General features: G+C 66.3%; 53 protein-coding genes (2 of these 53 running past the window's edge). 33 read left to right on the forward strand and 20 right to left on the reverse strand.

The window, feature by feature from the left end; genetic code table 11:
* Positions 1-1,261, forward strand: partial view of an ATP-binding protein gene (locus tag ACOGW9_RS12950; RefSeq protein ID WP_419913077.1) — the 3' portion only. Its footprint begins 17 nt before the window's first position; the window shows 1,261 of its 1,278 coding nt (coding positions 18-1,278); its start codon lies off the left edge, out of view; the stop codon is at positions 1,259-1,261.
* Between the two features lie 116 nt (positions 1,262-1,377).
* Here ACOGW9_RS12950 and ACOGW9_RS12955 read toward each other — a convergent pair whose 3' ends face one another.
* Positions 1,378-1,866, reverse strand: a complete 489-nt coding sequence (locus ACOGW9_RS12955) for a hypothetical protein (protein ID WP_419911888.1) — start codon at positions 1,864-1,866, stop codon at positions 1,378-1,380.
* 57 nt (positions 1,867-1,923) lie between these two features.
* On the opposite strand from ACOGW9_RS12955, the gene ACOGW9_RS12960 reads away from it, so the two are divergent.
* The 3 genes from ACOGW9_RS12960 (at position 1,924) to ACOGW9_RS12970 (ending at position 7,833) form a co-directional block, all read left to right on the forward strand.
* The gene (locus tag ACOGW9_RS12960) at positions 1,924-5,592 is read left to right on the forward strand and encodes a hypothetical protein (RefSeq protein WP_419911890.1); all 3,669 of its coding nucleotides are present in this window, start codon (positions 1,924-1,926) and stop codon (positions 5,590-5,592) included.
* 273 nt (positions 5,593-5,865) lie between these two features.
* Positions 5,866-6,993, forward strand: a complete 1,128-nt coding sequence (locus tag ACOGW9_RS12965) for a DNA cytosine methyltransferase (protein ID WP_419913079.1) — start codon at positions 5,866-5,868, stop codon at positions 6,991-6,993.
* Between the two features lie 60 nt (positions 6,994-7,053).
* Positions 7,054-7,833 carry a type II restriction endonuclease gene (locus tag ACOGW9_RS12970; protein ID WP_419911892.1) on the forward strand — a complete coding sequence of 260 codons (780 nt, stop codon included), beginning with the start codon at positions 7,054-7,056 and terminating at the stop codon, positions 7,831-7,833.
* Positions 7,834-7,880: 47 nt separating this feature from the next.
* On the opposite strand, the gene ACOGW9_RS12975 is transcribed toward ACOGW9_RS12970, so the two are convergent.
* Entirely contained in the window at positions 7,881-8,675 is a 795-nt protein-coding gene (locus tag ACOGW9_RS12975) for a VOC family protein (protein WP_419911894.1), read from the reverse strand.
* Positions 8,676-8,730: 55 nt separating this feature from the next.
* The gene (locus ACOGW9_RS12980) at positions 8,731-9,708 is read right to left on the reverse strand and encodes an alpha/beta hydrolase (RefSeq protein ID WP_419911896.1); all 978 of its coding nucleotides are present in this window, start codon (positions 9,706-9,708) and stop codon (positions 8,731-8,733) included.
* A gap of 140 nt (positions 9,709-9,848) precedes the next feature.
* On the opposite strand from ACOGW9_RS12980, the gene ACOGW9_RS12985 reads away from it, so the two are divergent.
* A complete protein-coding gene (locus tag ACOGW9_RS12985; protein WP_419911898.1) occupies positions 9,849-11,567 on the forward strand; it encodes an N-acyl-D-amino-acid deacylase family protein in 1,719 nt (572 codons plus the stop codon).
* Positions 11,568-11,598: 31 nt separating this feature from the next.
* On the opposite strand, the gene ACOGW9_RS12990 is transcribed toward ACOGW9_RS12985, so the two are convergent.
* From ACOGW9_RS12990 to ACOGW9_RS13000, 3 genes are read right to left on the reverse strand one after another with little or no spacing between them, the layout of a single operon-like run.
* Positions 11,599-12,183 (reverse strand): hypothetical protein, encoded by a 585-nt coding sequence (locus tag ACOGW9_RS12990; protein WP_419911900.1) that lies wholly within the window; start codon positions 12,181-12,183, stop codon positions 11,599-11,601.
* 41 nt (positions 12,184-12,224) lie between these two features.
* The gene (locus tag ACOGW9_RS12995; protein WP_419913081.1) at positions 12,225-13,208 is read right to left on the reverse strand and encodes an IS481 family transposase; all 984 of its coding nucleotides are present in this window, start codon (positions 13,206-13,208) and stop codon (positions 12,225-12,227) included.
* 57 nt (positions 13,209-13,265) lie between these two features.
* Positions 13,266-13,856, reverse strand: a complete 591-nt coding sequence (locus ACOGW9_RS13000) for a hypothetical protein (protein WP_419911902.1) — start codon at positions 13,854-13,856, stop codon at positions 13,266-13,268.
* 439 nt (positions 13,857-14,295) lie between these two features.
* Here ACOGW9_RS13000 and ACOGW9_RS13005 point away from each other — a divergent pair, with 439 nt between their 5' ends.
* The 6 genes from ACOGW9_RS13005 to ACOGW9_RS13030 all read left to right on the forward strand — a co-directional run bounded on the left by ACOGW9_RS13005 (position 14,296) and on the right by ACOGW9_RS13030 (position 18,401).
* Positions 14,296-15,390 (forward strand): hypothetical protein, encoded by a 1,095-nt coding sequence (locus ACOGW9_RS13005; protein ID WP_419911904.1) that lies wholly within the window; start codon positions 14,296-14,298, stop codon positions 15,388-15,390.
* Positions 15,387-15,518, forward strand: coding sequence for a hypothetical protein (locus tag ACOGW9_RS13010; protein ID WP_419911906.1), 132 nt, complete (start codon positions 15,387-15,389; stop codon positions 15,516-15,518). Before ACOGW9_RS13005 ends, ACOGW9_RS13010 begins: the two co-directional genes overlap by 4 nt.
* Before the next feature lie 50 nt (positions 15,519-15,568).
* A complete protein-coding gene (locus ACOGW9_RS13015) occupies positions 15,569-15,811 on the forward strand; it encodes a hypothetical protein (RefSeq protein WP_419855495.1) in 243 nt (80 codons plus the stop codon).
* Positions 15,812-15,931: 120 nt separating this feature from the next.
* Positions 15,932-16,546, forward strand: coding sequence for an enoyl-CoA hydratase/isomerase family protein (locus ACOGW9_RS13020; RefSeq protein WP_419911908.1), 615 nt, complete (start codon positions 15,932-15,934; stop codon positions 16,544-16,546).
* Between the two features lie 72 nt (positions 16,547-16,618).
* Positions 16,619-17,671: a CoA transferase gene (locus ACOGW9_RS13025; protein ID WP_419911910.1), complete on the forward strand. Its 1,053-nt coding sequence runs from the start codon at positions 16,619-16,621 to the stop codon at positions 17,669-17,671.
* On the forward strand, positions 17,664-18,401 hold the full coding sequence (locus ACOGW9_RS13030) for an enoyl-CoA hydratase/isomerase family protein (protein ID WP_419911912.1): 738 nt from the start codon (positions 17,664-17,666) through the stop codon (positions 18,399-18,401). Before ACOGW9_RS13025 ends, ACOGW9_RS13030 begins: the two co-directional genes overlap by 8 nt.
* 27 nt (positions 18,402-18,428) lie before the next feature.
* On the opposite strand, the gene ACOGW9_RS13035 is transcribed toward ACOGW9_RS13030, so the two are convergent.
* From ACOGW9_RS13035 to ACOGW9_RS13050, 4 genes are read right to left on the reverse strand one after another with little or no spacing between them, the layout of a single operon-like run.
* Positions 18,429-18,854: a VOC family protein gene (locus ACOGW9_RS13035; protein ID WP_419911914.1), complete on the reverse strand. Its 426-nt coding sequence runs from the start codon at positions 18,852-18,854 to the stop codon at positions 18,429-18,431.
* Positions 18,855-18,865: 11 nt separating this feature from the next.
* Positions 18,866-19,621: a hypothetical protein gene (locus tag ACOGW9_RS13040; protein WP_419911916.1), complete on the reverse strand. Its 756-nt coding sequence runs from the start codon at positions 19,619-19,621 to the stop codon at positions 18,866-18,868.
* The gene (locus ACOGW9_RS13045; RefSeq protein ID WP_419911918.1) at positions 19,618-20,808 is read right to left on the reverse strand and encodes an LLM class flavin-dependent oxidoreductase; all 1,191 of its coding nucleotides are present in this window, start codon (positions 20,806-20,808) and stop codon (positions 19,618-19,620) included. Before ACOGW9_RS13045 ends, ACOGW9_RS13040 begins: the two co-directional genes overlap by 4 nt.
* Before the next feature lie 9 nt (positions 20,809-20,817).
* Positions 20,818-20,964 carry a hypothetical protein gene (locus ACOGW9_RS13050; protein WP_419911920.1) on the reverse strand — a complete coding sequence of 49 codons (147 nt, stop codon included), beginning with the start codon at positions 20,962-20,964 and terminating at the stop codon, positions 20,818-20,820.
* Positions 20,965-21,072: 108 nt separating this feature from the next.
* Between ACOGW9_RS13050 and ACOGW9_RS13055 the strand changes: the two genes are divergently transcribed.
* From ACOGW9_RS13055 to ACOGW9_RS13065, 3 genes are all read left to right on the forward strand, one after another.
* Positions 21,073-21,654, forward strand: coding sequence for a hypothetical protein (locus ACOGW9_RS13055; protein ID WP_419911922.1), 582 nt, complete (start codon positions 21,073-21,075; stop codon positions 21,652-21,654).
* Positions 21,655-22,116: 462 nt separating this feature from the next.
* Entirely contained in the window at positions 22,117-22,407 is a 291-nt protein-coding gene (locus ACOGW9_RS13060; RefSeq protein ID WP_419911924.1) for a hypothetical protein, read from the forward strand.
* A 38-nt stretch (positions 22,408-22,445) separates the two neighbouring features.
* Positions 22,446-22,649 (forward strand): hypothetical protein, encoded by a 204-nt coding sequence (locus ACOGW9_RS13065; protein ID WP_419911926.1) that lies wholly within the window; start codon positions 22,446-22,448, stop codon positions 22,647-22,649.
* Between the two features lie 112 nt (positions 22,650-22,761).
* Here ACOGW9_RS13065 and ACOGW9_RS13070 read toward each other — a convergent pair whose 3' ends face one another.
* Positions 22,762-23,400, reverse strand: coding sequence for an RloB family protein (locus tag ACOGW9_RS13070; RefSeq protein WP_419911928.1), 639 nt, complete (start codon positions 23,398-23,400; stop codon positions 22,762-22,764).
* Entirely contained in the window at positions 23,397-24,749 is a 1,353-nt protein-coding gene (locus tag ACOGW9_RS13075; protein WP_419911930.1) for an AAA family ATPase, read from the reverse strand. The genes ACOGW9_RS13070 and ACOGW9_RS13075 overlap by 4 nt, the downstream gene beginning before the upstream one ends.
* 178 nt (positions 24,750-24,927) lie before the next feature.
* On the opposite strand from ACOGW9_RS13075, the gene ACOGW9_RS13080 reads away from it, so the two are divergent.
* From ACOGW9_RS13080 to ACOGW9_RS13095, 4 genes are all read left to right on the forward strand, one after another.
* On the forward strand, positions 24,928-25,179 hold the full coding sequence (locus ACOGW9_RS13080; protein ID WP_419911932.1) for a type II toxin-antitoxin system ParD family antitoxin: 252 nt from the start codon (positions 24,928-24,930) through the stop codon (positions 25,177-25,179).
* Positions 25,176-25,502 carry a type II toxin-antitoxin system RelE/ParE family toxin gene (locus ACOGW9_RS13085; protein ID WP_419911933.1) on the forward strand — a complete coding sequence of 109 codons (327 nt, stop codon included), beginning with the start codon at positions 25,176-25,178 and terminating at the stop codon, positions 25,500-25,502. Before ACOGW9_RS13080 ends, ACOGW9_RS13085 begins: the two co-directional genes overlap by 4 nt.
* Before the next feature lie 355 nt (positions 25,503-25,857).
* Complete coding sequence (locus ACOGW9_RS13090) at positions 25,858-27,774, forward strand: DUF4328 domain-containing protein (RefSeq protein WP_419911935.1); 1,917 nt, start codon at positions 25,858-25,860, stop codon at positions 27,772-27,774.
* Positions 27,775-27,891: 117 nt separating this feature from the next.
* Positions 27,892-28,302: a hypothetical protein gene (locus tag ACOGW9_RS13095; RefSeq protein ID WP_419911937.1), complete on the forward strand. Its 411-nt coding sequence runs from the start codon at positions 27,892-27,894 to the stop codon at positions 28,300-28,302.
* Positions 28,303-28,513: 211 nt separating this feature from the next.
* On the opposite strand, the gene ACOGW9_RS13100 is transcribed toward ACOGW9_RS13095, so the two are convergent.
* The 6 genes from ACOGW9_RS13100 to ACOGW9_RS13125 form a co-directional block, all read right to left on the reverse strand.
* Complete coding sequence (locus tag ACOGW9_RS13100) at positions 28,514-28,954, reverse strand: amidohydrolase family protein (protein ID WP_419911939.1); 441 nt, start codon at positions 28,952-28,954, stop codon at positions 28,514-28,516.
* Between the two features lie 29 nt (positions 28,955-28,983).
* Positions 28,984-30,276, reverse strand: a complete 1,293-nt coding sequence (locus ACOGW9_RS13105) for an ATP-binding protein (protein ID WP_419911941.1) — start codon at positions 30,274-30,276, stop codon at positions 28,984-28,986.
* A 450-nt stretch (positions 30,277-30,726) separates the two neighbouring features.
* Positions 30,727-31,899, reverse strand: coding sequence for an amidohydrolase family protein (locus ACOGW9_RS13110; protein WP_419911943.1), 1,173 nt, complete (start codon positions 31,897-31,899; stop codon positions 30,727-30,729).
* Positions 31,900-31,924: 25 nt separating this feature from the next.
* Positions 31,925-32,515 (reverse strand): disulfide bond formation protein DsbA, encoded by a 591-nt coding sequence (locus ACOGW9_RS13115; protein WP_419911945.1) that lies wholly within the window; start codon positions 32,513-32,515, stop codon positions 31,925-31,927.
* Positions 32,516-32,642: 127 nt separating this feature from the next.
* Positions 32,643-35,294, reverse strand: coding sequence for a CaiB/BaiF CoA transferase family protein (locus tag ACOGW9_RS13120; protein ID WP_419911947.1), 2,652 nt, complete (start codon positions 35,292-35,294; stop codon positions 32,643-32,645).
* 81 nt (positions 35,295-35,375) lie between these two features.
* On the reverse strand, positions 35,376-36,764 hold the full coding sequence (locus ACOGW9_RS13125) for a serine hydrolase domain-containing protein (protein ID WP_419911949.1): 1,389 nt from the start codon (positions 36,762-36,764) through the stop codon (positions 35,376-35,378).
* A 194-nt stretch (positions 36,765-36,958) separates the two neighbouring features.
* Between ACOGW9_RS13125 and ACOGW9_RS13130 the strand changes: the two genes are divergently transcribed.
* From ACOGW9_RS13130 to ACOGW9_RS13190, 13 genes are all read left to right on the forward strand, one after another.
* Positions 36,959-38,533, forward strand: coding sequence for a class I adenylate-forming enzyme family protein (locus ACOGW9_RS13130; protein WP_419911951.1), 1,575 nt, complete (start codon positions 36,959-36,961; stop codon positions 38,531-38,533).
* Between the two features lie 31 nt (positions 38,534-38,564).
* Positions 38,565-39,719 (forward strand): amidohydrolase family protein, encoded by a 1,155-nt coding sequence (locus tag ACOGW9_RS13135; RefSeq protein WP_419911953.1) that lies wholly within the window; start codon positions 38,565-38,567, stop codon positions 39,717-39,719.
* A 67-nt stretch (positions 39,720-39,786) separates the two neighbouring features.
* Positions 39,787-40,983 (forward strand): CaiB/BaiF CoA transferase family protein, encoded by a 1,197-nt coding sequence (locus ACOGW9_RS13140; protein ID WP_419911955.1) that lies wholly within the window; start codon positions 39,787-39,789, stop codon positions 40,981-40,983.
* 133 nt (positions 40,984-41,116) lie between these two features.
* A complete protein-coding gene (locus ACOGW9_RS13145) occupies positions 41,117-42,292 on the forward strand; it encodes a DUF1015 family protein (protein WP_419911957.1) in 1,176 nt (391 codons plus the stop codon).
* Positions 42,293-42,316: 24 nt separating this feature from the next.
* The gene (gene cobU / locus ACOGW9_RS13150; protein WP_419911959.1) at positions 42,317-42,850 is read left to right on the forward strand and encodes a bifunctional adenosylcobinamide kinase/adenosylcobinamide-phosphate guanylyltransferase; all 534 of its coding nucleotides are present in this window, start codon (positions 42,317-42,319) and stop codon (positions 42,848-42,850) included.
* A complete protein-coding gene (locus ACOGW9_RS13155; protein WP_419911961.1) occupies positions 42,840-43,904 on the forward strand; it encodes a nicotinate-nucleotide--dimethylbenzimidazole phosphoribosyltransferase in 1,065 nt (354 codons plus the stop codon). Before cobU ends, ACOGW9_RS13155 begins: the two co-directional genes overlap by 11 nt.
* A gap of 25 nt (positions 43,905-43,929) precedes the next feature.
* Positions 43,930-44,676 carry an adenosylcobinamide-GDP ribazoletransferase gene (gene cobS / locus ACOGW9_RS13160; RefSeq protein ID WP_419911963.1) on the forward strand — a complete coding sequence of 249 codons (747 nt, stop codon included), beginning with the start codon at positions 43,930-43,932 and terminating at the stop codon, positions 44,674-44,676.
* Between the two features lie 48 nt (positions 44,677-44,724).
* Positions 44,725-44,847, forward strand: coding sequence for a hypothetical protein (locus ACOGW9_RS13165; protein WP_419855521.1), 123 nt, complete (start codon positions 44,725-44,727; stop codon positions 44,845-44,847).
* Between the two features lie 173 nt (positions 44,848-45,020).
* Positions 45,021-46,352 (forward strand): ABC transporter substrate-binding protein, encoded by a 1,332-nt coding sequence (locus ACOGW9_RS13170; RefSeq protein ID WP_419911965.1) that lies wholly within the window; start codon positions 45,021-45,023, stop codon positions 46,350-46,352.
* Between the two features lie 107 nt (positions 46,353-46,459).
* On the forward strand, positions 46,460-49,201 hold the full coding sequence (locus tag ACOGW9_RS13175; RefSeq protein ID WP_419911967.1) for an ABC transporter permease subunit: 2,742 nt from the start codon (positions 46,460-46,462) through the stop codon (positions 49,199-49,201).
* A complete protein-coding gene (locus ACOGW9_RS13180; protein ID WP_419855524.1) occupies positions 49,198-50,088 on the forward strand; it encodes an ABC transporter ATP-binding protein in 891 nt (296 codons plus the stop codon). Before ACOGW9_RS13175 ends, ACOGW9_RS13180 begins: the two co-directional genes overlap by 4 nt.
* 5 nt (positions 50,089-50,093) lie before the next feature.
* The gene (locus tag ACOGW9_RS13185; RefSeq protein WP_419911969.1) at positions 50,094-51,968 is read left to right on the forward strand and encodes a DUF3556 domain-containing protein; all 1,875 of its coding nucleotides are present in this window, start codon (positions 50,094-50,096) and stop codon (positions 51,966-51,968) included.
* Between the two features lie 4 nt (positions 51,969-51,972).
* The gene (locus ACOGW9_RS13190) at positions 51,973-53,400 is read left to right on the forward strand and encodes a phytoene desaturase family protein (RefSeq protein ID WP_419911971.1); all 1,428 of its coding nucleotides are present in this window, start codon (positions 51,973-51,975) and stop codon (positions 53,398-53,400) included.
* Positions 53,401-53,464: 64 nt separating this feature from the next.
* On the opposite strand, the gene ACOGW9_RS13195 is transcribed toward ACOGW9_RS13190, so the two are convergent.
* Entirely contained in the window at positions 53,465-54,679 is a 1,215-nt protein-coding gene (locus tag ACOGW9_RS13195) for an amidohydrolase family protein (RefSeq protein ID WP_419911973.1), read from the reverse strand.
* Positions 54,680-54,799: 120 nt separating this feature from the next.
* Between ACOGW9_RS13195 and ACOGW9_RS13200 the strand changes: the two genes are divergently transcribed.
* Positions 54,800-55,687 carry an SDR family NAD(P)-dependent oxidoreductase gene (locus ACOGW9_RS13200; protein ID WP_419911975.1) on the forward strand — a complete coding sequence of 296 codons (888 nt, stop codon included), beginning with the start codon at positions 54,800-54,802 and terminating at the stop codon, positions 55,685-55,687.
* A gap of 54 nt (positions 55,688-55,741) precedes the next feature.
* On the opposite strand, the gene ACOGW9_RS13205 is transcribed toward ACOGW9_RS13200, so the two are convergent.
* Entirely contained in the window at positions 55,742-57,046 is a 1,305-nt protein-coding gene (locus tag ACOGW9_RS13205; protein ID WP_419911977.1) for an acetyl-CoA hydrolase/transferase family protein, read from the reverse strand.
* A 137-nt stretch (positions 57,047-57,183) separates the two neighbouring features.
* Here ACOGW9_RS13205 and ACOGW9_RS13210 point away from each other — a divergent pair, with 137 nt between their 5' ends.
* Positions 57,184-57,671, forward strand: the beginning of a protein-coding gene (locus ACOGW9_RS13210; RefSeq protein WP_419911979.1) for an acyl-CoA dehydrogenase family protein. It continues 721 nt past the right edge of the window; 488 of the gene's 1,209 nt are visible here — the first part of the coding sequence; it begins with the start codon at positions 57,184-57,186; its stop codon lies beyond the right edge, outside the window.

The raw sequence follows: 57,671 nt of genomic DNA on the forward strand, positions 1-57,671 counted from the left end.
CGTAGCGACAATCGCAGCACGGCTCAACGAGAGGCCGGAACGTCTGGTCGCCGTGTTCGGGCCTCGGCAATCGGGCAAGACGACCGCTGTCCGGCAGGCTCTGAGCGAGATTCGGCAGGACTGGCGCATGGTCGCATGCGAACCTGGCGGAACCGACGAGTCGTCCGACGAACTGGGGCCGTTCGACGCGAGCGTGATCCCCGGACGCCACGCGCGCTTGCCATCAGCGCCTCATGACGCTGCATGGCTCGTCGAAATGTGGGAGCAGTGCCGCCTACGAGCGAACGAGTCGGCGGCCGGCTATGTCCTGGTGCTGGACGAGGTCCAGGAGCTGTCGAACTGGTCTGCCGTTGTGAAGGGCCTCTGGGATGCCGACCGCGCATCGGATTGTCCGCTTCATGTGGTCATCCTCGGCTCAGCCCCGCTACAGATTCAGACGGGCCTCAATGAGAGCCTCATGGGTCGCTTCGAGCCGATGGTTTCCCCTCATTGGTCCTTCACCGAGATGGCTTCGGCGTTCGGCGTCAGCTTGGACGAGTACGTGTTCTACGGCGGCTACCCCGGATCGGTGGGGAAGATGGTTGCCCACGACGCATGGCACCGGTATGTCCGAAGCGGACTGGTCGAGCCGAATATCGAGCGCGACGTGCTGGCGATGACCAGGGTTGACAAACCAGCGCTCATGCGACGCCTCTTCGATGTGGGTGCTCGCTATTCGGGGCAAGTGTTGTCGTACAACAAGATGCTCGGACAACTCCAAGATGCGGGGAACACCACCACGCTGACGCGCTATCTGCAGTTGTTGTCGCACGCAGGATTGCTGAAGGGCCTGTCCAAGCACACTGAGCGCGTCGCTTCAGCCAAGGCTTCGACACCCAAACTGAACGTGCTGAACACCGCGCTGATGTCGATGGTCTCGGGTTATCGGTTCGAAGAGGCGCGGGCGGACCGCACATTCTGGGGCCACCTCGTCGAGAGCGCCGTTGGAGCGCATCTGGTCAACACCATGTCATCGAGCGGCGAGGTCAAGTACTGGCGGGACCGCCACGGTCGGTCCGTAGTCGATGTCGATTTCGTCCTGCAGCGAGGGCCGCATCTGCTCGGAATCGAGGTCAAGTCCGGCGTGGTTCGCGGATCGCTGCCCGGGCTCAACGAGTTCGGACGCCGCTTCGGTGCCCGAACGCTCGTCGTGGGCGATGGCGGCGTGCCATTGGACGAGTTCCTGTCAGCGCCAGCGAGCGAGTGGGTTGAGGAACCGTGAGCGAAACCTACGTCGAGCGCACATGTACTCGCCTCACTGCGGTTGAGTCTGGCGGCCAACAAGATGTGGGGCCGGCCTCACTCAGCGAATTCCGATCGGAGCACGCGTACGTGCTCCTAGGCGACGCTGGATCCGGCAAGTCGATTGAGTTCCAGCACGAGTGCGAAGGCCTCGGCGACGCAGCAGTGCTGTGCAGCGCCCGGGATTTCGTGACGTTTGACATCAGGCCTGAGTGGAGCGACAAGACGCTGTTTATCGACGGTCTGGATGAGATCCGCGCGGGTACCGCCGACGGGCGTCCAGCGCTTGACGAAATCCGCAAGCGATTGGATCAGCTCGGTTGGCCGACGTACCGCATTTCGTGCCGCGAGGCCGATTGGCTCGGTAGCAACGACCGCCGCAGCCTTGAGCGGGATACGCCTAGCGGAGAAGTGGCAGTGCTGAGACTTGACCCTCTCAACGGGGTTTCGCAGCGGGAGCTGTTGGCACAACACCTTGATGAGAACGATTTGCACGCTTTCGCGAGCAGCGATCCTCACGGCGACATCAGCGCAATGCTCGGCAATCCGCTCACACTCCAGTTGCTCGCTCGCGCGTTCGCCCACGGCGGCAGTTCGTGGCCCAAGAATCGGTTGGACACGTTCGACCTCGCTTGTAGACGCATGGTGCAAGAACGCAATGACGAGCACACCGCAGCGACGCCATCGTCTGCTCCGACTGTGGAGGATCTGTTGGCTGCCTCGGGCGAACTGTGCGCGCTCGCGCTGCTATCTGGCGTTGACCACTTCTCACTCGGCCCCGACGATGACGGTTCGCCGCACATGGTGCTCGATCAGCTGCTGCCATTTGACGCAGGAACCGCTGCCGGAAACACGAACGTCCGTCGGAGCGCGCTCGGGACCAAGCTGTTCTCGGGCGTGCATGACCCCGGATCCGTTGCCAGCCAGCCGCGGGTGTCACCCCTGCACCGTCAGATCGCCGAGTTTCTCGGCGGCCGCTTCCTCGCCGGGCTGGTCAAGAACGGCTTGCCTGTTCAACGAGTTGTGGCCCTCATGATCAGCCCACATGATGGACGAGTGGTGACGTCGCTACGCGGCTTGTCGGCTTGGTTCGCTGGGCACTCCCGCGAAGCACTTGACCGACTTGTCGATGCCGATCCGGTTGGTATCGGACTGTATGGCGACATCAGCCGCTTGAACGGAGACCAGAAGCAGCGACTGTTGCGAACTCTTGCGGGTTACGCCGTTGAAGATTCGTTGTTGGGGCACCAGTGGCGTGACAACCCTGATGCCGGTTATCGGGATTCGACTGCATGGGCATTTCGTTCGATCGTCGATGGTGAGACTGTCGAGGTCGCGGCTGATCTGCTCCGCGGGCAAGCAGACGACTTTGCGAGTGATCGGATCGCACGCTTCCTGCTTCGAGTGTGCGCAGAAGTCGAGGGGGCAAACCGAGAGGCTGCCAAGCCGCTGACAGAGTCGGCGTTGGCCATTGCACGTGAACCGGACTGGTCGGCCCAGACCCGCCGTGCTGCGCTGAGTGCCTTCGTTCATCTCGAAACGGATCGCGAGGTGCGCGATGACCGGCTGATGGCGCTGCTCACCGACATCGCAGGACGCCGACTCGCCGATCCCGACGACGACCTGGCGGGGCTTGCCATGCGCGAGCTGTACCCACATCGTGTGACGCCGGCGGCCGTTTGGTCGTACTTGGGCATTCGCGCTCGTGAGAACAATCACGGTGCTTTCGGCTCATTCTGGAGTTACGACATCGTCAATCAGTCGTCGGCTCAGAATGCGGCGGACGTGATGGACGCCTTGTGGGCGAGTTTGCTGGAGCAAGAGGGCCTCCGGTCCGGCATCGATGACGTGCTCCGTCGGCGAGCGCAGGACATGATGCCTATCCAGCTGCTCGTGAAGGCACTCGACGAACTCGGCGATGACGCAGACATCGAGCGTCTCTTTGGCTGGCTGGCCGCAGCCGCTACTTGTGGAACTGATGTTCGACCTTATGCACGGCAAGGCCTCCATGACGCTGCGTTGAAGGCTCTGGAGCAGTCGAGTCCGGAGGAGGTCGAGCGGTGGGGCTACGGAGGGGACGAGGATCAGACGGTCGCAGATCGATACGCCGATCCAGCTGGCCCGGTCCGCGCTTGGCTCGAACGACGTCCCGAGACTCAACGCAGGCTCTATTTGGAGTGGCTCAACGTGTGCTGCGGCCACGGCCGCCTTGAGGACCGGGCTTGGTTCCTGCGGACGCCGCTGTTCTTCAGCAAGTTGCCCCGTGACCTCGGCCGATGGTGCCTGGAGCAGGCGCTCGTTCTCGAAACGAGCGACCCGGACTTCGCAAAGGACATTCTGAGAAACGTTGTCAGTCAGCAGCTCACCGATGCCGATGTCAATGAGGGTTTGACGCTTGACCATGTGAGCGATGCGACGAACAGCAGTCCGTTGCTGAGTGCAGAGCTGGAACGTCTGCTGGCTGCATGGCCACTGGATGCGAAACGCACCGCGTTTGAAGCCGAGATGCGTGATCTGAAGCTTGAGAACCGCCGAAAGGAGCACGAGCACCGTCAGCAGTGGGCCGATCACATTCGAGACAACCTGCATGCGCTCAACGACGGCTCATTTCCCGTCAATGAGCTAGACCAACTCGCGCACATCTACTTCGGGCATAGGCCCGGCAGCAATCAAGACGCCAGCGGCGAAGAACAGCTCACCGAGTTCTTGCAGGGTGACAGCGGGCTCACAGCTGCTGTTACCGATGCGCTGGCCGAAGCTGTCTTTTTCGCCGAGCTACCGACGGTTGACGAGACGATCTCACTCAGCGCGCAGTCGCAGCACGCTTGGGCCGCGTGGCCACTGTTCGCCGGCTTGCAACTCGTCGAACGTCACGAACCTGACCGCCTAGAGCTTCTCGACGATGAGCGCAAGCGGCAAGTGGTCGCGACGTACTTCTGCGTACCGAATTCACTGGATCGGCCACCGCCGTGGCTCCAGCGGTGGTTGGCCGGCGATCCCGAACTTGTCAGTGATGTGTTCGTTCGAAGTGTCATCGGCGACGTCCGGGCGGGCAGCGAATGGAGTAATGCACTCGCCGAGTTGAACGAGCTGGGCTTTGATGACGCGACTATGCGCCGCGTACGTCGCAGGGTGCTCAAGGCGTTTCCGACGAGCGCGCCGATTCGGCAACTCAAGATGTTGGACTCGCTGTTGTTCGGCGTTCTACGCGAACCAGCGACGACGGGCGTCCAGGACGTCATCGACGCCAAGCTGGCCGCGAAGAGCTTGACGGTGGCGCAACGGGCGCGTTGGCTCGCGGCGGCCGTTTTCTTGTTTCAAGACAGCTATGTGGCTGAACTCGCCGAATTCGCGACTCGGCATCCTGCTGGCAACTATCGCTTGGCCGAATTCCTTCACCACGAGTTCGGGCCGCGCTGGGGGGGAGATTTCCATTTCGCTGCTCGCCTGGCGCCGACGACGTTAGAGGTGCTCGTCCATGTGCTCGGAGGTGCTTTCGAGCCCTTCGATCTGAACGGTGCCCACACCGTCGCCGTCAATGCCTCCGAGTGGGTTTCCGACTTCATCAATCAGCTCTCTGCTGCACCCGAGTCTGATGCCACGGAGGCTCTCCAACGGCTCGAGCAGCTACCCGAGATGTCGGCATGGCATGACTCCTTGCGGCACGCAAGGGAAGAGCAGAGTCGCCTGCGGAGTGACACCGAGTATCGCGTGCCAAAAGTGAGCGAGGTTCAGCGAACCCTCGGTGGAGGCGTACCCGCCAATGCCGCTGACCTCACAGCGCTCACTGTGGACTGGCTCGATGACATTGCCGTTGAAATGCGAGGCAGTCCCGGCGATCCTTGGCAGCCGTTCTGGAATGTGGACCCGCATGGGCGTCCGGAAGGTCCTAGGCCCGAGAATGTCTGCAGAAATGCGATCATGGCGGCGTTGCGTGAGCGGGCGCGACCGCTGTCGGAAGTGGAATTGACACGCGAACCCAGTGCAGCAGCCGACAAGCGCGCTGATATTGGTGTGAGTTGCTTTGGCTCTCGCGTGCCGATCGAGATCAAGCTGGACTCGTCGCGCGACCTCTGGCACGCGATGCGCCGACAGCTCATCGGTCTATACACAACCGACCCGGCAACGGATGGCTACGGCATCTACCTCGTGCTTTGGTTCGGAGGCGAGGACGTTCCGTCGCCGCCCTCTGGTCGCCGACCAAGCAGTCCGCTGGAGCTGACGGAGATGCTGAAGCAGAACCTCAGCACCGACGAAGCCCGCAAGATCTCCGTACGTGTCATCGACGTCACCAAGCCCGGCACGGCCTGAGCGACCTCGACTCCCACGTCAAGATGGCGTCCCGAATCGCTGGTTATGGGCAACCAAGCAACGGGATCAGCAAGCAGCTCTCGGCGGGTGTTGGCAAGCGCTTCGAGAGGAACCAGAGGGGGTCGGTCACGAGCTTGCACCCTCGATCGCGCTCGTTCCGGATGGGACACCGCCGACCGTGTCACACCGGATTCGTACGGTGCGCCTATGGACGTCTCGCGGGACAACAGGCGCGTGGTCGGAGTTCAGCTGAGCCTGAAGCCGTATCTACATATGCGCGCTCATGCTGCGCCCACGGGCCACACTGAGCCGGTGGAGGTCGGGTCGGCGATTTCGTTGTTCTCTGGGGCTGGCGGGCTCGACCTTGGTGTCGAGCAAGCAGGGTTTCGAACCACCGTCGCGGTTGAGTGGGACGCAGATGCGGCTGACACCATGGAGAAGAACTCCAGCACGCATTTTCCGTGCCTGCGGGAGGTCGTGCGCGCCGACTTGTATCCGCTGGCCGCGCGACGCGATGGCGGCGTGACGACCAGAGAGCTTCTCCATGCTGGGGGTTTCACCAGCCGCGACCGGCCGGACCTGCTGGTTGGGGGGCCTCCCTGCGTCGCGTTCTCGAAGTCGGGGTTCTGGCTCGACTGGAAGAGGGAGGGCGTCGATCCCGCAGCGAGTCTGCTACAGGCGTATACCGCGGTGCTGGCACAGGCGCAGCCGCGATTCTTCGTCCTTGAGAACGTGTACGCGCTGACCTTCGACAACAAGGCCAGCCGTCCGGCCTTCGAACGGCTGCGCAAGGAGTTGAGCGCAGCGGGGTACGACTTCCGGTGGGATGTACTTAACGCAGCCGACTATGGCGTTCCTCAATCGCGGCCGCGTCTGTTCATCGTCGGTGCGCGCCGCGGCGAGACGGTTCCGGAGTTACCCGCCCCTACCCACCACGGCGATTGGGAGCGACGCAAGACGGTCGGCGGCGGACTGCCGCATACGACCACTGGTGAGGCGTTGGCGGATCTTGCCACGGTGCCAGAGTCCGAGGAGGTCGTACGGGGACGTTGGGGGCACCTGCTCCCCGAGATTCCGCCCGGTGACAACTATCTCCACTTCACTGCGAAGCGCGGCCACCCCGACCCCATCTTCGAGTGGCGCTCGCGGTTTTGGTCCTTCCTGCTCAAGCTGGACCCACATCGACCGTCACCGACCATTCAGGCGCAGCCGGGTCCGAACGTCGGTCCGTTCCATTGGGAGAACCGGCGGCTGCGAGTACCGGAACTGAAGCGGCTGTTCACGTTTCCGGATGACTTCGATTTCGTGGGGCGTCGTGCTTCGATCCAGTCTCAGGTCGGTAACGCAGTGCCTCCCCAACTGGCGAAGCAGGTAGCAGCCACGGTTGCGATGGTGGCTTGAGGCCGTGCGCTGCTCGCGTCCGCAGCGACGCACCCGCGTGGAATCCTGCACACTTGTCCCGTGGATTCCCTGCTGCTGACCTGGTTGCGAGACCAGACTCGCGACTGGCGTCCGTCTATCGTCGGCGTCTTCCGGGAGCATGCAGCCCACAGCGACTGGCCGCTCACTGCGCACTCGCCTGGTGATCTCCGAGAGCAGCTGACCACCCTCGGTCACCTGTTGCCGCTGCCGAGCGAGCCCGCTGCACTCGCCAACGTCATGGAGATCGAACTCCGGAGGCACCTGACGCGCGGCGCCGCAGACGTGGACGGCGGGCATATCGAGGAAGGAACCGAGCGGTCGTATCCCGACCTTGAGTTCACCGGAGCACCATTCGGCGAGGGAACGCAGGCTGTCGACATCAAGTGCGCTCGGCGCAAGCTCTCGGCGTCCGGCACGCCCACTGGCAGTCTCAACAATCGGATCGCGCTCTACACCGGAAACACGTACTTCCTGTGGCCCCAGCTCAAGTTCTCGGGCATCTTGCGCCCGTTCGACGAGTACACCGACCATGTGTCCGTCGTGGTTCTCTACACCTACGACGCATCACTGCCCGAACGCATCATGGACGTGAGCGTCGTTGTCCACGAGACGTGGCGCATCGCCTCGCGGTCAAGGGCCTCGGCGACGCGGGAGTACATCGGATCGGTGTCGAGAATCGGAGACATCGAAGCCGGTGATGGCGATTTCGCTACGGCCGAGGAGTTCTACGCGTATTGGCGTGCACCGAGCATCGGCTGGAAGAAGTCCCCCGAAGCTGAGCGTCTGCTGCGGCAAGCGCTCGAAGCCCAAGACACCTGAGCAGGGCACGGGCAAAGCCGCATAGCCCGTACCGCCCGGGTGTGGCGCTATTCGGGCCAGTCGGTGAGGGTGACGACGTCGAAGGTCGCGCCGACTGGGTCGGCGATCGTGGCCATGCGGCCTGGACCCCAGTCGAAGGGCGGCACGATCACGTTGCCGCCGTTGGCCGTCGCCGCAGCGCAGGCGGCATCAACGTCGTTCGCCCCGAAGCTCACCCGCCAGTGCGGCGGCACGCCAGGCGGCGGTGCGACCGACGTGCTCGCCACCGGGTCCCCGTCGAGCGTGAAGACTGTCGGAGAGTCGGGCACGCCTTCCATCGTTCCCGCCTCCCAGCCGAACAGCTCGCAGTAGAACGCCTTTGCGGCGTCGTTGTCGTGCGTGGCGACCTCGGCCCAGGTGAACGCACCCGGGGCATTCACGATTCCCGCGCCGATCGCGGCGATCGGCGCCCACGTGCAGAACACGGCTCCGGTCGGATCGGCAGCGATGACCATGCGGCCCGCGGCGTTCGGACCCGGTTCGGGCACGTCGATGGCCGGTCGCATGACTGCTCCGCCGGCCTCCGTTACCTTGCCGGCGAACTCGTCGGCATCGTCCACGGTGACGTAGACGTTCCAGCAGGGCGGCACGCCTTCGCTGAGCATCTCGGGAGGCATGTCGAACACCCCTGCAGCCGGGTGCCCGTCCACAACGGCCATGACGTAGTTGATCTCGTCGGTGGGGTCGCGTTCGTAGTCCCAGCCCATGACCGCCCTGTAGAAGTCGATGGCGCCCTCCACGTCGGTGGTCGCCAAGTCGACCCACGAGGGTGTCCCGGCCGCGTGGCTGTCTCGTATCGGCATGTCTTCGGTCTCTCCTCGTTGTTCTCGCTGCGTCGCTCTCGTGGATCGGTTTCCGTCAGTCGGCCTCGGGGGCTGCCAGGGCACGTCGCATCGCAATGGCGGTCAGTTCCTGCGCCTCGTGTGCTTGATCCAGGAAGCGCGTCATGCCGAAGAAGCCGTGGAACTGGCCCGGATATTCGATGAGCGTCGTGGGCACTCCGGCATCGGAAAGTTTCTGTGCATATTCGACGCCTTCGTCGCGCAGCGGATCGTGTCCGGCCACGATGACCAACGCAGGCGCCGCGCCCGAGGGGTCGTCGACTGCGAGCGGGGCTGCGTACGGGTTGCTCCGCTCGGACGGCGGGCAGTAGAGATCGTCGAACCAGGCCATCGTGTCGCGGGTCAGCAGGTAGCCCTCGGCGTTGGCGATCATCGAATGCGTGTCGCGGTCGAAATCGGTCACGGGGTAGATCAGCACCTGCAGAGCCGGCTGACCGCAAGCGTCGCCGTTCGCGGCGCCGTCGCGGCACATGAGTGCCACAGCGGCGGCGAGATTGCCACCTGCGCTGTCGCCGCCGATCGCCACACGAGCTGGGTCGATGCCCAACGACGCAGCGTTGTCGATCACCCATTGCGTGGCGGCGCAGCAGTCGTCAGCCGGCGCTGGGAACGGATCCTCGGGTGCGAGCCGGTAATCCACCGACACCGTCACGACTCCGGCCAGCATCGTCAGCGCCCGGCATGTGCGGTCGTGGGTCTCGATGCTGCCGACCACCCAGCCGCCGCCGTGGAAATACACGAGGCAACCGAGCGTGCCGCTCGCGTCGGCAGTAGCTGCGCCGTCGCCTGGGCGGTAGATCCGCACGGCGATCTCGTTGCCGTCAGGCCCGAGAATCGTCCGGTCTTCGGTGGTGGCAACCTCAACGAACTCGCCCGAAGGCGGCATCTCCTCGAAGCCCGCCCGGGCACGTTCGTAACCGACATCCTGGAATGACGGTCGGCCCAGGGCGTTCAGCTGGTCGATGACTTGGGATGCTTCTGCTTCAAGTGTCACGGCGCGCAGCATATGAGGCAGGGCCGGAGCCTCGCGGCGCCGTTGGGGGCCAAGCGTCCGCCGGTGCCCGGCCTCCCGCTGCCGTACGCTGATGCGGGCACGGCCGCCTGCGAAAGCGGCGGCGATGACGGGGGCATGACATGGGTGATCTGCTGATCTCAGGCGGGAGTCTGATCGACGGGACGGGCGCTGAACCGCGCCGGGCCGACGTGCTCATCTCCGACGGCGTCGTGGCCGAGATCGGCGAGTCGCCCGGTGATCTCGCAGGCCGCCATGCCGACCGCACCATCGACGCCGAGGGCCACGTCGTCACACCGGGGTTCATCGACGTGCACACCCACATGGACGCCCAGATCGCCTGGGACCCGATGGGCGAGAGCTCGTGCTTCCACGGTGTGACCACCGCCGTGATGGGCAACTGCGGCTTCACGTTGGCCCCTGCCCGACCCGACGCCCGCCATCTCGTGGTGCGCAACCTCGAACGAGCCGAGGACATCTCCGCCGAGGCGATGGCCGCAGGCATCGACTGGACGTGGGAGACCTTCCCCGAATACCTCGACTTCGTCGACGCCACCCCCAAGGGCATCAACTACGCCGGCTACCTCGGCCACTCAGCACTGCGCACCTGGGCCATGGGCGAGGCCGCCTTCGACCGAGGCGCCAACGATGACGAGCTGGCGCTGATGCTGCAGCAGCTGCGCGATTCGCTTCACGCCGGCGCTATCGGCTTCACCACCTCCATCTCCTACAACCACGAGACCGCCGACGACCGCCCGGTTGCCTCTCGACTGGCGGAATGGTCGGAGATCGACGCATTGGTCAGCGAGATGGGTGTCATGGGCGCAGGCATCTTCGAGCTGGCCAACCACGGCGATCTGCGCTCACGTGACGCCGAGCGCAACGACGCCTATGTCGCCAAGATCGTCGAGCTGGCCGCCCGCACGCGCGTGCCCACGACGTACGGCATGCTCGCCCCCTCCAGCGAGGACCACCACTGGAAGCCGGTGCTCAAGCTGCTGGATGGCATCAACGCAGCGGGCGGCGTCTCGTGGGGTCAGGCGCACACTCGCTGCCTGGGGACCCTGCTTTCGTTCAAGACCTCGCTGCCGTTCGATGTGCTGCCGCTGTGGCGTGAGGTGCGCGCGAGCTCACGGGGCGAGCAGTGGTCTGCGCTGCGGGATCCCGAGATCCGGCGGCGCCTCGTCGACGAGGCCGAGAACGGCGACTACGGCAGAGCTCTCGGCCCGGAGGCCCGCAAGCCCGTCTGGGAGCACATCTACCCGCTGACGCGACCGCTGCCGCCGTTCCGCACGATGGACGTGATCGCAGCCGAGCGTGGCACGACGCCCATGGAGGCGTTCGTCGATCTCGCGCTCGACAGCGATCTGGAGATGTTCTTCGTCCAGGCCCTCGCCAATCAGGACCAGGACCTGGTGCTGCACTTGCTGAAGCACCCCCGGGCCATCCCCACGTTCTCCGACAGCGGGGCGCACGTCACCCAGATCATGGACTCGTCGCTGCAGACCCACCTGCTGGGCCACTGGGTGCGCGATCGCCAGGAATTCACGCTGGAAGACGCGGTGCACCGCATCACCCAGCTGCCGGCGCAGGCATGGGGTTTCCACGACCGTGGTGTGCTGGAAGTGGGCAAGGCAGCCGATGTCAACGTGTTCGACCCTGAGACGGTGTCGCCGGACATGCCCAGGCTGGTGCACGACCTGCCGGCTGGCGCCGCCCGTCTACGTCAAACCGCCACGGGCTTCGCTGCCACCATCGTCAACGGCGAGGTCATCACCGAGCACGGGAAGGTGACCGGCGCTGTGCCGGGTCAGCTCCTGCGAGGCCCGCTGGCCCGCTGATCGGCCCTGGGAAGCTCGCTCGCGGGCCGGCTCAACGGCCGGCCGACTTGGCAGGAGGCTCGGCTGCGTTCAGGCTCTGCCGCTTCTCTGCGACACCCGGGTTGGGACGGTTGCCGACGTAGGCGCTGCCGTAGTTCGGCTCGCTGGACCAGTCGATGCTGTCCAGCGCTGTCCTGAGCCCGCGGCGGGCGTCATTCCATGCCGCTACCAGCCGGTCTTCAGCGTCGTAGTCGAAGGGGTCGCCCAGCCGCTGTTCGAGCGTTCCGCCGCGTTCGAGTGGGTTCTCAGCCAGCCATCGGGCGGCGGCCCGCCACGCATCGACGGGCGCCAGCACGTCCCGGTAGCCGAGATCGCGCACAGTCGGCCCGATGTCGACTGCCCGGTGGGTGCTGGACCAGTTGCCCACCAGCGGTCGTGCCGGTGCTGCGAGCTCGTAGGGGAGCGATACCAGCTCCCAGCTATGACCGAGCTCGTCGGCCACAACCTCGGCGATCTGGGCGATCGACAGCGCTGCCGAGTCGGCCACGTTGTAGATGCCGCCGAGCGCCGCGGCAGGCGCATCGCACGCCAGCAGCGTGGCGTTGGCGGCGTTGCCGATCCATCCCTGGCTCTTCACCGTCAAGCCCCCGTCGGCCACCACGAGGTGCGGCCGCCAATCTAGTTGTAATGCCCAGCGAGGTTGTTGACGCGGCTGGCGGGTGTGTCTGCGATGGCGGTGTGGTGCCGGTGGAGATTGTAGGTGTGCACCCAGTGCTGGAGCCGGCGTCTGCGGTCGGGTTCTGAGCGGAATTTGTAGCTGTAGAGGAACTCGTCGGCCAGGGTGCGGTTGAACCGTTCGACCTTGCCGTTGGTCTGGGGCCGGTAGGGCTTGGTGAGCCGGTGGCCGGTGCGGTTCTCGGCGAGCGCTTCGGCGAACGCGGTCAAGGTGAAGTTCTTGGCGTTGTCGGTCATGACTGCGTCGATGCCGACGTTGAGCCGGTCGAACCAGTCGCGTGCGTTGCGCCAGAACCCCGCTGCGGTCACGGCGCGCTCGTTGTCGTGCGCCTCGACATAGGCGAGGCGGCTGTGGTCGTCCACAGCGACATGCAAGAACGTGTACCCGCGTCGCTTTCGCTTCTTGGGCCTGGCTTTGGGCGAGCCTCTGCCATGGACCCGCCAGCCGCCGCCCGGGGGCACCTTGGCGACCTTTTTCACGTCGATGTGCACCAGCTCGCCCGGATGGGCTTTCTCATAACGGCGCACCAGCTGCCCGGTGGGCCGGTCGATCCACGCCAGCCGGTTCAGCCCGTGGCGCACCAGCACCCGATGCACCGTCGAAGCGGGCACCCCCACCCGAGCGGCCAGCCGCACAGGCCCCAACCGCTTCGAGCGCCGCAAACGGCAGATCCTCTGCTCGACCCTCGCCGGGGTGCGCGAAGGCGATCTGGCCGGCCGGCTGGAACGATCCTCCAACCCCGCCGCCCCCTCGGCCTCGAAGCGGCGCACCCACTTGTGCACCGTCTGACGCGAACAGCCCATCTGCGCCGCCACCGCAGACCGCGACTGACCCGCCAACACCCGCTCGACCATCACCAGCCGCGAATGCGGCGACAACCTCGGCCGCGGCGCACCCCGCCGAGCCGACCCTGCACTACTGTCGATCACTGAGCCTCCGTTCGCAGCCTGGGATCCCAACAGACCCCACACTGCCACGGAGGCTCAACTCATCCCACCACCCGAACCGTCAACAACGTCCATGGGCATTACATCTAGTGCTCGCCGCACCAGCGGCCATTCGCGGGGCAGTGGCTGGCGCGGCCCGTAGAGCTGTGGGTAGCGCAGGTGGATCGCGCTGGGGTGGTGCTCGAAGACCGCTTCTTCAGTGACGCGGATCATCCGCAGCTTGCGGAACTCCTCGCCGTCGCCGACCAGCGGCGCATCGTGCGGCAGCGGCACCGGCATGCCGAGCGGGAACAGGTCGTCGGGGCTGCCGAAGCCCCGGTACACGCCGACACCGCCGATCGACACGAAGTGGTCGCAGCGTCCCGCCAGCAGCGGTGCCAGCATCCGCAGCCGCCCGTACATGGCCACGACCAGATCGAACGACTCACCGCCGAGCGCTGCGGTGGTGGCCTCGCCGTCGAAGGGGTCGGTGTAGATGCGGCGGACCTCAGGGCCGATCAGGTCGCTCTGGTGCCGTCCGGTGTGCAGGATGGTCACGTCGTAGCCGCGCTCGATCAGCCCGTTGACGACCAGCGGCCCTGTGGGTCCGGTTCCCCCGATGACAAGTGCGGTCTGCGGCGACGTCACCGGATCATTGTGCCTGGCGGTCAACTTGTTCATATGACCGTATGTGCGGCATCGGTTCCGCTGTCGATGCCACGGCGGGCTCGAAGTCACCGGGTTGCTCTTGCCCGCGCACTCCCGCCGCGATCGTGCCCACTCACCAGGACCGCCAACAGTTCTTCAATTGGCCAAGAGAAGTCGCGGCAAAATGCGAGCGGCAACGGGTCTCGAAGCACTCGGCCACTCCTCGAGTAGTACTAGTGCGCGCGGATTCCCGCACCTTGAGATGCCCCTTCATGGTTCATCGAGAACGAACCGGACCCCTTACGGATTCGGGTGTGCGTGCTAGACCTCCGTGGTAATGAGACCTACCGCGGCCGCGGTCTTGCTGGTGCTCCTCGCAAGCTGCTCAACGTCAGTGATGACGGAGGTGACTGGCCCGGTCGTTTCTACAACGACGGGGGTGACTGGCCCGGCCGTGCCTCAAACCTCGGTGGTGACCACCACAGCGGTGCCTGAGACGACGATTGCGACGGCTCCGGCCGTGTTGGAAACGACGGCACCGACAACGAGTCAGGCCCTGTCCGAGACGGCCGTGGCCGTACGCATGTGCAACGAAGGCCTGGAAACGTTGAGGGGCTTATCGAAGCGCACGCTTGAAGCTGCCGAGGAATGGGTCGAGGCCAAAGCCAGCGGCAACTCGGAAGCTGAAGCTGAGGCGCACCGCGAGACCTTCGAACTCGCGTCTGCAATGCTCGACGTTGACCTCGGGACATGCCCGTCTGGCAACAGCGCCGCCGAATCGGCCGAGCAAATGCGTCGGGGAGCGGCACTTGGAGCGGGCGTGCTCGTGGCCGCAGCGTGTCCCGACAACTACGAGCACGCGGGCGAGGAGTACACCTTCAGGGTGAGCAATCCGCGTCCCGACGGCGTTCATCAGGTCGATCTTGGCGTGCTGGAGAGCGAGTGTGGGCCACGGTTCGTGGTCGCCGAGTGCCCTGATGACTATGAACATGCGGGTAAGGAATACGCCTACCTGGAGGACAGGACATCGGCTCAGCGGAAGCACTGCGGCAAGAGATTCGAACGAGGCCGTTGGCGGGTGCGAACTATTGACGATCCCGTGCGAGGTGACATCGGTTCTCAAGCCGTCCTGTCCGGGCACTGGGTGGGGACACCGGACTGGCTCGCTGACGAGGTTCCTCAGATGGGGATCCAATGCCAGCGGGACAAGCTCGGCGTTTGGGTCCGCACGGGCGGATACGTTGGCGCGAAGTACGGGCGCGGCGTCCCGGTCGAGTATCGCCTTGGAGAATGGATCGTCACCGAGGAGTGGGGCGAACTGATATCTGGTTCCGATGAGAGCGCCGGAGCGTTTATCCAGTCTTGGCAACGTCGGGAGTTCGTGAGCCGACTGCGCGAAGCGGCTGCGAACACCGAAACGACGTTTACGATCTCCATCACCGGCTACGACGGCGCCAAGTACGGGTCAGCCAGATTTGACTTGACCGGCATCGAGCTTCGAGTCGAGCCGATCCTGCAAGAATGCGGCTGGTGAACGCCCTTGTCGGGCTGGTTCCTCCGGCGACGAACGCCGTGCGGTGTGTAGTCACCGACGCACTCTGTCATCTCGACCTCGCCGGTCTCGATGGCATCGGCGAGGTATTGCCGCGGCGCGGCGTGTAGCTTCATACGGACCACATTTCGCATTGACACGATGAGACCAGGGGGATGCTGTGGCGACCAAGGCTGGAGAGCGTCTGGACTTCGACGGCGGCGTACAGGTCATCGTCACCAAGGGCGGTGAGGCTGACATCTCCGCGTCGTCTGGCGGCGAGGGACTGAAGGTCGGCAAGCGCTACCAGGACGAGGATTCCGGTATCGAGGTGCTCGTCACCAAGCCGGGCGCAGTGACCTTGCAGTGCAACGGCAAGGACATGGCGCTGCAGGAGCCCAAGAAGACCAAGTCGGCCGATTAGGGGAAACCTGCGCCGGCCACCCGAGGGGGTGGTGGCACCCTGAAACGCATCGAGCACACACTGCGAGGCGGCGCGCTGGATCGCGCCGCAGCACGTGCACTGACTGATCTGTGCACGTCGGTGCGCGAGGCGCGCGAGCCGGCGGTACTGGTGCTGCGCAACGAGCCCGGCAGCGACTTCTGCTCGGGCATCGGCTTCGATCCACTGGAGCTGCAGCCCGACCCGGCGTCGGCGTTGGCTGCGGTTCGGAGCCCGGTGGTCTGCGCCATTTCGGGCGCATGCGCTGGCGCGGGACTCGAGATCGCTCTGGCCTGCGATGTGCGCCTGTGCGATTCGAGTGCTCGATTCGCGATGCGTGATGCGCTGGAGGGTCGGCTCCCCGCGTGGGGCGGCACCCAGCGCCTCCCTCGTGCGATCGGTGCTTCGCGGGCGAGCGCGATGCTCCTGCTGGGAACCGAAGTGGATGCGGCGACTGCGCTGGAGCGGGGGCTGGCACACGCCGTCGAGGATGATCTGGACGAGGCGGTGGATCGCTGGCTGGACGAGCTGGCCGGCGCGGGGCCGCTGGCACTGGAGTTTGCCAAGGAGGCCGTGCACCGGGGCTCTGAGCTGCCGCTGGCCGACGGCCTTCGTCTGGAAGGCGACCTGAACCACCAGCTCGCAGCAACCGAGGACCGCGCCGAGGGCCTCGCCGCCTTCTTCGACAAGCGCCCGCCTGACTTCTCAGGGCGTTAGCCATGAGAAGCATCAGACACAGCTCAGGGCGTTAGCCGTGAAAAGCATCAGACACAGTTCAGGGCGTTAGCCGTGAGCGATTGGCTGCCGCCGGGCCTGTTCGAATATGGCACCGAGCTGGCAGCTGCCGTCGATCGACGACTGGGCACCTGTGTGGTGGGCGACTCCCAACCCTGGATCGAGATGCCCCGTCGGGTCGGGACTACCGACGTGCCGAGCCGACCAGTTGCGTGGGGTGATGGCGCGCTGTGCGTCGACCTCGGACCCGACGACGCCGAGACCTGGGAACGTTTCGCCGATGTGCACCGCGGCGAGTCCAATCCAGAAGCCGTCGCGGTTGCGGCCCAAGAGTGGCGCCTGCCGGTGACGCCGTACCGCCGGCTTCCCGCTGCATCCGCCCGCCGGGGTGTGGTCGAAGCAGCCGGCACGATGCTGACAACGTTCGGCATCGACCTCGGCGCGTCCGGCGCGGCACGGGCCGCATCCGGCATCGGCGGTGTCAACGTGGTGGACCTGACCTCGATGTGGGCCGGGCCGCTGTGCACTGAGCTGCTGGGCCGCGCGGGCGCAGAGGTGCGCAAGGTCAGCTCTGCAGCGCGGCCCGACGGCCTGGCGGGCACGGCGATGTACGACGAGCTGAACGCACACAAGACCGCAGTCGAGCTGGACCCCCGACACCCGGCAGGCCGCCAGAGCCTCGATGAGCTCTTGGCGAGGGCAGACATTCTGATTACCTCCCTCTCTCCGCGGGCGCTCGGCAACCTGGACCTGCTGCCCTCGCAACTGTGTGCTCGCCATCCGCGGCTGCGCACGTTGGCGATCACCGCATTCGAACCGGATTCGCCAGAGCGCGACTGGATCGCCTACGGCACCGGCGTGCACGCCGCCTCGGGCTTGGGTTTGCTGGGCGACGGGCCGCGGACGCCCGCGTTTTCCTACCCCGATCCGCTCGCCGGACTGCTGGCGGCAGGCGTCGCGGTCGATCAGCTTGCGGGCATCGCACCCCAGCACACGCGTGTGTCGCTGGCGGGGGCAGTGACGCCGCTGGCTAGCCGGGCCTCCTGCAGCGATGCCGCTGACGCCCCGGCTTCCTTTGCCCCCTCGGGTGGTGACCGGCATGGCTGAGCGGGTACGGCTGGTGTTCGGCCATGACGGCGTAGCCACGATCACGCTGTGCCATCCACCGCTCAACATCTACGACCTGGACATGCGCGACGGGCTCATCGAGGCGATCACTGCCGTGCGCGACGTGCCCGACGTGCGTTGCGTGGTGCTCGCCGCCGAGGGCAAGCACTTCAGCGCCGGCGCCGACCTGTCCGAGTTCGGCACCGCCGAGTCGATCTTCGATGCCCGGCGCATCCGCTGGGACCGCGACCCGTGGCTGCCGCTGGTGAATCTGCCGGTGCCCACCCTGTGCGCCCTGCACGGCTACGCGCTCGGCTCGGGCTTGGAAATGTCGCTGCTGTGCGACCTGCGCATCGCGAGCGAGGACTCGGTGATGGGCCTGCCAGAAACCAAGCTCGGCATGCTTCCCGCTGCCGGCGGCACCCAGAGCCTCACCGCGGCCATCGGACCTGTGGCTGCCTTGCCGCTGGTGCTCAGCGGCAGAAACATCGACGCAGCCGAGGCTCTCCGGCTCGGCATCGTCGCCGAGGTCGTGCCGCCCGACGATCTCGACAGCCGCACAGCGGAATTGGCGGGTCAGCTCGCCCGGATCGATCAACCGGTGGCACGGGCGCTGCGCCGCTGTCTGCGAGCCGCGAACGACCTCCCGCTCAGCGACGGCCTGGCCGTCGAGAGGCGCTCGGCCCGGCTCGTCGCCGCCGGTTCGGGCGGCAAATCTCCGTCGCCATAGCTGCGGGAGCGCCTTTCGGGCGGCCTGTCAGCGAGAGACGACGCAGAACTCCGAGCCCTCGGGATCGGCCATGACGGTGGCCCGGAAGCCAAGGTGGCCGGCGACCTCATCTGCAGCCGGCACCAGCACCGATGCACCGAGCGCTACCAGCCGAGCCACCTCCGTGTCCATGTCTCGGGTGAACAGGTCGAGGTGTGCACGCAGCTTCGTTGTCTTGGCCTCGGGCACCCGCTGGATGGTCAGGTGGTTCAGCATCCGGCCGCCGCCTGCTTCCGACAGCGTGATGTACGGGCGGCCGTTGCCGACCCGGGTGCTGAAGCCGATGGCGGTCTGCCAGAAGTCGGCGATCCGCTCCGGGTCGGAGCAGTCGATCGTCACGCCCACAGCTCGCAATTGCGGCGCGTCGGCCACGTCGTCGGTCGTGTCGGATGTCACAGCGGCCGTCTCGCTCATGGAAGCGGAAGTTACTGCACCCGTTCGGTGCCCTCCGCGGCGGGCACCGCGGGATCGCAGACGAAGCGGATGGCGGGAATCTCGATGTCCTCTAGTGACACCGAGCAGCTCACGACCCAGTACGGATCCAGCAGCGGCTGCCCCCAGGCGGCTGCGTCGAACGCTTCGATCCGGGCCGCCAGCCGCTCGACACGCGACGGCTCGTGATGCGTCTCGACCTGGACGAGCCGCAGCCCCAGCGGCGTGTGCGCCAGGTTCATCGAACCGACGTGTTGGAGGTCGCCGACCGACAGCGGATCGGGGTCGAGGGCACTCAGTTCGAGCATGGGCCCGGTGCCGTTGCTGGCTCTGTCGGTCGGGGAGACGGCCAGATTGACGCCGTCGTAGTGGCGGCGTAACGCCACATGGGCCCGCTGCGCAGGAAAGCCGAACTGCGACCGCAAGCCGGCAACGGCGTCGTCGGTGGAAGCGGCTGCGCCGATACAGAACGTCCGGGCGCGGGCGCCGCTGCGGCACACCACCCGGACGAACGCTGCGCTGAACGCTCCCCACGGGCTCTCAGACACGTCCCACGCCAGCAGCGACATGGCAGGCGGCACGATCGGGTGCAGTCCCGGCGGCAGCACCGCTTCACGCGCCGGGCGCCGCAGCTCGGCAACCAAAGACAAGCCGGTCACCCCGCCGAGCCGGATCGACTCGGTGCCGAATGCAGCGATCTCGGGTGCACCGGCGGCCAGCTCGTCGACCGAAGCGGTTCCCGAGATCATCGGGCAGCCTCGGCCGGCTCGGCCTGCGTCTCGCTGACGTCGGGAACCGCGGTCGGCGCCTGCACGCGGGCAGCCCGCTCTTCGGGCGTCTGGAACTGCGGGATCACCTCGGTCGCGAACAGCCGCAGGCTGTCGAGCACCTGCTCCTGGGGGATCATCTCCATGGCGTTGAGCAGGAAGTTGATGCCGGTCACGCCCACGTCCTCCCACTTGCGGATGGTCTGCACGAGATGGTCGGGGTCGCCGATGCCGACGCCTTCGGGCAAGCCCTTGGCCACGCTCGGGTCATCAGCGGGTGTGCTGCCGTTCGGCGTCCCGCGGCTGCGCAGCGCAGCACCGGCATTGCCGAGCGTCTGGTACGCCCGGGTCGGGTACGCCTCGCGGGTGAAGTACAGGTGCGCGTTCGACATGCTGAATGCGCCCACCATCGGCAGGCCCAGCGCCGCCGCCTGGCGATAGTCCTCGTGGCAGTACAAGAAGTTGAGCGTGTGGACCTGGTCGTTTACGAAGCTGCCGACCGGATCACAATTCGCGACGCGGCGGTAGTACTCCTTCGTACGGCGTTCCTGCTCGGCGAACGGGGCGGCGCTCACCCCCAGGCACCCCAGCCCTCGCTCGGCAGCGTCCAGCTCGGTGCCCGGCGTAGTCACCGTCACCCACATGGGCGGGTGCGGCTCCTGGAACGGCTTGGGGATGACGTTGCGGGCCGGTATCTCGAAACGGGCGCCCTCCCAGCCGAAGTCATCGTCGGTCCACATCTGCGGGATCACCCGACAGAACTCGTCCCACGTCTTCTTCGTGTCGTCGGGATCGGCGCAGAACCCGCCGAGCTCGGTCCATGTGCTCGACCGGGCCGTGCCCAGCTCCAGGCGGCCGTTCGAGATGATGTCGAGCGCTGCCGCCCGCTCGGCAACCCGGATCGGGTTGTTCATCTCGGGCACGCACACCACCGCACCGTGACCCACCCGGATGCGCTGGGTCTGCGCCGCAACGGCCGTGAGGAACACCTCGGGCGCGGGGCAGTGCGAGTACTCCTCGAGGAAGTGATGCTCCACGGCCCAGACGTGGTCGAACCCCAGCTCGTCGGCTACCCGGCACTGTTCGAGCGCGTTGTGGTACGTCAGCCACTCATTCGCCCGGCTGAACGGCCGCGGCACCGACAGCTCGTAGAAGATCCCGAACTTCATCACGCTGTTCTAGCCCAGCGCCTCCAGCGTCGCCCATCCCGGAAAATGGTTCGTGCCGGAGCGGTCCGTCTTCGTACTCTCGCCCGATGCCCCGTGGACCGGAACGTCGTAGATCTCGACCGACATGAGCCGCAGCGCATCGTCGGGCCACTGCACGCCGCTACACGCTCCCGAACCCGCCCCGGAGGACTTGGTGCGCACATCGCGGGCTGCACGGACTCAGGCGGCATTCCGAGCATCATGGAGCAGCGAGCCTCTCCGATGATGAGGCTCAGCGACGGCGAACCGATTCGTGGCGACCTGGTTGCTGTCATCGACGAGTCATCGCGGACGGCTGGTGCCGGCGTCTACTACATCGTCACCGCCGCGGTGATATTTGATTGGCCGGATGTCCGTGAACGCATACGGGGAGTAATCGGTGAGCGGAAGTCGCCGTTTCACTACCGCCGAGAAGGTCCCGAGGCGATCAGACGAATGGCAACCGTGCTTGAGGAAGTGGATGTCGTGGCGTCGGTGCTGTGGCGGTCAGTCGGCCGGCGCCACCAAGTTGACGCGCGCCGGAACCTGCTAGCGGCCCATGCTCGCCGACTGGCGGACGACGGTGTCTCGCACTTGATCATCGAGTCCGGCGATGAAGCGACCGATCAACGCGATCGCAGGACTCTGCTGCGCGAATTCGCCGCCAGCGTTGTTCCGTTCAGCTACGACTGGCGGTCGAAGTCTGAGCCGTTGCTGTGGATTGCCGACGCGGTCTGCGGCATCGCTTCGAGTTTCCTGCTGGACGGGAGCAGCGAATCCTTCGATCGGCTCGCTGCTGCGGGGATCATCGAGGTGACCAACGGCTGACCAGACATGCGAAAGCCCCGGCTCCCGTCCTAGTCGACTTGCCTTGCGGCAAGTCCTCGGCCTGGCACTCCGGGACTTACGTCTTCCCACCGGAATAGCACCGGGGGCACGTTCAACATAGTTGACTCGGGCTCAGAGGTCAATCAGACATCGAAGACGACGAGTGATCTGCCGCTCACGGTACAAACTCAGCGCGTAGCACCACGACAGCCGCTTGGGGCAGCCGACGCCGCCCTGCTCGGCACCGCGTTACATGTGCAAGAGCAACTCGATGTTGCGTCGCGGTTCGTGAGCATGGACCAACGCCTCACCGAAGCAGCCGAACGCGAAGGCCTCGCCGTCGTCTCTGCATGAACAATCTGGCTGCGTTGTGTCGGTGTTCGGCGCGCCTCGAAGCGGTCGCAACGTGGCGCGTAAGGTGCGAGAGCGCATCCGGCGTTGCCAGCGAATCGGCGAGGGGCCATGACTCAGCGACCTTTGACGGCACGCAATCCGGTCCATCACTTCGTGCTGGTCACCGACGGGCTTGACCTGCTCGACGACGACAATCTCGAAACGCTCTACGAGGCGGGTTGCAGCGACGCCAGCATCGGCCACCGCACTGTCGAGTTCGACCGCGAAGCCCCGACTCGCCGGGATGCCATCCAGCAGGCAATTCAAGACGTGAGCGCGGTCTCCGGATTGCGGATCGTCGATGTCCGCGACAGCATGGACGCCATTCCCGCCACACCGACCGACCACGCACTCGCCTAACGCTCGCGGCCGGTTGCGCACCCAGCGGAGGGCATGACATGGCACAGGTAGCAATTGCCAGAGAGAACGGCGGCAGCGGGGACTGGCTGGCCGAGGGCGACATCGGCGAGTGCGCCTACTACGCCAACGCCGTCACGCTCGCTGAACTTGAGGCCATGATTCGAGAGGCCGCCGAACTGGCTGGCGCAGAACCCGAGATCGTGATCTCGCCGGAGACTGCCACCGACACGGTCACGGCCTGATCCCATCGGCCCAATCCCTGCAGCTCATGAGCCTGCACGAACGCCGCACCGAAGCCGCCGCACGCGAGGGATTCGCCATCGTCCCCGTCTGAACAGGCGGCTCCAGGGCCAATCAGGCGCTCAGGGCATCTAGCAGCGTGAACATGCCAGAGGAGGGGTTGTCGTCGGGAAGGACGCGCCCGTTGGTGCTGTGACGCTCGGCGAGGCGACGAGCATGGTCTGCTGCATCTTGGCGCATTGGCAAGTAGAGGCTGCCGTCCACCCGCTTGCCCTTTGCCCCGTCGAGTTGCTGCCGCAGACTGACTGCTTGAGCGGTGGTCATGGGCTGGGACATTCGCTGCCAGTGGAAGATGAGCCACGCTTCGAAGCACGGATTCGAGATGGCAACGTCGATGTCGTTGTCTCTTGCGAGGTTCACTGCGCGCATGAGCGAGGGGTGTGGTCGCGGTTGCTCTACGTCGAAGACGCACCAGACGGAGTCGAAGCCTTCGCCGCCGTGCTGGTTTCGCCTCGGTGCTCGGGCGGCGCCGGTGACGATTTTGATGGGTGTTCTCCCGGCCAGGGACGGGTCGATCTGAATGTCAAAGCGCTGGCGCACATGCGGCAGCTCGGCGATCGCGGCGAGGTAGTCGGGCTCGGTTCGGCGGCCTTCGGTCATGATGAGCACCGACGACTTCGGCCGTCGTGTAGTGCGCTTGCGGCGATCGAGGCCGCTGGTTCGTCCCGCAGGTCTGCGGGGCTGCTCTGTCACGAGGCCATGCGCTCATCTACAGGCGTGCCGTCGGGGTCATCGTCGATCTCTGGCACGTCGAGCATCCGATAGAGCGCCGCCTGGTCGGCGCTCGGCACGGCGCCGAAGCGGCCCTGCAGGTAGGCACGCTCGAGATTGAGCGACTTGCGGACCCGTTCGCCCTCAAAGTCTGCGAGCGCATATAACGTGGTTGCCCCGGTGGCGTCCTTGTCGGTCAGCCAGACCTCGTCGCGGTTGAGCGTGCCGAGCAGCGACGTGTCGTGGGTGGTGAAGATGAGCTGTGCGCCCAATGGGTTGGTCACTGGGTCTCGGAAGGCTTCCAGTACCCGCTTGGTGATCCGCGGGTGCAGGCTGGCGTCGAGTTCGTCGATGAGGAGCGTTCCGCCGAAGCGCAGTTGCCACAGAACGGCACCGAGAGTTTCGAACCAGCGCTGCGTGCCCTGTGATTCTTCCCCGAGACTGAACTCGGCGGTGCTGTCGCCTGAGCGATGCCGAAAGCGCAACTGGCGTCCGCTGGCGCCCTCAGCAATTTCGTGCCGTGACTGATGCCATGTCGCCCCGCAGATGGATGGGTCAGCCAGTTGCATCAGGTGCAATGCGGTCGCCTGGAGGTTCGGATCACGTTGCGCCGGCTCATGCTCGGGCCGGTCCGCCTCAGACGGCCACATGGCCTCCCGCTGGTCGGCTTGGACTCCGATCTCGTAGTCGTCACCGAAGAGGTCTGTCGCGGAATATCCCAATAGGGCAAGTTGGCGACCTTGGACATCAGCCGCCAGAGTCCCCGCATTGATCCTGTGAATCGCACCGCATGCGGCCCGGAAGTCAGCGGCACCCAGTCTCCAGCCGGCCGAGAGCACGAGCGTGGTCGGCGTCAGCAGATCCCGGATGCCGCGCACACGCTCGGTGCCGCGCCGAAACGTCGTCGCCATGTCCTCGCGTTCGAAGATGCGGCGGCGGCGACGTTCCGGAAAGCTGTACAAGGCCTCGAACGCCACCCGGTCATCGCTGACGGCCAGGTGGTACTGGTAGCGCACACCCTCTGCCAGCACATCGATTCGGAACTCCGAGGGCAGATCGGGGCCTTGCCCATATCGATGCGCATCCCGCGGCACGCCCGAGCCCCACTCCCACCAGACGCGCCCGATTGAGTCGACCAGCCACGCAATGGCAGTCAGAACGTTCGACTTCCCGGATGCGTTGGCGCCGTAGATCCCTGCGGTCGTCAAGACGTGCCTGCCGAGCCGCTCATGCCAGCGCGCCCCAGGCCGATCCTCGTCAATGGCGATCATCGAGAGTTCGACCGGCTCCAGGATGGAACGGTGATTGGAAACCTCAGCACTGATGAGCACGCCACTCTCCTTGCCGATCACTGCATTCTCAGGCAGAAATCCGTCAGATAAGTGCAGGATAGCTATCGAAATTGTCACTGACGAGCGTCACCGCGGAGGATTGGCGCGCCGCGTTATTCCGGCGATGTTGTGGCCGCCGCGTATCGACAACGGTTGTCCACATGGGCAGACTGGCGAGGTGCGCCAGAACACCATGAGCCTTGCGCTTCCCCCCTCGATGCGGAGCTACATCGACGAGCGCGTGCGAGGCGGCGAGTACGGCAACACCAGCGAGTACCTGCGTGACCTCATCCGGCGCGATCAGCAGGCCGAGGGGGCGCGCCGCTTCCGCTCGCTGATCGCTGACGGGCTTGAGTCGGGTGAGGGTCGTCCGTTGACGCCCGAAGTCGCCGACGAACTGCGTGCGCAGGCGCTCGGCCGAACCGTGTGACAGACATCCGACTGCGCCCGCTGGCCGAGGCCGACTTAGTCGAACGAAGCAAGCACTACAAATCCGAGGGCGGCGACAGCCTCGGTGAGCGATTCTTCGACGCTGCGATCGAGGCATTGCGAGACATCGAGCGCATGCCAGGCGCAGGCTCGTCGCGGATCGGAGAGCTGGCCGGCATCGACGGCCTGCGGTCCTGTCGCCTGGAACGCTTTCCGTGCGGCTGGTTCTACTTCGAACGAAGCGATCACGCAGATGTGGTCCGTCTACTCGCCTACGCGCAGGATCTCGAAACAATTCTGGGCGACCTGAACCAAGGCCGTTGAGGCGCAAGCCGTTACCACCGGCCTGCCGGGCTCGACCAAATCGACCACACGCCGCCGGAACTCGACGGGATATCCCCTCGATGCCATAGAGCTTCCTCACGGCCCATGACGGCAGCACTCATCAACACACCTACATGAAGCAGGGAGGATGCGTGTGGGGAGCGGGCAGTCTCTGATTGTGGGCGTCGGCCCATGCACCGGTGGTCTCATGACTTGATGAGCCAACCGATGTACGATACGCCCAAACGACAGGGAGGATTCCGTGGCTCACAATTCCTCGGATTCCGAGCCGACGTTGACAGATTCGGCAAGATTGCCGGCTGCAAGGTTGCGCCGGTTGTCTACGTGGATAACCGTGCTGTTCGCGATCCACGCCATATTGCGCCTCAGCTTTTTCGCAGCTCACCAGAGTCGCGCTCAGTGGTTTCGCGATTACTCGGCTGGCCTTAATCCTGATCTAGCCGCCTTAGATCAAGCAGAGGGCCTTCTGGCCGATTGGACTCCTCTGAGCATTGCTCTACTCCCCGGTGCCATTCTGCTGGCAGTTTGGTCACGCCGCGCAACTAAGAATCTGCGATCTTGGGGAGAAACAACCACATGGGGGCCGGGATGGGCCGCGTGGGGTTGGTTCGTCCCAATAATGTGGTTCTTCGTTCCATATCTCGTCGTACGAGCCGCTTTTCGACATAGTCCGCAAGACTTGTCCCGGAAGTGGAATCGGAAGTCCCTCAGCATCATGTGGGCTGTCTGCTTCTTTGGATTCTGGATCGCGATGGCAGCACCCAGATTGGCAGAGCAATGGAGGCCAAGCCCCTACCTTTCTGACTGGACTGTCGCTGGGATCGAATCCGCTGTCCGTAGCGACGCATTGAGTGCCGCAGGCGAGCTCCTGTTTTGTGTCGTTTCTGTGCTGACGTTCGTAGTGATTCGCGCCATATCGAATATGCATGATCCAAGAAACCGTGATCGTTCCTGGCACGGCGCGATACTCCAGAGACCACCACGTCTGTTGCGGTTAGCAAAACTGATCGGACTCGCATATCTCGGGCTTATTCTGGTCGTGTTGCTTGTTTGGAGCATCATTACTGGGTTCAGCGGACTCGGCGACCGCGCGCCTAGTGCGACGGCAACGACAACAGTTACTGAGGCAGCAACCGGGGGACCAACAAGCGCCAATCCCGATGCACCCCAAGACAACTCGTGGTCTGTAAGCGATTGCGTTGCAATCCCTCCTCACGTTGACACGGTCAGAAAGGTGCAGTGCTCTTCCACGATTGCCGGTGGTGATGTGGTCGCAGTGGTAGCAGACATCGATCATTGTCCCCTGGTTGCTGATCTGGGGCTTGAGATCGATACGGGCCGCTTTGCTTGTATTGACGACTGGAGCTACGAAGTGGCGGACGCTTGGCAAGTCGGCGCTTGTGTGACGTTTGAAGGCGATCTGGTCGAACCCGTTGACTGTGCTTCGGATCGGGTGAACGGTCATGTCATCGCGAACACATCGGACCCGGACCAATGCCCGGCGCCTACGGAATCCTATGTCGACTACGACGACGACAGAGTTGCATGCCTGAGTAACACAGTAGTCACCACGGCGCCTGCCGCGACTCGCGACGTTCCTGAGCAGTACGAGTTCAATGAAGCAGATGAGCGCGAGTACGTTCGGTCATTGGACCGAGTAGCAAAGGCCCGTCTGAGGTACAGGATGCTTGCTTTGGTTGGCGAGGATGTCATTGACGACTGGACTCATGAGGAATTCATGGAGGCTTTGACCGCGCGGCAGGCGGGCACTCGCGAAATGGCCTTGCAGTTCAAATTGGATGAGCAGCTGATACAGGAGTCATTCAAGGCAGCTCGCTTGTCGATCCAAGCGGGGGATACAAGCGGGTCTTTCGCACCATCGCAGCTTGGGAAGGTATCAGGCGCGGATGCGCAGGCTGTGTCGTCACTGATCGAGAGCTTGGAAGCGCGCTCTGAAGTTGCCCAGCTCAATGGCCCGCAGATCAACTTGATTGATCCGGCGTACCTGCGGTCCGTGTTGGATCAGCAGTTTCAGTTGCGTGTTGGCAGGAGAGCGTCGTCGCGGGAACAGCAGTCATTCGTGAACGAGATTCACGCGGCGCAGCGTGCTGGTTTGACTGGGCCGTCGCTTGACCCGGTTGCTCGGGCTGGCGAATTCGCTGAGCAGGCGGATCCATTTGGGGCTGAGGCAATTGAGCGGCTGAATGCGGGGCGCACGATCCGTGAGGCGCTGCAAGGGACAGGACCATGAGCATCTGATGGAAACGAGCCATGACCATTCAGCTGCAATTCCCGGAATAGAGGCTACTGTGAAAGCGCTTCACATGGAACAAAACAGGCAACGCCCAGTAGCACAAGCACTCGTAACATGACGGTCCCGGACGCGGCTGCCTATCGCCAGACGCTCAACGAAGTTGCAGCGACCACTGATCTGAGCGCTCGTATTGCTGAAGCAGTTGCTACGTACGACCTGACTCGTTACCCATTACCGGGCGGTGAAGAATATGACAGCGACGGCTTCCGAGAATCGGTCGTGTTTAGTATCACAACATTGCGGTTGGTATCGCGCCGCACGAGGAATGGTGCTAGCGCCCACTGGTGGGCGCGTCAAGCTGAAGCCTTGTCATCCGAGTTCGGGGGATGCCGGTACATATCTAATGTTGCCATGCTCGTCGCGGCATACATCGAAGGAATACACATCTTCGAATTCGTCGTAGACAGATTTGGTTTGCGTTGCAGCTTAGATGTGGGGCCTATCGCGGGCTGGCAGTTCAAATGAACACACCGACACTAATGTGCGGCGAATGCTCCATCGGGAGTCGTTACGAACCTTGACGATTCGACCTACGACTTGGCTCGGCAGGCTCGAGACGCCGTGGATGCGGCCGCGAGGGACCTCCTCCGAGCGAAGGGTGTCTGCGCCTGAGTTCATCTGACTTGGGTCTTTTGAATGCAGTGTCGACTACGAAGTTGACCGGCGCGGGCGAGCGTCAGATGTTGATGCGGTAGAGGTTGGCGGCGTTGAGGGACATGATGCGCTCGACGTCGTCGCGTGGGATGCCTTCGAGTGCTTTGGCCAGGTTGTGGTCGTCGCGGGGGTACAGGCAGGTGGGGTGGGGGAAGTCGGTCTCGAACATGAGGGATTGGGCGCCTACGTACTCGAGGGTGGGGCGCACCGTTGAGCGTTCGAACCAGAAGCAGCCGTAGAACTGGCGGCGGAAGTAGTCCGAAGGCAGCATCGACAGCTCGGCCAGCTCGTTCGGCGCTGTCTCAGCCATCTGGTGGTCGAGCACTTCGAGGAAGAACGGCAGCCAGCCGACCCCGCTCTCCACGGAGACGAACTTCACGTCTGGGAAGCGCTCGGGCACGCCGGAGTAGATCATGTTGCCGACGACCCGGGCGTTGCCCATGAACAGGTTCGCCGAGCCCACCGCGAGCCTCCGGCCTGCTTGGGGTCGGGTCAGGGGGCGAGCGCAGTGACGGGCACCACGGCGATGCCGTCGGGGCGCTCGTAGGCGTAGCCGGTGGCGGTGATGACGGCGAGCCGGGCGAGCGGTCCGGTGCGGGACTGGTCGATCCTGTCGCGGAGTCGCAGCAGGTTCTTGGCGGCGTGGTCGATGGCCTGCGCGCCGCCGAGCTTGATCTCGAGCGCCGCCCAGCGTCCGTCGGTGTGCTCGACGATGGCGTCGGCTTCGAGGTGGTGGCTGTCGCGGTAGTGCGACAGCGCGCAGCGGTTGGCTTGGGCGTACACCAGCAGGTCCCGCAGCACCAGCGACTCGAAGAACCGCCCCGCGAAAGCGAGATCGGCCAGCAGATGCTCAGTGCCGATGCCGAGCGCGGCGGCGGTGAGCGAGGGGTCGCAGAGCATGAGCTTTGGCGAGCGGCGCGCTTGTGCCCGCGAGGCGATGTGGGGCCGCCATGCGGGTATCTCCTCCACCACGAACAGGCGGGCGAGCGCGGCCAGGTAGCCGGCGACGGTGCGACGCTCGACCGGCGGCTCGCCAGGCGCGGCAGTGTCGGCGGCGAGCACTGTGTGGCGGACCTCGGTGGCTACGTTGCGGGCGACTGAGTTCAGCAGCCGGCCGACGCGCACTGGGTCGCGCTGCACGCCGTCCACACGCGACACGTCGGTGCGGCTGATCTCGCCCAAGTAGGCGCTGTGCGCCCGGACGGCGAGGTCGAGGTCTGCGTCGAGCATCTGCGGCCAGCCGCCCCGGCACCCCAGCGCGAGCACCTCGGCGAGGTCATGCCCGGCGTCGGCGGCTCGGCACGGCTCGCCTTCGAGCAGCCCGCGCAGCGACACTGTGCCATTCGAATCGCCGCTTTCGTGCAGGCTCATCGGGCGCATCCGCACCCGCATCACCCGTCCCGCCCCCGAATGGCGAGTGACGTCATCTGGCGGGTCAGCCGAACCCGTCAGGATGAACTGGCCAGGCAGACCACGCGCATCGCACGCTCGCCGCATCGCGTTCCAGATCCCCGGGGCGAGCTGCCACTCATCCACCAGGCGCGGCACCGGACCGTCCAGCAGCGACGCTGCGCTCATCCCTGCCGCCAGCGACGAGTCGACGCTCTCATCGACAAACACCGCGCTGCCGGCGAACCGCCGGCCCGTCCATGTCTTGCCGCACGCACGCGGCCCCTCCACCACCACCGCGGGCATCACCCGCAGCGCCGTGCGCAGTTCCTCGTCCACCACCCGAGGCCGATAACCGTCCGGTGCCAACCCGGCGGCATCCCCGACATCGGTCATGGGTGCCTCCAAACTGCCATGCCTAGATGATAAGCCAACAAAGTGGCAGTTCATAAGCCAACAAAGTGGCAGTTAGCATACCGATGAAGCCCAAACGCTCGCGGGCGGTGCTGGTCGAGTGGGTCGGACCGACTGAGGATGAGATTGAGTCGTTTCTCCAAGTAGTCCGACCGAGAGCACGACATGGCACAGGTCGTAGTTGCCAGGGACAATGGCGACAGCGGGGACTAGTTGGCCGAGGGCGACATCGACGAGTGCGCCTGTTTCGCCAACGCCGCGACGCTCGCCTTACTCGAGGCCACGATGTGAGCGGCCGCCGACCTAACCGGCACAGAACCCGAGATCATCATCATGTCGGAGACTGTCACCGCCACTGCCACCGCTGGAGTCATCTGACCTGGGCATCTGGGGAGCAGTGTCGACCGAGAGGTTGACAGGTGCGAATGCAGCTCAGATGTCGATGCGGTAGAGCTCTGCGGCGTTGAGGGACATGATTCGCTCGATGTCGGCGTGGGAGATTCCTTCGAGAGCTTTGGCAAGGTCGTGGTCGTCGCGGGGGTACAAGCAGGTGGGGTGGGGGAAGTCGGTCTCGAACATGAGTGACTGGGCGCCTACGTATTCGAGGGTGGGGCGCACTGTTGAGCGTTCGAACCAGAAACAGCCGTAGAACTGGCGGCGGAAGTAGTCGGAGGGCAGCATCGAGAGCTCCGCCAGCTCGTTCGGTGCTGTCTCAGCCATCTGGTGGTCGAGCACTTCGAGGAAGAACGGCAGCCAGCCGACACCGCTCTCGACCGAGACGAACTTCACGTCCGGGAAGCGCTCGGGCACGCCTGAGTAGATCATGTTGCCGACGACCCGGGCGTTGCCCATGAACAGGTTCGCCGAGCCCACCGCAAGCCTTCGCTCGGGGCCGAACGACGGCCACGGTGCCTTGCCGTAGTAGTCGAGGTTCCCCTTGGACGAGCCGATGTGGAAGTTGACCGGCATCGCGAGGTCTGAGCACACCTGCCACACCGGATCCCAGTGCGGCATCGCCATGTCGGGCAGCCCGGCCTCCTCCGGATTGGAGCACGTCACGATGCCGCGCAGGCCGTTGGCGTGGCAGCGCTCGATCTCGCGCACCGCAGCGTCGAGGTCCCACCACGGCAGCAGTGCCATGCCGAAGACCCGCTGGTTGCTGGCTTCCTGGAACTCAGCGAGGGCGTCGTTGTAGATCTCCACCGAGACGAGCCGCAGGGCATCGTCGGGCGACTTCAGGAAGTTCTGGTTGCCGAAGCCGGCCACGTTCGGGTACATGATCTGAGCATCGAGGCCGAGCTCGTCGAGCATGGCAACCCGAGCCTCGGCGTCGTAGCTGGCGCGGTGCACCATCTCGTTGTCGAAATCGAAGAACACCGTGCCGGTGACCTTCTGCCCATCGGGATCCACGACCGATGAGGCGATCGGCAGCCCAATCGGAATCGAGTCGTCGAACCACCAACGCCGCTTGCCATCGCGCTCGGCCATGCGCGGCACACGATCGCGGTACTTCGCGGGTGCCCGCGACGTCCACAGGTCGTACGGCTCGGACCAGTGGCTGTCGGTATCGATGATCTTTAGGTCGTCGAGAATCGTGCCGCTCATCGACCTAGATCCTGTTCGGGGAACCTCAGCCGACCGGCGGCACGGTGACCGGGCGTTCGCCGAACTCGGGCCGCTCGGTGCGGGTCTTCTTCAGCTCCCAGAAGCCGTCGATGTCCATCATGGCCACCATGCCGTCCCACAGCTTCAGGGCCTCCTCGCCCTTGGGTGCGCGGGTGATCACGGGACCGAAGATGCCCACGCGCTCGCCGTCGCTGCGGTTGAGGGCGATGATCGGCGTGCCGACATCGGTGCCTACCAGCGCCAACCCCTCGTCCATGCGGGTGCGGATCTCGTCGTCCCACTTCTCGTCGTTGGCTGCCTTGGCGTGCTCGGGATCGATGCCCAGCTCCTCGAGCGCCTTTGCGATGTCGAAGTCACGGTCGCCGTCGTGGTGGATGCGGCTCGCGAAATCCCAGTACACGCCGAACACGGCATCGTCGCCCTCGGCGGCCCGGATCGATTCCATGACCCGCAGTTGGCCGTGCGTGCCGACCACTGCGTCGTAGTAGGGGCTGTCCGTGGGGGGCTCGTTCTTGAAAAGCAGGCTGATCGGCTGCCACTTCACCTTCAGGTTGCGCTCGGAAGCGACATCATCGACGACCCACCTGGCCGTCACCCAGCACCAAGGTCAGATGGGGTCTACCCAGAACTCGATCTCGGCGGCTTCGGTTCCCGTGTCAGTTGACATGCGGGCAATCTATCTGCGACGAGAGTCCTCCATCCGGGCCGACCCTCATGCGCCCCTACATCGAGGTGCCGTCGGCGTTCAGGTAGTCGCGGGTGACGTGGCCCTCGTCGCACAGCGCCTGCCACTCAGCGTCGTCGAGCCCGAGAACCTGCCGGTACACGTACTCGTTGGCGTCGCCCAGTATGCCGATGGTGCGCCACGGCATCTCGGGACCGTCCCAGCGCCACTGGCGTCCGGGGAAGCTGTGCCAGCCCTGCTCGACGGAGCCGTTCTGGCGGAACCAGCAGCGATCGCCCATCTGCGGGTCGGCGCGCAGCTGCGACTCGCGCAGCACCGGTCCCGCAGGCACCCCGGCCTGCTGGCACTGGTGGAACACCTCGGTCGAGGTGCGCTGCTGGGTCCAGGCGCTGATCCGTTCGTCGATCTCGTCGTGGTGGGCATGGCGGCCCGCAAGCGTGGCCAAGCGCTCGTCGCCGCCCATCACCGGCGTGCCGTTGGGCCGGTCACGATCCAGCAGGCCGGCCAGCGCTGCCCAGTCGGCGTCGGTCTCGCACGCGATCACCGCCCATTCGTCGTTGTGGCCGGGCCGAGCGGGATCGGTCGCACAGCGGTAGCAGCCCTGCGGTGCCCGGGCCACCGAGCGATTTCCCAGCGGCTGGTGACGGGTGCCGTTGGCAGCAGCGTCGATGAAGTACTCGCCGATGTGCTGCATCACGTTCTCGGCCTGGGAGAACTCGATCAGCTCTCCGACCCCGGTACCGCCCGCACCGTCTATGCCGTCGCGCCGACCCAGCACCGCCAGCACCGAGAAGGCCGCGGTGGCGGCGCTGGCGGGGTCCATGTGGAACACCGAGGTGAGGCTGGTGGGGTCGTCGTCGGCATAGCCGCGCAAGCCGGTCAGTCCACACAGCGCCTCGAAGTTGGCGCCGAAGCCCAGGTAGTCGCTGTAGGGGCCGTCGATGCCCATCGGCGGCATGCGCAGCATGACGGCACGGGGATTGGTGGCGTGCACCGTGTCCCAGTCGAGGCCCAGCTTCGGCAGCACGCCTAGCGAGTTGTTCTCGACGATCACGTCCACCTCGCGCACGAGGCGCAGCATGGTCTCGCGCCCCAGCTCAGTGCGGGCATCGAGCGTGCAGCTCAGCTTGCCGCGGCCGTGCGAGCTGAACATGTTGTGGCGGTTCCACGGCCGGCGGCCCGGGTCGTTGTTGGGGTAGCCCGACAGCGGGCCCAGCTCAGGCACGAGAGCGGCTGGCGGGCGCACCATGTGGCCCCGGGTGGCGGTCGGGAACACGTAGGGGTTGTCCACCCGGATCACCTCGGCGCCGAGATCGGAGAGGTACATGGTGCAGCCGGGTCCGGCCCACACCACCGTGAGGTCCAGCACCCGGATGCCGCTGAGCGGGAGTCGGGGAGACCCCTGCGTCGCCGGTTCGCCGTCGCGGGCCGCCGCTGCGGCTGGTTCGCGTGCGGCAGCGCGCACCCCGGCGTCGTGCTGGCCGAGCAGCGGTGCCGGCCGCGGCGGCGCTGGCAGCGCGCCGTTGGGCGAACTCCCGCCGGCGTGCAGCCGGAACGGTGCAGCGAGCTGGTTGACCGTGCCGGCTGCGGTGTGCTCGGTGGGCTGGAAGAACTCACGAGCGGCGAAGTGCGGGTCGTCGAGCACATCCAGCGGCGCATTCAGCGGCATCACCGCCCACTTGTTGACCTGCGCAGACGCTGCGATATCGGCCCGCGTGTGGCTGAGCAGCCACGGGTACAGCGCCGACTCCACCGCCTCGGGAAGACCCTCGTCGAGCATCCAGGCGGGATCGGCGAAACGATCGGCCAGCGACGGCTCGTCGTCGGATCCCAGCCCGAGCCCGGCCGCAACCAGCGTCTGCACCATCCGGGGAACCCAGGCCGGCAGCGTGAACACGAGCGCCCAGCCGTCGATCACCGGATAGAAACCGATGGGCGACGCGCGCTGCGGCTGCCGGGGCTCGCGGGCTACGTCGTCGCCCGTGTACGCCTGGTACAGCAGGTAGGACGTGCGGCGGTCGATCGTGCCCGCCTGCGCTTCGAACGCCGCCACGTCGATGTGGAATGAGCGGCCGCTGCGACGGCTCATCTGGTACGCCGCCAGCGTCGGCACCGCCGCCAGGTTGCCCACCTGGTAGGAGGTGACGTCGCCGCTGAGCTTGATCGGTTCGCGCTCCTCGATGCCGGTGCCCCACATCGGGCCGCCCATGGCATAGGTGACGATGTCGCTGCCCCGATAGCCGGCCTCGGCATAGGGACCGGTCTGGCCGAACGGTGTGATCGAGGTGAGGACGATGCCCGGCCGCAGACCGCACATGGTGTCGTAGCCCAGCCCGACGGCATCGAGATGACCGGGAGCGAACGCCTCGATCACGATGTCGGACTCGGCAACAAGCGAGCGGACGAATTCGGTGTCATCTGCGCTCGGCGCATCGCTGCCGATGTCGGCGATCACGCTGCGCTTGTTGGTGTTCAGGTGCAAGAAGAGCGGTGACCGCTCAAGGCTGTCGGCACCTCGGGGCGGCGTCGCGGACTCGCCCCACGGGCCATGACGGCGGGCCGGGTCCCCGCTGGGCGGCTCGACCTTGATGACATCGGCGCCGTGGTCGGCGAAGAGCTTCCCCAAGTACGGACCTGAGATCCCCGATGCGAGCTCCAGCACCCGGACGCCAGCAAACAATTGACTCACCGCTGCCCCCCTGACCGGCTCCGAGGACCCATCCTGACGGGGAGAGTATGGCCGATGACCTCGAGCGGCTTGCCGGCCCCGTCAGTTCGTGGCTGCCAGGATCGGTGCCAGCGATTCCAGCAGCGGCCCGACATCGTCGTCACCTTCCAGGCCCAGCAGGTTGGTCGTGAGGGCGATGCCGAGGTCGAATGCGGGCGCGTAGGCCGCAATGGTGCGAAAGCCCGGCACGCCGCCCCCATGGGTGTAGATGGTCAGACCGAGAATCTCATCGGTCGAGATGCCGAGGCCGTAGCTGTTGGCGGGATCCGGGTGGCCCGCAGTCATGAGAGCGACTTGGTCCTCATCGAGGATGTCGGTCGCGAAGAGTCCCCGGATCAGCAGCGCCACATCGCCGATCTGCGCTTCGATGCCGCCGCCGGTCCATCCCGCGGAACGGGCGAAGTCGCTCGGCACGGTGCCGATGTCCACGAAGATGGCGTCGTTGTGGGTGATCTGGTTGTCGGTGGTGAGCCCCAGCAGCGGCCCCATCAGGTAGCCGATCGTCCCGCCGACGTACCCATTGGCCGTCGGCTCGGGCGGGAACTCCTCGGGCGTCAGGTACGTGTGCTCAAGACCGAGCGGCTCGAACACGCGAGCCCGCAGCTCCACGGCTGCGGTGTTGCCGGTGACCGCCTCGATCAACAACCCCGCAGCGAGATAGCCAGTGGTGTTGTAGTGGAACTCGGTGCCCAGTTCAGCCACGGGTCCGTACTCGGCGGCGAACTCCAAGATCTCCTCTGGTGAGATCTGCTCGCCCAGCCTGGGCGCTGCGAGTTGGTAGAAGCTGACGTCAAACGCGTACTCGACAAAGCCCGAGGTGTGCCCGAGCAGATCACGCACGGTGACTGCGGCGGCGTGTTCGTACCCCGGTGCCCAGCCCTCGCCCAGGTACTGCGCAACCGGCGCGTCGAGCTCGACCAGACCTTCGGAAACGAGCTGCAGCACGACGGCAGCGGTGACCGACTTGGTGACCGAACCGATGCGCACATGGTGATCGACCGTCATGGGGGCGCCTGTCGCGATGTCGCTGACGCCCCAGGCGAAGGTCATGGGCTCGGCACCGCCACGCGTGATTCCCAGCACGATGCCGGGCGCCCCGGTGCGGTCCATCCAGTCCCCGATCGCGGCGCCGAGCGGGCCTGCCGGCTCGGCATCGGGTTCGGGCTCGTCGCCGGACTCGCTGTCAGACTCGCCGTCCGACTCGTCCTGCGGCGCAGCTGTCGTGGTCGGAACGGCGGTAGTGGCAGGCGGTGCCTCGGTGGTTGCCGGAGGCAGGGCGGCAGTCGTGGGCGCCGGGGCAGCGGTCGTCGGCGCCGGTGCCTCGGTGGCAACCGGAGGCGGGGCGGTACTGGTCGGTGCCGCTTCATCGGCGCTGCTGCAGGCGGCCGCCAGCAGGCTGAGCGCCAGCAAGGCCGATGCGAGTCGCTTCATGCGCGCAGCGTATGGCCCGAAGCAGGCGATTCTGAGCCAGGATCCCGCATCCAGGCGAGTCATCCGGCACCCGTCGTGGGCAGACTGTGTCGCCGCTTGCGCCCCTGCGAGTGCGCTGGCAGCAACATTCTGCGAATATCCGCCGTTGACTCTGCGGAGACGGGCCGCGAGGCCTCACGGAATAGGGGATCGACGTGAATCTGGGAATGCTGCTCTTCATGCCGGCGACCATCGCCGGAGAACAGGTCATCCTGATCGACACCTCGACGGAGGCCGGCGGCGGCACTGCCCGCGAGGTCACCTATCAGGAGCTGCTCGACAACGTGGGACGGGTGGCCGGGATGCTGACCACGCTCGGCGTCGGCGTCGGCGACCGGGTCGGCATCTTTGCCACCAACAGCGTCGAGTGCGTCGAGGCCATCTTCGGCGGTGCGTTCTGCGGCGCTTCGGTCGTGCCGATGAACTTCCGGGCCGGCCAGGAGGAGACAGCGCACCTGCTCAGCGACAGCGGCATCAGCGTGCTGTTCACCGAGTCGCGCTACCTCGATCTCATCTACGAGAACAAGCCCGACGATCTCGAGCACGTCTACGTGCTGGACGACCCGGATTCGTTCGCTGCTGCTCGGGACGAGTCCTTCGAGCTGCCAGTCCCCGAGGACGTCGAGTTCGACGGGCTGTGCACGTTGCTGTACACCAGCGGAACGACGGCGATGCCCAAGGGCGTCAAGCTGACCAACGGCGCCATCACCGGGTACGTCATGGGCACCAACGACGCCGCCACCGGCGAGGACATGGGCCGCATGGCAGTGGCAGCGCCGCTGTACCACATCGCCGGGTTGACCTCGATGCTGAACGCGCTCTACAGCGGGCGTGTGGTGGTGCTGCTGCCGCAGTTCCAGGCCGAGTCGTGGATCGAGTGCATCCAGCGCCACGACGTCACCCACGCGTTCCTGGTGCCCACCATGCTGGCCCGGGTGCTGCACGCATCGAACTTCTCACCAGACGCGTTCACCAGCCTCGAGGCGGTCACCTACGGCGCGGCACCGATGCCGCCGTCGGTCATCCGCCATGCGATCGACGCATTCCCGCCCAACGTGTCGTTCGCGGGGGCCTACGGCCAGACCGAGACAACCTCGACAGTGGCCGTTTTGGATCCCGACGACCACCGCATCGACGGCACGCCCGAAGAGCAGGAACGCAAGCTGCACCGGCTCTCGTCGGTAGGCCAAGTGCTCGAGGACGTGCAGGTGCGCATCGTGGACGCCGACAGCGGCGAGCCGGTCGAGCCCGGCGTGATCGGCGAGGTGCAGCTGTGGACCGACCGAGCGATGGACGGCTACTGGGGCCAGGACGAGAAGACCCGGGTCACCATCGACGACGAGGGCTGGGTGCACACCGGCGACCTCGGCTACCTCGACGACGATGACTACCTGTTCTTGCATGGCCGGACCGGCGACATGATCATCAGGGGCGGCGAGAACGTGCTGCCCGACGAGGTCGAGGCGGTGCTCTACGACCACCCCGATGTGCTGGAGGCCGCAGTGGTGGGCCTGCCGAGCGAGGAGTGGGGCGAGCGGGTGGCTGCCGCCGCGGTGGTGCGTGACGATGCGCCGACCTCGGGCGAGGACCTGGTTGCGCACGCACGCGAGCGGCTGGCCCCGTTCAAGCGCCCCGAGTTCGTGCACCTCATGGACGAGCTGCCGCGCACGTCAACCGGCAAGCTGCTGCGCCGCCAGCTCATCCCGATGCTCGACGAGCTCGGCGTCTGAGGCTGGGTTTGGCGTGCGGGGCTGAGTCCGCGTGAGCGCCGCTCAGCTTGCCGGGTACTGCGACGATCATCTGCACCTGCTGGCGTGCGCTGCGGCACGCCGATCGTCCGACGTCCGGGCTGCGACGTCGGTGGGCGGGCTGCTGTCGCTGATCCGCCAGGGCGCCCGTGAGCAGGCAGCGGCCGGCGGCCCCGGATCGTGGCTGCGGGCGTGGGGCTACGACGATGCGTTGCTCGACGAGCGCCGTCATCCCACGGTGGCCGAGCTGGACGCTGCCGCCCAGGACGTTCCCGCCGTGCTGCACCACATCACCGGCCATGTGGCACTGGTGAACACCGCCGCCGGCCGGGCTCTCGGCCTCGCGGGCGGCGAGCTGCTCATCGAGCGCCAGGACGTGCTCGCTGGGGTGCCCCGATCCGATCGCGCCGAGACTGTGTCGGGCGTAGCAGCGGTGCTGGCCGATCTGGCTGAAGCAAACATCACCATCTGCACCGATGCGACCCACACCAACGATCTCGAAGCGCTGGAGCTGCTCGCGGATGCGGCTGCGGCCGTGCCGACGGTGTCGATCACGGCGATGGTGGGCGCGGGCCGGCTGGCATCGCTGGGCGATCGGGGGTTCGGGACAGCGGTGCAGGGTGCCGAGGCAGCGAAGGGCGGACCCGGCAGCGTGCGCATTGGGCACGCCAAGGTGATGCCGCCGCACGACGACGACAGCGCGATTGCCGCGTTGGTGGCGGAGGCGCGTGCACACGGCTTTCCCGTGGCGATCCACGTGATGGACATCGATACGCTCGATGCCACCCTGGATGCGCTCGAAGCACACCCGCTGCCCGGCCCTGCGGTTGAGTCCGATCGCATTGAGCACTGCGCGCTGGCGTTGCCCGAGCAGCTCGACCGCATCGCCCAGCTCGGCGTCAAGGTCGTGACCCAGCCCAGCTTCGTGACCCGGCGCGCGCAGAAGTACCGCGAACAACTCTCGCCGACCGAACAGGAGTGGCTGTGGCCGCTCGGCAGCCTGCTGCGACGTGGCATCTGCGTCACGCTGTCCTCCGACGCTCCGACGGTGCCCCCTGATCCCGCCGAGTGGATAGAAGCGGCCACGGGCCGTGACCTCGCTCCCGCCGAGCGCATCGACGCCGAGACCGCTCGCCGACTGTGCTGGCGAAGTGGCGCAGGCCGCTGAGTACCCTGCCGCCTCGGTGCTGTGGCGGCACGGAGCAATCGACACGCCATGAGCAGGGGGAGGACCGATGGCCGGGCCGATGGAGGGCATCCGCGTCGTCGAGTTGGGCGTGTGGATCGCTGGACCCGCCTGTGGCGGGATCCTGGCTGACTGGGGTGCCGACGTCGTCAAGGTGGAAACACCAGACGGCGACCCGTTCCGTTCGCTGGACTGGCTGTATCAGGGCGACGGCAACCCGCCATTCGATCTCGACAACCGCGGCAAGCGCAGCATTGCGTTGGACTTGCGGCAGCCGGAGGGGCTCGACGCGTTGCACGCCCTGCTGGCCGAAGCCGACGTCTTCCTGTCCAACATCCGGCCCGGCGGGCTCGAACGGATGGGTCTCGACTATCCGTCGCTCGCAGAGCGCTACCCGCGCCTGATCTACGCCAGCGTCACGGGCCTCTCGCTGCGAGGCGATGAGCGCGATCGCCACACCTATGACGTGGGCGCGTTCTGGTCCCGAGCAGGGATCGTCAGGTCGCTGACCCCCGAAGATGCCGAGCTGCCGTACCAGCGCGGCGGCATGGGCGACCACATGACCGGGCTGGCGGCAGCGGCCGGGGTTGCGGCCGCCCTGTTCCACCGCACCAGCACCGGCAAGGGCCAACTGGTGGAGTCGTCGCTGCTGCGACTGGGCACCTACCTGCTGGGCTGGGATCACAACGTCACCGCCATGACCGGCACCGAGACCGAGGCGTGGGGACGCGACAGCCCGCCCAACCCGCTCATCAACTGCTACCGCTGCGGGGACGGCGAGTGGCTCTGGATGCTGGGCCTCGAAGGCGACCGCCACTGGCCGTATGTCGTGCGCGCGCTGGATCGGCCGGAGTGGGAGGACGACACCCGCTTCGCCGACATCGTGCTCCGCCTCGAGAACACTGCCGCCCTCACCGCGGAGATGGACGCCGTCATGGCAACGCGCACGCGCGCCGAGTGGGGCGAGATCTTCGATGCCAACAATGTCTGGTGGGCGCCCGTGCAGTCGACGCTGGATATGCGGTCCGACCCCCAGGCCCACGCTGCGGGTTGCTGGGTGACGGTGCCGACGCCGGATGGCGGTGCGACCGAGATGGTCGCGACACCGGTGGATTTCTCCGAGAGTGCGTGGTTACCCGGCGGACCGCCGCCCGAACTCGGCCAGCACACCGAGCTGATCCTGCTCGAGCACGGTTACGACTGGGATGACATCGAGCAGCTCAAGCAGGCAGGTGTCATCCCCTGACGCGTGCCGGCCGGCAACGGCCGCGCGTCGAGACCACGGCCGGGCGTGAGATAACTTCGATCCGCCGCGTCGCCGTGCGTCCCGAATACAGCATCACGGACGGACGAGACGGTGCGGCGGGGAGGGAGAGCGGATGATCGAGCCGGTCAGCGCTCGTGTTCTGACACCCGAGTGGGCGCCGACGGTCATCCCCGCGCCGTATGACTCACTCACCCCGGACGAGCACGCGCAGCACCTCGCCGACAATCCCGACTCCTTTGCCCATGTGGCCGGATTGCCGCCGGAGAGCTTCGGCCACCCCAGCGAGCACCTGCAGCACGCCACACGCAGCACGCAGGCACTCGAACGGCTCATCGGTCTGGGCGTGTTCGGCGCTGCCCGGGAGCCAAGCCTGTACGTGCAGTGCGTGGAGGCTGACGGCCACGCCCAGCACGCATTGCTGGGCGGCGTGCGCCTCGCCTCCCATGAGCTGCGCCCGCACGAGGACACCCAGCCTGGACGGGTGCACGGCTTGGCCGTGCACTTCACCGAGGTCGGCCGCATGTCGAGCCCCGTGGTCGTCACAGCACCGCGGCTGACGATGGTCTCCGATGTCATCGAGGCCACCCTCGCCGCAGCCGGGGCGTCCACACCGCTGGAGCCGCTGCTCGATACCAAGACCACAGACGGTGCGCGGGTCACGCTGTGGCCGGCTGTCGTCGGGGGTGGCGAGGGTGCCAGCGTCGGCCTCGACGGCCCGCTGTACATCGTGGACGGGCACCATCGCGTCGCAGCTGCCCGGCAGGCCGGTTTCTCACACGTCCTCGTGGCGTGCGTACCCACCGAGGAGCTGCACCTCGGCAGCTTTGACCGTGAGCTGAGCGAACTCGACATGATGCCCAGGCGCGTCATGGAGCTGATGAGGACTCGGTGCGATGTCAAAGAGGTTTCTGACGCCGTCGCAGCGCGCCCGGGGGCGCCCGGATGGGTCGGCGTCGGCGTGGCAGGGCACTGGTTCCGCGCACGCCTGCGCCACGCTGGACCGGCCGACGACACATCGCCCGTCCAGAACCCCGCGACCCGGCTGGATGCCGCATTCGTTCACGACTTCATGCTCGGCGAGATCTTCGGTGTGGAGAGCGCTTCGGATCCGAGGCTCACCTACCGTCCCACGACCGTCGTCGCCGCTCCGGCACCGGTCACGATCCTGCTGGCACCGGTGCCGCTCGATTCGGTATTCGAAGTTGCAGACTTCGGCGGCGTCATGCCGCCGAAGACCACGTACTTCTTGCCCAAGGCTCGCTCCGGGTTGCTGCTGGTTCGCTGCTGATCTGCCGCTGATCCTGTTTCGCTCATGCTGATCGCGTTCACCGGGGGTGCTCGCAGCGGGAAGTCCACAGCGGCGTTGAGCGCCGCGACGTCGGCCGGCGCACCGGTGACGTTCATCGCGACGGCCGAAGCCGGTGACGATGAGATGGCCGAACGCATCGAGAGGCATCGGGCCGATCGGCCTGCGTCGTGGACGACTACCGAGGCCCCGATCCACCTAGCGCTCGCGGTGGAGCAGGTCGACGCCGAGGCGACGATCGTCATCGATTGCTTGTCGATGTGGGTCTCGAACCGGATGCTGGCCGAGGATGCCGCTGGCACTCGCTCGATTGTCGCTGAGGCCGGCGACTTGGGCGAGCGCCTGCGGGCGCGCAGCGGCACGGCCATCGTGGTCACCAACGAGGTCGGCTCGGGAATCGTTCCGGCTACCTCACTGGGAAGGGCATACAGGGATGTGCTCGGGTCGGTGAACCAAGCCGTCTTCGCGTCAGCGAACCGGGCGTATCTGGTCGTGGCCGGTCGCCTGCTGGAACTGCAGGACCCCAGAGATGGCGTCTGAGACCCTGCCTCATCCACGCGCTCGCTCAGGCGACCGCAGCCTGCTGGAACGGATGCTTGACGACTTGCCGGATCCCCATGAGGCTGCCCGGCAGGCCGTGGCTGATCGGGCATCGCAGGTGCTGCGTCCCGCAGGTGCGTTCGAACGGCTCGATCGGGTCGCCGCATGGCTCGCGGGCTGGCAGCGCACATCGGATCCCGCCGTCGAACAGCCGGCGGTGCTCGTCTTTGCAGCCGACCACGGAGTGACCACAGAGGGCGTGAGCGCCTACCCCGCCGACGTGACCGCTGCCATGGTGGCCGCCGTCGACGGCGGTGTCGCCACGGTGACGGCTGTCGCCCGCCAAGTCGGGGCAGTAGTGCGATGCGACGACGTCGGCGTGGGCATGCCCACAGGCAACATCCGCACGCATGATGCGATGAGCGCCGACGAGTTCGATGCAGCCGTCAACACAGGCGCACTCGCTGTCGACCACGCTGTCACCGATGACCAGGCCGACCTGCTGGTGCTCGGAGAACTGGGGATCGGCAACACCACAGCCGCGGCTGCCGTCTGCGGGCTGCTGTTCGCCGACGACGCGATGTCGTCAGCAGAGGCCGCCGCACGATGGACGGGGCCAGGAACCGGGGTGCAGGGGGGAGCGCTCGATCACAAGCGGGCTGTGGTGCGCGATGTGCTGGAACGGGTGGGCAGCGTCGCGCCGCTGGAAGCACTGCGCCGAGCAGGCGGGCGTGAGCTCGCGGCCATCGCCGGGGCGGTGTTGGCAGCGCGGCATCGCTCGATTCCCGTGATCCTCGACGGCTTCATCGGAACGGCCGCCGCGGCGCCGTTGGCACTGGCTGCGCCGGGCAGCCTCGACCACTGCATCGCCGGCCATTGCTCCGCCGAGCCAGGCCATGGAGCGCTCCTGGACCAGCTCGGGCTGGAGCCGCTCGTGCGCTTGGATCTGCGGCTGGGAGAGGGCACGGGTGCGTTGGTTGCCGTACCAATCGTGCGGATCGCCGCAGCCGCTGTCACCGATGTCGCCACCTTCGCCGAGTGGGGTCTGGCGTGAGCCTGCGAAACGTAGGGGACTCAGCGTGAGTCTGCGTTATGCGTGGGCCTTCCTGACCCGGCTTCCCGGAGGAGCGCACCCTCCGACCGAGCGCGACTTGGGGCGCAGCGTGCCGTGGTTCCCGCTCGTCGGAGCAATCGTGGGTGCCCTGAGCGGAGCGGTGTTCTGGGCTGTGTGGCAGCCGCTGGGCGCCCCGCTCGCGGCGATCCTGGCCGTCGCCACGGGTGTTGTCGTCACCGGTGCTTTCCACGAGGACGGCCTGGCCGACGCGGCAGACGCCCTCGGCGGCACGACGCCTGAGGAGCGCCGCGAGATCATGAAGGACTCCAGGCTGGGGACCTTCGGGACGCTCGCGCTCGTGCTGGCGACCCTGGTGCAGGTCTTCGCCGTCATGCCGCTGGCATCACGCGACGCCGTGATTGCCATGGCCTTGGCACACGGGGTCGGCCGTGCGCTCGCGATTGCCGTGATGGCCTCGACACCGGCGGCCGCTGGCTCAGGTCTGGGTCATTCCTCTACCGCCCATCTGCGGGGTCTGCCGTGCGCGCTCTCGCTACTGATCAGCTACGGCGTTGCGTTTGCACTCGGGCCGGTAGGCGTGTTCGCCGTCGGCGCAGCCACAGGCGGGGCAGCGGTGGTGGGGTTGATCGCCTACCGTCGATTCGGCGGCATGACCGGCGACGTTCTAGGTGCGACAGCGCAGGTCAGCCAGATGGCCGCGCTGGTGGCGGTGTCGCGGCTGCTCGATGACTTCGGCTGGTTGTGGACGTAGAGTCCTGACCGAACAGCCCGCCCTCCGGTCCGAATGAGCAGACTGCGGATGCGCGAACCGACCGAACCATCAGCAGAGGACAGAACGAACCGCGACGGATTCGCTGCGATGGCCATCTTGGCCATGACCATCGTGTTCATCGTCGCGATCATTGTGTTCGCGATTGCCTAGCGCCAAGCCGATACGCCGCGCGAAGTGGCGAGCTGCGGCACAGATTGGCTCCCATGTCGGGCGCTTGAACCCCCGGCAGCCGGTCGACGGCTGTGCTTGAATGACCGACTTGGCAGGCGGCGGTCGCATCAGCCCGCCATCGGGCCTGCCGAGTCCTCAGGGAGGGGAACTACATGACGACCAGTGAACGTGCAGTGACGCGCCAGTCGAGGCGCCGAACGTGGCGGACGGTGGCGGCACTTCTCGCCGTCTTCGCCCTGATTGCCGCCGCATGTGGCGGCGACGACGGTGAGGACGACGGAGCGAGTGCAACCGAACCCGCGCCCACAACCACCGAGGCGGCAGCCCCCGCGACCACGGAAGCGCCTGCCGACGAGCCGATGGCCCCGAGTGGCGATCCGATCAAGGTCATGACTGTCACGACGCTCAACGCAGCGGGTCCGACGTATCACAACATCGCGAACACGGCGATGGCTTACGCCGACTACATCAACGCACGGGGCGGCATCGGCGGCCGGCCGCTGGAGGTCACCGTCTGTGACGAGATGTTCGACCCCGCGGTGGCAGCGGCGTGTGCGCGCGAAGCCGTCGAGGAGAACATGGTCTCAGTCGTCGGCTCGTTTACGTTCTTCGCGGAGAGCATCGTGCCGGTGATCGCCGAATCCGACATCACCTGGTTCGGCCCGTGCTGCCCGATCACGCCGTCTGAGCTGACGAGCCCGCACTCGTTCCCCATCGGCAATCAACCGATGTATGCGGTCGGCATCATCAAGCGAGCCATCGACGACGGCTGCCGTGCGATCAACGCTGTGATCATCGACGGCGCCCAGATCTTCCTCCCGCCGATGGAGAACGCGATAGCAGCCCTCGGCCAGAGCTTCGGCGACATCATCATCCTGCCGCCGACAGCGCAGGACTACTCGTCAGAGGTCGCCCAGGCCACGACCGACGCCGACTGCGTGATCGGCATCGTCTCAGAGACGCCGTACATCACCTGGAACACCGCGTGGACCCAGTCGGGCACCGACGCTCGCCAGTACGGCCCGCAGGGCAACCTGAACGAGATCTCCGCCGCCGGCAACGAAGAGTCCACCGACGGCGACATCATCGGCGGCATGTACCCCGACATCTCCACTGCGCCGTGGGACGAGTACCGGCTGGCCCTCGAAGAAGGCGGCTGGGACACCACCGAGCACGACTACAACAGCCTGGGCGGCATGGGCACGTGGGCGGCGTTCGCTGCCTTCACCCTGATTGCCGAGACCATCGACGGCGAGATCAACGCGACCTCGTTCTTCGAGGCTGCATCGGCCACCGACAACCTCGATCTCGGCGGCATGGTCCCGGTGCTCGACTTCACCCAGGAGTGGACCGATGGTCTCCCGGGATTCCAGCGCCTGTTCAACCGCAGCGTCGTGTTCAGCAAGCTGGAGAACGGCAAGGTCGTGCCGCTGACCACCGAGTTCGAAGACGTCGGCGACCTGGCCACCGGCAACGCCGGCTGACCGTCATCTGAGTACTGGCGCCCGCGCCGGGGTGGCCCGAGTGAGCGATCACCAGCCATCCCGGCGTCGGCGGGAGCCGGCCTAGCGCCGCTGCGACGGGAGAACCATTGGACGAGGTCATCCGCTTCGCTCTGCTGGGATTCGGGGTCGGTGCCTTGTACGCGCTGGCCTCCCAAGGCTTGATCGTCGTCTACCGCGGCACCGGCGTACTGAACTTCTCCCTTGGCGCAACCGCAATCGCGGGCGTGTTTCTGCAGTGGGAACTGCAGAACCGGGCCGGCTGGCCGTTCCTGCTCTCGGCGCTGACAGGCGTCGCGCTGTCAGCGCTGCTCGGTGCCCTGACGCACTGGGTGATCATGCGGCCGCTGCGTCGCGCCAGCACGCTGATCCGCGTCATCGCGACCCTCGGTGTGCTGATCTTGATCCAGGCCGGCGTGGTCATCCGGTACGGCTCCAACGCACGTCAGGTGTCCAGTTGGCTGCCCACCAACCGGGTAACGCTGTGGGGCGAGGTTGCGATCACCGTCGACCGGCTGATCCTGTTCGGAGTGGCGTGCGTGTTCGCCGTGGTGCTGTGGTCGATGTATCGACGCAGCCACTTCGGCCTCGCCACCGAGGCAGTGTCCGAGAGCGAGCGAGCCGCTTCGGCCATCGGCTTGTCGCCGAACGCGATCGCCATCCAGAACTGGGCGCTGGGCTCGGCCATCGCTGCGGTTGCGGGCATCTTGGTGGTGCCCATCATCACGTTGCAGGTCACGGCCATGACATCGCTGGTGCTCGCAGCCTTGGCCGCTGCGCTGGTCGGGGACTTCCGGTCGTTCCCCATCGCCACCGCCGCCGGCCTGGCATTGGGCGTCGGTCAGACCCTTGTGGGCCGCTACGTCGACCAGCAAGGGCTGGGGCCATCGCTGCCCTTCCTGGTGATTGTGGCTGTGCTGGTGTTCAAGGGCCGGTCGCTGCCGCCTCGGGACTACTTCTTGCGCGAGCTGCCGATGATCGGCAACGGACGCATGTCGTGGGACTGGACGATCTTCGGCATCGGCACGGTGGCGTTCCTGATGCTCACCAAGCAGGCCAAGTGGATCGACGCCCTGACCGTCACGATGGGCGTTGCGATCGTGCTGCTGTCGATCGTGCTGCTGACTGGCTACGCGGGCCAGCTCTCGCTGGCGCAGTACACCATCGCGGGGTTCGGCGCGTACGTGTCAGGACGCCTCGTTGCGGTGTTCGACATCCCGTTCCTGTTGGCGCTGGTCGTCGGCGTGCTGGCCGCCGTGCCGCTGGGATTCATCTTCGCCTTGCCGGCTGCACGAACCCGCGGGATCAATCTGGCAATTGTCACGTTAGGACTCGGCACCACCATCGAGCTGATGCTGTTCCGCAACCGCCAATACACCGGCGGCGTGCAAGGCACCCAGGTCGGCAGCCCTGAGCTGTTCGGCCTCGACATCGGCTCCATTCGCTACCCGGAGCGATACGGCCTCTTCGTGCTGGCGATGGCGCTGCTTGCGGTGTGGGTGGTGTCGAACGTGCGTCGTGGGCGCAGCGGCCGGCGTCTGCTCGCCATCCGAACCAACGAGCGGGCCGCGACTGCGCTCGGCATCGACGTGCCCAAGGCGAAGCTGTTCGCCTTCTCGCTCAGCTCTGCAATCGCGGCGCTGGGCGGGATCGTGCTGGCATTCCGGCTGACCTCGGTCAGCTACACGTCGTTCACCAACCTCACCTCGATCCTGTTCGTGGGCCTCGCAATCGTGGGCGGCGTCGGTCACCTGCTCGGTGCGTTCGTGGGCGCCACCATGGCCACCGCAGCCTTCAGCCAGGAAGTGCTCGAATCGACGTGGGATGGGGTGGGCCGCTGGACCCAGCTCATCAGCGGCATCGCCATCTTGCTCATGGTCCTCGGGTACAAGGACGGTGTCGCCGCCGAGTGGGTGAAGATCTTCCGGCTGGTGAAACGGGCGCGCAAGTGGGGCCGCTCATATTTCATCGAGCTGGAAGACGTCTCCGATCCGAACGCCTCTGAGGGCGAACAGTCGAAGGTCCCGGCTCGCGTGCTGAGCATCGAGAACATGACCGTGCGCTACGGGGCCGTCGTGGCGGTCAACGATGTCAGCTTCAACCTCACTCCGGGCACCATCACGGGGCTGATCGGCCCGAACGGCGCCGGCAAGACGTCGCTGATCGACGCCGTGTGCGGCTTCGCGCCGGCGGAGGGTCGCGTGGTGCTCGACGGCGAGGACATCTCGCGCGTGCCGCCCTCCAAACGTGCTCGCATCGGCATCGCACGTTCGTTCCAGACGCTCGAGCTGTTCGAGGATGCGACGGTGTTCGAGAACATCAGCGTGGCCGCGGACCCCCAGGACATGCGGTCGTACCTGCGCGATCTGGTGGCGCCGTCGAGCCCTCCGTTCCCACCTGAGGTCGTGCGGGCGATCATCGAGTTCCAGCTCGACGGCGACCTGCACCGCGACGTGAAGGATCTCTCCTACGGAAAGCACCGGCTGCTGGCGATTGCCCGGGCGGTTGCGATGCACCCGAGCGTGCTGTTGCTCGACGAGCCGGCCGCTGGCCTGAGCACCGCCGAGAGCGAAGAGCTGGCCGAGGTGGTCCGGCGCCTGGCCCAGGACTGGGGCATGGCAGTGCTGGTTGTCGAGCACGACATGAACTTCGTCAACGAGGTGTGCGACGAGGTGGTGGTGCTGGACTTCGGCAACAAGATCGCAGTCGGGAGCCCCGAGCAAATCCGTCTCGACCCAGCGGTTGTGGCCGCCTACCTGGGAACCGAGGCTGACGAGCACGACAGCGAACTTGAACGCCGTACGACGCAAGCTGCGGGAGGCGGCGCATGAGGCCGCTGCTGCAGACGCGAAGCCTCAAGTGCGGGTACCTCAACCGGGCGGTCGTCCAAGGAGTGAACCTGAAGGTCCACCAGGGCGAGGTGGTCTGCCTGCTCGGGCCCAATGGCGCCGGAAAGACCACCACGCTGCTGACCATCGCCGGTGAGCTGACGCCCGTCGACGGCATCGTGATGTTCGGCAACACGCCTACCTTCACGCCCATGTACCAGCGCATCCGGCGAGGGGGAATCGGGCTGGTGACTGAGGAGCGCTTGGTGTTCACCAAGCTGTCGGCTCGCGACAATCTGCGAGTGGGCGGCGGTTCGGTGGAGGCAGCTCTGGAACTGTTCCCCGAGCTCGAGCCTCGGCTGGGAGTGCGCGGCGGCATGCTCTCGGGCGGCGAGCAGCAGATGCTTGCGCTGGCACGGGCGCTCAGCCGTCAGCCGTCGATTCTGCTGGCCGATGAGCTGTCGCTCGGACTGGCGCCGATCATCGTCGATCGGCTGCTGGGAGCGGTCCGCAAGGTGGCCGACACCACGGGCACCGGCGCCTTGATCGTCGAGCAGCATGCCCGCAAGGCGCTGGCCGTGTCTGATCGGATGTACCTGATGGCCCGCGGCCAGATCCTGCTGGAACTGCCGGCTGCCGAAGCCCTCAACCGCCTCGACGAAATCGAAGAGACGTACCTGACCGGCACGTCCGAGACCGAGGAAGACCACATCGAGCGTTTGCGGCGCAAGAACAAGAGGAAGGCTTGGAGGCGCCTGCGGGTGCGCGAGCGTGAGCTGACACGGCTGTCGGGCAAGCTCGCCTCGACCCGCACCGCCGCCGAAGACGACTTCTATTTCGAACGCGAACGACAACGACGACACGCGGCGATGGTCCGCCGAAAGAGGTAATCACCATGGGGTATCGAACAGCTGAGCTGCCCGACGTCGATCTCGACGAGTTTGCGAAGATCCCGTTCTTCGAGCGGATGAAGCTACTGCAGCTGCACTGGGTGGAGCACGGGTTCGGGACGCCCAAGCAGACCGGCACGTTTTATGCGTGGAAGATCTTCCTGTATGCGCTGTTCGGGCTCATCGTGGCCGGAGCGTTCACTGCCGGACTCGAGTTCAACGACATCGGCGGCTGGTGGGACGAGCCGATCCTTTACCAGAAGCTGATGATCTGGACGATCCTGCTCGAGATCACGGGTCTGGCGGCCACCTGCGGCCCGCTGGCGTTCCACTTCGACCCGCCCATCGGCGGGATCCTCTACTGGTGGCAGAACGACACCCTGCGTGTGCCGCCCTACCCCAACCATGTGCCGTTCACCAAGGGCAATCGGCGCACACCGTGGGACACCGGGCTGTACAAGCTGATCCTGGCCAGCCTGATCCTGCTGCTGGTGCTGTCGCCGGAGCAGGTGGACGGGCTGCCCGACGGCCGCACCGGCATCCTGCCGCAGTGGGCGACGCTGATCTACTGCGGATTGATCTTGCTGATGGCCATGCGCGACAAGATCATCTTCCTGTCGTCACGGGCCGAGCAGTACGTGCCCACGCTGCTGTGCTTCTCGCTGTTCAGCAACTTCGTCGACATGATCATCGCCGCCAAGGTCTTCATCGTCATCATCTGGATGGGCGCCGGTTTCTCGAAGCTGCAGCACGGGTTCTCTTCGACGGTTTCGATCATGGTGCAGAACACGCCGTGGGTGGTGTGGGACCGATTTCGCAAAGCGACCGTCAAGGACTATCCCCGCGACATCCGGCCGGCTCGAACGACGCACCTGCTGGCCCATATCGGCGGCACCACTTGCGAGCTCATCATGCCGTTGGTGCTGCTGTTCTCTCCGTGGGGATGGGCGACGTGGATCGCCATCGTGTCCATCTGGATGCTGCACACCTTCATCATCTCGACGTTCCCGCTGGCGGTTCCGCTCGAGTGGAACGTGTTCTTCATCTTCTGCTCAGCGTTCCTGTTCTCGAACTTCCACGCCGGCAACGGCTACGCGGTGTGGGACATGGAGCCGGTGCTGCTGGTCATAGTGCTGGTTGCGGCGCTGTCGCCCATCGTGCTCGGAGCCTTCCGGCCGCAGTACGTGAGCTTCTTGGTGGGCATGAAGCAGTACGCCGGCAACTGGGCGGCGGCGACGTTCTCGCTCCGCAACAAAGAGATCGAAGACCGGATCAACGACAAGATCGTGAAGTCCGCCGACAACCAGATTGACCAGCTCGAGCCGCTGTTCGGCCCTGAGATCTCTGAGATCTTCATTCAGAAGGCGGTGGCGTTCCGCATGATGCACCCGATGGGCCGCATGCACATCTCGGGCCTCATGTGTCACGTGGACGATCTCGACAAGCGCATCCAGCGCGAGGGCGAGTTCTTGAGCAACGTGCTGACGGGGTGGAATTTCGGCGACGGGCACTGTTTGGACGAGCGGCTGATCGCGGCGTGGCAGGAGCGGTGCCAGTACGAGCCCGGCGATGTGATTGCGGTGTTCACCGAGTCGCGGCCGGCATACACCAACCGCGTGCAGTACCGGGTGATCGACGCAGCATTGGGGACTGTCGAGAAGGGCTGGTATCGCCACGACGACGCCTACAACAGCCAGCCGTGGCTGCCTGACGGTCCGATTCCGCACACGGTGACGTGGCGGAAGGAGGGCTATGAGCCTCAGGGCGTGCCGCATCCCGGCAATGCCCGCAAAGTGCCGTCGATCGATCACGACGGGAATTGGCTGATCCCACGCCAGACGGCCGACGGTGTCGTGATGCCCCCAGTCGACTCCGGCTAAGGCAGTGACGACGGCGATTGTCGTCGGCAGCGGGCCGAATGGATTGGCCGCTGCGGTCCACTTGGCCCGGGCCGGTGTCGAGGTGACGGTGCTCGAAGCCGCCGAGACCATTGGCGGCGGCACTCGCAGCGCGGAGATGATCGTGCCGGGCCTGGTGCATGACCAGTGCTCTGCCGTGCACCCGGTGGCCGCGGCGTCGCCGTTCCTGCGCTCGCTTGACCTCGAAAAGCTCGGCCTGCGATGGCGAGCGCCGCTCGTCGATTGCGCGCATCCCCTCGACGACGGTTCTGCCAGCCTCCTCTACCAGTCCATCGACGACACGGCCGACGGGCTCGGCCGCGACGGAGCGCGCTGGCGCCGGCTGTTCACTGCGCTGACTGCTGATCTCGACAGCTTGTTCGAAGACATCACCCAGCCGTTGTTGCGGCTGCCCCGTCACCCGGTGCTGACGGCGCGGTTCGGCGCAGCCGCGATGACCCCCGCCACCGTCATGGGCCGCCTGTGGCGTGACGAGCCCGCTCGGGCTCTGTGGGCGGGCGTCGCTGCCCATGCGTTCTGGCGCCTGGACCGCCCCATGACCAGCGCGGTGGGCCTCATGATCCTGGCAGCGGGACACCAGTACGGCTGGGTCGTCGCCGAAGGCGGTTCGCAGGCGATAGCTGACGCGCTGGTTGCCGATCTGATGGCACACGGCGGACGGGTCGAGACCGGCGTGCGGGTTCACTCGACCACCGAGTTGCCGCCGACCGACCTGCTGCTGCTCGACGTGTCACCGTCGATCGCCGCCGACATCTTGGGTGACCAGTTGCCCGGCCGCGTCGCCCGCGCCTACCGCCGCTTCCGTCACGGTCCCGGCGCGTTCAAGGTCGACTTCGCCATCGAGGGCGACGTGCCGTGGCGGGCACCGGCCGCGGTCGACGCGGGCACGGTGCACCTCGGCGGGGATGCGGCCGAAGTGATCGCCAACGAACTTGCAGTGCACCGCGGCCAGGTGCCAGAGCGACCCTTCGTCCTTGTCGGCCAGCAGTACCGTGCCGATCCAGACCGTTCAGTCGGGAATGTTCACCCACTGTGGACCTACGCCCATGTCCCGCACGGTTACGCCGGCGATGCCACCGAGGCGATCATCGCCCAGATCGAGCGGTTCGCTCCCGGATTCACCGAGCGGGTGGTGGGCACGGCGGTGCGCTCCACCACCGAGATGTCGGTCTACAACCCGAACTTCATCGGCGGCGACATCCTGAGCGGTGCGTCGTCGCCACTCCAGCTGCTGTTCAGGCCCCGACTCGCCCGGGATCCCTACTTCACCGGCATTCCGGGCACCTACTTGTGCTCAGCGTCCACGCCGCCCGGAGCGGGGGCACACGGCCTCTGCGGCCTGAACGCTGCGACCCGAGCGCTGGCTGCGCCGAAAATCCCCCGCCCAACGTGAACTGCCGGGCTGCCTGAGGTGGTCCGGTCCGCCGTCGGCGAACAGAACGACAGGCCGACCAGAACTACAGGTCGAAGACGGTGCGGGCGTTGTCGCCGACGAAGGCCCGCTGCCACTCCGCGGGGAACATGTCGACGAGCTCGTCGAGGTCGAGCACGTACTCCGGCGTGTGGTCGGCGTGGGGGAAGTCGCTGGCCCACATGAACCGGTCATGCCCGTAGCGCTGCGCCAGCGCGGGGATCGAGCGCTCGTCGGGGTCGCAGGAGATCCAAACCTGCCGCATGAAGTACTCGCTGGGCTTCATCTGCAGCGGCACGCGGGTGCCGGTGTAGGTATGCCCGAACACCGCATCGATGCGGTCCAAGCAGTAGCCGAGCCAGCCGCCGCCCGACTCGAGCACCAGCACCTTCAGCTCCGGAAAGCGCTCGAAGACGCCGTAGTCGAACAGCGACACGAACTGGTGGCGCACACCATCCGAAGCGGTCATCGAAGCCGTGAGGCGCAGTTCGCGCACGTGCTCCCACGTCCCCATGCGCGTGCCCTTGGTCCACTGCGGTTCGAAGGTGGGGTGGATGGCGAATGGCACGCCCAAGTCCTGCGCCGCTTCGAATACCGGGTCGTGGTCGGCGTGGCCCAGCGGACGCGTCGAATGCGTGAACGGCGCCACGAAACAGCCGCGCGCCCCGTCAGCCACCGAGCGTCGCAGCTCGGCCGCCGCGGCCACCGGATCGGTCATCGAGATGTGGGCGACGGGAATGAGCCGGTCGGAGTGATCCCGGCAGAACTCGCAGATCCAGCGGTTGTAGGCCCGCGTGTATGCCTGGCTCAGCTCGGCGTCTTCGAGCTCGGCCTCCCACAGCAGCCCCATGGTCGGCAGCAGCACCGCGATGTCGAGGCCTTCGGCATCGAGCAGCTCGATCCGCTGGTGAGGGTCCATGGCCCCGTAGGGGATCTCGCCGACGTAGGTGCGATCCGGGTTGAACATGATGTCGGGCAGGTCGGGTGCGCCCATGGCGCCCAGCGTCGAGACCATGCCGGGACGGGCCAGCTTGCTGCGCTGGTTGTCGATCATGAGCACTTCGAGGCCGCGCTCGGGCTCGATCTCGATGCGCAGCGCCCGGTCCTTGTAGCGATCCTCGAGGTACTCCTCCCACAGGTCGGGCGGCTCAAGGATGTGCCCGTCGGCGTCCACTGCGCCGGCGTGCGCGATCTTGTGCACCTCGTGCATGTGGCGCTGCCCGCCCTCGGCGGTGAGCTGTCGCTGAACGGTCGTCGTCATGTCTTTCCCCGATGTTCGCGGGTTCCCCCGAATCCCGGCTCGTATTCTCGCACGGCGCACGACTTCGCGTCATAGGCGACAATCGCGGCGTCATATTCGACAGCAGGGGAGGAAAGCACGATGAGCGAGAACAGTGGCAACTCCGGGGGACGGCTGGCCGGCAAGGTGGCCGTGGTCACGGGCGGCGCCAGCGGCATGGGACGGTCGACGGTGGAGCGATTCCTGGCCGAGGGCGCCTCGGTGGTGATCGGCGACCTGAACGCCGACACCGGACGGGCATTCATGGACGAGCTGGAGGCGGCGGGCCTGGGGGAGCGCGTGCGCTTCACCCGCACCGATGTGGCGGTGGAGGATGACGTGGCCGCCATGACCGAGCTGGCGGTGGAGGCGTTCGGCCGGCTGGATGTGGTGTTCAACAACGCCGGCATCGGCGGGGCGTTCGGCCCGATCACCGAGCTGGAGGTGGACGCTTGGGACGAGACGTTCGCCATCTTGGTGCGGTCGGTGATGCTTGGCACCAAGCACGCGGCGCGGGTCATGATCCCTCAGGGCACCGGCGGCTCGATCATCAACACCGGGTCGATTGCTGGAATGGGCGGGGGCGCCGGCCCGCAGGCGTACTCGGCGGCGAAGGCTGCGGTCATCAGCCTGGCCAAGACCACGGCGCTGGAACTGGCGCCGCACCGCATTCGCGTGAACGCCATCTGCCCGGGCCTCATCTTCACGCCATTGATGCACAGCGGCAACGAGGAACAGGCCGAAGAGATCATGTCGGAACTGCAGCCGTGGCCCGACCGCGGCGAAGGCACTGACATCGCCGGCATGGCGCTCTTCTTGGCGAGCGACGACAGCAAGTTCGTGAGCGGCCAAGAGCTGGTGGTGGACGGGGCGATACTGGCGGCCGGGCCTCGCGTTCACGGCAGGATGCACAACACCCGCAACATCCACCGCATGTCCGGCATGGCCTACGGCACCACCGGCAAGGCCGCCACTGTCCGCCGCCTTTAGTCGCGCCGGAGGGGCACGTCGCCCCTGGTGCGGGCGCACTGGCCGACGCGGCGATTAGCCGGGAACGTTGTCGCTGAGCTCGTCGCGGAAGTCGGGGTGGGCGATCGAGATGAGCAGCTCGGCCCGCTCGCCCAACGAGCGGCCTCGCAGTTCCACGGCGCCGAATTCGGTCGCAACGATGTCCGCGGTGTAGGACGGCAGCGTTGTCGGGGCGCCCGGCTCGAGTCGGGTCACAATGCGCGAGATGCGCCCGCCGGCGGCAGTGGACGGCATCGCCACGATCGCCCGGCCGCCGGTCGCCACGCAGGCGCCGAATGCAAAGTCGGGTGCTCCGCCGGGTCCGGAGATGTAGCGGCCGCCGATCACCTCCGAGTTGGCCGAACCGTCGAGCGCCATCTGCACGGTCGACTGCAGCGCCACGAAGTTGCGAATCTGCGCGATGCCTTCGATGCCGTGACTCAGCGAACCGTTCGTGAGATGCACCGCTGGGTTGCGGTCGACCCAGTCATACAGACGCCGTGTTCCCATCACCTCGGCGGCGACGCTCACGCCGTCGCCCAGCGGACCCTTGTGACGGTTGTCCACTGCGCCGCTGTCGATGAGGTCGATGCAGGCGTCGTTGATCATGCCGCCGTGCAGGCCGAGGTGACGGCGGTCGGCGAGGCTGGACAGCACCGCGTCGGGGATCGAGCCGATCCCGAACTGCAGCGTCGTGCCGTCGCCGATGAACTGCCCGACGTGGGTTGCGATTGCCCGGGCGGTGTCGTCGATGACGGCCGGTGCCAAGGTCGCGAGCGGCTCATCAATCTCGACCAGCGCATCGAAGTCCGCGCGGTGACACTCGCCCTCGCCGTGCACGTAGGGCATCTGGGGGTTCACCTGCGCGATGACCAGCGGGGTGGACCGCAGGAGGTCCACGTGGCCGCCGACGCCCGTGCCGAGGGTCATGCGGCCGTCGGCGTCGGGCGGGCTGGCCTGGCACAGCAGGACATCGGACTCCAGCCCGCCGCCGGGTCCCACGAGGCCGCAGATGTCCGAATAGCGGGCCGGCACGACGCCGAAATGCGGGCTGTCGAGGGCGTCGCGGAGAGCCCCGCTCGGCTGCAGCGAGGTCCAGCGGAACGGATTGCCGAGGTGATCGATCGGCTGCGGCCGATCGAGCAGGAACGCGCTCACGAACTCGAGCCCGTCGAAGCGATCGTGAGCGGCGTCGATGGCAGCGAGCAAGCCGAACGGCGTGGCCGAGCCCTGCGCGACATAGACGCGTGCCCGGCGCCCGATGCGCCCGAGAGCCTCGTCGACACCGAGCTGGACACCCGCACGATCGCCTCGGCGTGCGGAGGGACGGTCTGGATTCATGGCGGCAGCCCTTCCCGGCACTCAGTGGCCCTGTGCCCGACGGGTTGGCGAACTGTACGACGGCTCGGTGCGCCACCGCGGAGCCCGCTGTCCGCCCCCCGGGATGTGCGAGGTGTGCGAGTGGCAAGATTCGGGCCATGACCTCAGCCGTGATCGATCTCGACATCGTGCCCCCATCGGAGTTGGCACACGAACTCATGCCAGAGGTGGCCGACGCTGCGGTGGGTGCGGCAGACCAGGTGGTGGTGGACCGGGCGGCGGCATGGGCCAGTTCGGCCGTCGCGCCGAACGCCGAATCGTGGGAGCGCGAACGGCGCTTCGCTGCCGAGGCGTTCGCGAGTGCCGGCGAAGAGAACTTGTGCGGGCTGCTCGTGCCTGTTGCCGACGGCGGCTCGGGGCTGAGTCAGGTCGGCTTGGCGCGGGTGCTCGAAGAGGTGGCCGCGGTCGACTTCGCCATCGCCTTCGTGTTGGTCTGCCACAACAACCTGGCCGGTGCGGTGAGCAGGCGCGCCCCTGCCGAGATGCGCGAGCGGGCATTGGGGCCGCTGGTTTCGGGCGAACGGTTGGGCGCATTCCTGCTGACGGAGCCGGGCGTCGGCAGCGATGCCGCCAAGATCACCACGTC

This window comes from Candidatus Poriferisodalis sp., from assembly GCF_965203655.1.
Taxonomy (GTDB): Bacteria; Actinomycetota; Acidimicrobiia; order Acidimicrobiales; family Poriferisodalaceae; genus Poriferisodalis.

Excerpts from the sequence above, each read along its gene's own strand:
- ACOGW9_RS12960 (WP_419911890.1), top strand. The coding sequence starts at position 1,924 with ATGGTGCAAGAACGCAATGACGAGCACACCGCAGCGACGCCATCGTCT.
- ACOGW9_RS12965 (WP_419913079.1), top strand. The coding sequence starts at position 5,866 with ATGCGCGCTCATGCTGCGCCCACGGGCCACACTGAGCCGGTGGAGGTC.
- ACOGW9_RS12975 (WP_419911894.1), bottom strand. The coding sequence starts at position 8,675 with ATGCCGATACGAGACAGCCACGCGGCCGGGACACCCTCGTGGGTCGAC.
- ACOGW9_RS12985 (WP_419911898.1), top strand. The coding sequence starts at position 9,849 with ATGGGTGATCTGCTGATCTCAGGCGGGAGTCTGATCGACGGGACGGGC.
- ACOGW9_RS13030 (WP_419911912.1), top strand. The coding sequence starts at position 17,664 with ATGGCTGAGCGGGTACGGCTGGTGTTCGGCCATGACGGCGTAGCCACG.
- ACOGW9_RS13035 (WP_419911914.1), bottom strand. The coding sequence starts at position 18,854 with ATGAGCGAGACGGCCGCTGTGACATCCGACACGACCGACGACGTGGCC.
- ACOGW9_RS13040 (WP_419911916.1), bottom strand. The coding sequence starts at position 19,621 with ATGATCTCGGGAACCGCTTCGGTCGACGAGCTGGCCGCCGGTGCACCC.
- ACOGW9_RS13045 (WP_419911918.1), bottom strand. The coding sequence starts at position 20,808 with ATGAAGTTCGGGATCTTCTACGAGCTGTCGGTGCCGCGGCCGTTCAGC.
- ACOGW9_RS13055 (WP_419911922.1), top strand. The coding sequence starts at position 21,073 with ATGAGGCTCAGCGACGGCGAACCGATTCGTGGCGACCTGGTTGCTGTC.
- ACOGW9_RS13060 (WP_419911924.1), top strand. The coding sequence starts at position 22,117 with ATGACTCAGCGACCTTTGACGGCACGCAATCCGGTCCATCACTTCGTG.
- ACOGW9_RS13065 (WP_419911926.1), top strand. The coding sequence starts at position 22,446 with ATGGCACAGGTAGCAATTGCCAGAGAGAACGGCGGCAGCGGGGACTGG.
- ACOGW9_RS13095 (WP_419911937.1), top strand. The coding sequence starts at position 27,892 with ATGACGGTCCCGGACGCGGCTGCCTATCGCCAGACGCTCAACGAAGTT.
- ACOGW9_RS13105 (WP_419911941.1), bottom strand. The coding sequence starts at position 30,276 with ATGACCGATGTCGGGGATGCCGCCGGGTTGGCACCGGACGGTTATCGG.
- ACOGW9_RS13110 (WP_419911943.1), bottom strand. The coding sequence starts at position 31,899 with ATGAGCGGCACGATTCTCGACGACCTAAAGATCATCGATACCGACAGC.
- ACOGW9_RS13125 (WP_419911949.1), bottom strand. The coding sequence starts at position 36,764 with ATGAAGCGACTCGCATCGGCCTTGCTGGCGCTCAGCCTGCTGGCGGCC.
- ACOGW9_RS13140 (WP_419911955.1), top strand. The coding sequence starts at position 39,787 with ATGGCCGGGCCGATGGAGGGCATCCGCGTCGTCGAGTTGGGCGTGTGG.
- ACOGW9_RS13145 (WP_419911957.1), top strand. The coding sequence starts at position 41,117 with ATGATCGAGCCGGTCAGCGCTCGTGTTCTGACACCCGAGTGGGCGCCG.
- cobU (WP_419911959.1), top strand. The coding sequence starts at position 42,317 with ATGCTGATCGCGTTCACCGGGGGTGCTCGCAGCGGGAAGTCCACAGCG.
- ACOGW9_RS13155 (WP_419911961.1), top strand. The coding sequence starts at position 42,840 with ATGGCGTCTGAGACCCTGCCTCATCCACGCGCTCGCTCAGGCGACCGC.
- ACOGW9_RS13165 (WP_419855521.1), top strand. The coding sequence starts at position 44,725 with ATGCGCGAACCGACCGAACCATCAGCAGAGGACAGAACGAACCGCGAC.
- ACOGW9_RS13170 (WP_419911965.1), top strand. The coding sequence starts at position 45,021 with ATGACGACCAGTGAACGTGCAGTGACGCGCCAGTCGAGGCGCCGAACG.
- ACOGW9_RS13180 (WP_419855524.1), top strand. The coding sequence starts at position 49,198 with ATGAGGCCGCTGCTGCAGACGCGAAGCCTCAAGTGCGGGTACCTCAAC.
- ACOGW9_RS13185 (WP_419911969.1), top strand. The coding sequence starts at position 50,094 with ATGGGGTATCGAACAGCTGAGCTGCCCGACGTCGATCTCGACGAGTTT.
- ACOGW9_RS13195 (WP_419911973.1), bottom strand. The coding sequence starts at position 54,679 with ATGACGACGACCGTTCAGCGACAGCTCACCGCCGAGGGCGGGCAGCGC.
- ACOGW9_RS13200 (WP_419911975.1), top strand. The coding sequence starts at position 54,800 with ATGAGCGAGAACAGTGGCAACTCCGGGGGACGGCTGGCCGGCAAGGTG.
- ACOGW9_RS13205 (WP_419911977.1), bottom strand. The coding sequence starts at position 57,046 with ATGAATCCAGACCGTCCCTCCGCACGCCGAGGCGATCGTGCGGGTGTC.